Source organism: Zoogloea sp. 1C4 (assembly GCF_009469605.1).
Classification (GTDB): domain Bacteria; phylum Pseudomonadota; class Gammaproteobacteria; order Burkholderiales; family Rhodocyclaceae; genus Zoogloea; species Zoogloea oryzae.
In genome coordinates, this window is the sequence record NZ_SSXU01000001.1 from 395,061 (window position 1) to 450,664 (window position 55,604).

General features: G+C 67.3%; 54 protein-coding genes (1 of these 54 only partly in view). 28 read left to right on the forward strand and 26 right to left on the reverse strand.

Annotated features, from left to right (window positions below; genetic code table 11):
• Positions 1-111: 111 nt before the first annotated feature.
• From GH681_RS01810 to GH681_RS01830, 5 genes are all read right to left on the reverse strand, one after another.
• Positions 112-2,457 (reverse strand): catalase, encoded by a 2,346-nt coding sequence (locus GH681_RS01810; protein ID WP_153159743.1) that lies wholly within the window; start codon positions 2,455-2,457, stop codon positions 112-114.
• Between the two features lie 53 nt (positions 2,458-2,510).
• A complete protein-coding gene (locus tag GH681_RS01815) occupies positions 2,511-3,251 on the reverse strand; it encodes an alpha/beta fold hydrolase (RefSeq protein WP_194271104.1) in 741 nt (246 codons plus the stop codon).
• A gap of 174 nt (positions 3,252-3,425) precedes the next feature.
• A complete protein-coding gene (locus GH681_RS01820) occupies positions 3,426-3,638 on the reverse strand; it encodes a hypothetical protein (protein ID WP_153159745.1) in 213 nt (70 codons plus the stop codon).
• Positions 3,639-3,650: 12 nt separating this feature from the next.
• The gene (locus GH681_RS01825; RefSeq protein ID WP_153159746.1) at positions 3,651-4,154 is read right to left on the reverse strand and encodes a hemerythrin domain-containing protein; all 504 of its coding nucleotides are present in this window, start codon (positions 4,152-4,154) and stop codon (positions 3,651-3,653) included.
• A gap of 152 nt (positions 4,155-4,306) precedes the next feature.
• Positions 4,307-5,017, reverse strand: a complete 711-nt coding sequence (locus tag GH681_RS01830; RefSeq protein WP_228111740.1) for a hypothetical protein — start codon at positions 5,015-5,017, stop codon at positions 4,307-4,309.
• Positions 5,018-5,589: 572 nt separating this feature from the next.
• Between GH681_RS01830 and GH681_RS01835 the strand changes: the two genes are divergently transcribed.
• The 3 genes from GH681_RS01835 to GH681_RS01845 are packed head-to-tail and all read left to right on the forward strand — an operon-like array spanning position 5,590 to position 8,466.
• Positions 5,590-6,852, forward strand: coding sequence for a phosphatidylserine/phosphatidylglycerophosphate/cardiolipin synthase family protein (locus tag GH681_RS01835; RefSeq protein WP_153159747.1), 1,263 nt, complete (start codon positions 5,590-5,592; stop codon positions 6,850-6,852).
• 14 nt (positions 6,853-6,866) lie between these two features.
• The gene (locus GH681_RS01840) at positions 6,867-7,577 is read left to right on the forward strand and encodes a hypothetical protein (RefSeq protein ID WP_153159748.1); all 711 of its coding nucleotides are present in this window, start codon (positions 6,867-6,869) and stop codon (positions 7,575-7,577) included.
• Positions 7,567-8,466, forward strand: a complete 900-nt coding sequence (locus GH681_RS01845; protein ID WP_153159749.1) for a YihY/virulence factor BrkB family protein — start codon at positions 7,567-7,569, stop codon at positions 8,464-8,466. The genes GH681_RS01840 and GH681_RS01845 overlap by 11 nt, the downstream gene beginning before the upstream one ends.
• Positions 8,467-8,919: 453 nt before the next feature.
• Here GH681_RS01845 and GH681_RS01850 read toward each other — a convergent pair whose 3' ends face one another.
• On the reverse strand, positions 8,920-9,144 hold the full coding sequence (locus GH681_RS01850; protein WP_153159750.1) for a DUF3820 family protein: 225 nt from the start codon (positions 9,142-9,144) through the stop codon (positions 8,920-8,922).
• Between the two features lie 24 nt (positions 9,145-9,168).
• On the opposite strand from GH681_RS01850, the gene GH681_RS01855 reads away from it, so the two are divergent.
• The 6 genes from GH681_RS01855 (at position 9,169) to GH681_RS01880 (ending at position 17,139) form a co-directional block, all read left to right on the forward strand.
• Positions 9,169-11,010 carry a class I SAM-dependent DNA methyltransferase gene (locus tag GH681_RS01855; RefSeq protein WP_153159751.1) on the forward strand — a complete coding sequence of 614 codons (1,842 nt, stop codon included), beginning with the start codon at positions 9,169-9,171 and terminating at the stop codon, positions 11,008-11,010.
• Positions 11,007-12,347 (forward strand): restriction endonuclease subunit S, encoded by a 1,341-nt coding sequence (locus GH681_RS01860; RefSeq protein WP_153159752.1) that lies wholly within the window; start codon positions 11,007-11,009, stop codon positions 12,345-12,347. Before GH681_RS01855 ends, GH681_RS01860 begins: the two co-directional genes overlap by 4 nt.
• Before the next feature lie 14 nt (positions 12,348-12,361).
• Positions 12,362-12,703, forward strand: a complete 342-nt coding sequence (locus GH681_RS01865) for a hypothetical protein (protein WP_153159753.1) — start codon at positions 12,362-12,364, stop codon at positions 12,701-12,703.
• A gap of 110 nt (positions 12,704-12,813) precedes the next feature.
• Positions 12,814-13,362, forward strand: coding sequence for a MarR family transcriptional regulator (locus tag GH681_RS01870; RefSeq protein ID WP_153159754.1), 549 nt, complete (start codon positions 12,814-12,816; stop codon positions 13,360-13,362).
• Complete coding sequence (locus GH681_RS01875) at positions 13,349-14,032, forward strand: hypothetical protein (RefSeq protein ID WP_153159755.1); 684 nt, start codon at positions 13,349-13,351, stop codon at positions 14,030-14,032. Before GH681_RS01870 ends, GH681_RS01875 begins: the two co-directional genes overlap by 14 nt.
• A complete protein-coding gene (locus GH681_RS01880; RefSeq protein ID WP_153159756.1) occupies positions 14,029-17,139 on the forward strand; it encodes a type I restriction endonuclease subunit R in 3,111 nt (1,036 codons plus the stop codon). The genes GH681_RS01875 and GH681_RS01880 overlap by 4 nt, the downstream gene beginning before the upstream one ends.
• A gap of 15 nt (positions 17,140-17,154) precedes the next feature.
• On the opposite strand, the gene GH681_RS01885 is transcribed toward GH681_RS01880, so the two are convergent.
• The 3 genes from GH681_RS01885 to GH681_RS01895 all read right to left on the reverse strand — a co-directional run bounded on the left by GH681_RS01885 (position 17,155) and on the right by GH681_RS01895 (position 19,998).
• On the reverse strand, positions 17,155-17,370 hold the full coding sequence (locus GH681_RS01885) for a DUF3820 family protein (protein WP_153159757.1): 216 nt from the start codon (positions 17,368-17,370) through the stop codon (positions 17,155-17,157).
• 14 nt (positions 17,371-17,384) lie between these two features.
• Complete coding sequence (locus GH681_RS01890; protein ID WP_153159758.1) at positions 17,385-19,349, reverse strand: helicase-related protein; 1,965 nt, start codon at positions 19,347-19,349, stop codon at positions 17,385-17,387.
• 70 nt (positions 19,350-19,419) lie between these two features.
• The gene (locus GH681_RS01895) at positions 19,420-19,998 is read right to left on the reverse strand and encodes a transglutaminase family protein (protein ID WP_153159759.1); all 579 of its coding nucleotides are present in this window, start codon (positions 19,996-19,998) and stop codon (positions 19,420-19,422) included.
• 143 nt (positions 19,999-20,141) lie between these two features.
• Here GH681_RS01895 and GH681_RS01900 point away from each other — a divergent pair, with 143 nt between their 5' ends.
• Positions 20,142-21,608 (forward strand): aminoacyl-histidine dipeptidase, encoded by a 1,467-nt coding sequence (locus tag GH681_RS01900; RefSeq protein ID WP_228111741.1) that lies wholly within the window; start codon positions 20,142-20,144, stop codon positions 21,606-21,608.
• Positions 21,609-21,615: 7 nt separating this feature from the next.
• On the forward strand, positions 21,616-22,785 hold the full coding sequence (locus tag GH681_RS01905; protein WP_153159761.1) for a sorbosone dehydrogenase family protein: 1,170 nt from the start codon (positions 21,616-21,618) through the stop codon (positions 22,783-22,785).
• Between the two features lie 10 nt (positions 22,786-22,795).
• Here the strand turns inward: GH681_RS01905 and GH681_RS01910 are convergent, their stop codons facing one another.
• From GH681_RS01910 to GH681_RS01965, 12 genes are all read right to left on the reverse strand, one after another.
• Positions 22,796-24,298 (reverse strand): aldehyde dehydrogenase family protein, encoded by a 1,503-nt coding sequence (locus GH681_RS01910; RefSeq protein WP_153159762.1) that lies wholly within the window; start codon positions 24,296-24,298, stop codon positions 22,796-22,798.
• A gap of 124 nt (positions 24,299-24,422) precedes the next feature.
• The gene (locus GH681_RS01915) at positions 24,423-24,902 is read right to left on the reverse strand and encodes a TerB family tellurite resistance protein (RefSeq protein WP_153159763.1); all 480 of its coding nucleotides are present in this window, start codon (positions 24,900-24,902) and stop codon (positions 24,423-24,425) included.
• A gap of 16 nt (positions 24,903-24,918) precedes the next feature.
• A complete protein-coding gene (locus tag GH681_RS01920) occupies positions 24,919-25,881 on the reverse strand; it encodes a YCF48-related protein (protein WP_153159764.1) in 963 nt (320 codons plus the stop codon).
• A gap of 11 nt (positions 25,882-25,892) precedes the next feature.
• On the reverse strand, positions 25,893-28,256 hold the full coding sequence (locus GH681_RS01925; protein ID WP_153159765.1) for an RND family transporter: 2,364 nt from the start codon (positions 28,254-28,256) through the stop codon (positions 25,893-25,895).
• A gap of 59 nt (positions 28,257-28,315) precedes the next feature.
• Positions 28,316-30,094 (reverse strand): DUF1302 domain-containing protein, encoded by a 1,779-nt coding sequence (locus GH681_RS01930; RefSeq protein WP_153159766.1) that lies wholly within the window; start codon positions 30,092-30,094, stop codon positions 28,316-28,318.
• 30 nt (positions 30,095-30,124) lie between these two features.
• Entirely contained in the window at positions 30,125-31,513 is a 1,389-nt protein-coding gene (locus tag GH681_RS01935) for a DUF1329 domain-containing protein (protein ID WP_153159767.1), read from the reverse strand.
• 35 nt (positions 31,514-31,548) lie between these two features.
• On the reverse strand, positions 31,549-31,995 hold the full coding sequence (locus GH681_RS01940; protein WP_153159768.1) for a cytochrome c: 447 nt from the start codon (positions 31,993-31,995) through the stop codon (positions 31,549-31,551).
• Positions 31,992-32,468, reverse strand: coding sequence for a cytochrome c (locus tag GH681_RS01945; RefSeq protein WP_153159769.1), 477 nt, complete (start codon positions 32,466-32,468; stop codon positions 31,992-31,994). Before GH681_RS01945 ends, GH681_RS01940 begins: the two co-directional genes overlap by 4 nt.
• Before the next feature lie 14 nt (positions 32,469-32,482).
• Positions 32,483-33,010 (reverse strand): methylamine dehydrogenase light chain, encoded by a 528-nt coding sequence (locus tag GH681_RS01950; RefSeq protein ID WP_153159770.1) that lies wholly within the window; start codon positions 33,008-33,010, stop codon positions 32,483-32,485.
• A 28-nt stretch (positions 33,011-33,038) separates the two neighbouring features.
• The gene (mauD, locus tag GH681_RS01955) at positions 33,039-33,635 is read right to left on the reverse strand and encodes a methylamine dehydrogenase accessory protein MauD (RefSeq protein WP_153159771.1); all 597 of its coding nucleotides are present in this window, start codon (positions 33,633-33,635) and stop codon (positions 33,039-33,041) included.
• A 2-nt stretch (positions 33,636-33,637) separates the two neighbouring features.
• Positions 33,638-34,264, reverse strand: coding sequence for a MauE/DoxX family redox-associated membrane protein (locus GH681_RS01960; RefSeq protein WP_153159772.1), 627 nt, complete (start codon positions 34,262-34,264; stop codon positions 33,638-33,640).
• Positions 34,264-35,373 carry an amine dehydrogenase large subunit gene (locus GH681_RS01965; protein WP_228111742.1) on the reverse strand — a complete coding sequence of 370 codons (1,110 nt, stop codon included), beginning with the start codon at positions 35,371-35,373 and terminating at the stop codon, positions 34,264-34,266. The genes GH681_RS01960 and GH681_RS01965 overlap by 1 nt, the downstream gene beginning before the upstream one ends.
• 387 nt (positions 35,374-35,760) lie before the next feature.
• Here GH681_RS01965 and GH681_RS01970 point away from each other — a divergent pair, with 387 nt between their 5' ends.
• Complete coding sequence (locus tag GH681_RS01970) at positions 35,761-36,768, forward strand: helix-turn-helix domain-containing protein (protein ID WP_194271106.1); 1,008 nt, start codon at positions 35,761-35,763, stop codon at positions 36,766-36,768.
• A 123-nt stretch (positions 36,769-36,891) separates the two neighbouring features.
• Here the strand turns inward: GH681_RS01970 and GH681_RS01975 are convergent, their stop codons facing one another.
• Positions 36,892-38,922, reverse strand: a complete 2,031-nt coding sequence (locus tag GH681_RS01975; protein ID WP_153159774.1) for a sigma-54-dependent Fis family transcriptional regulator — start codon at positions 38,920-38,922, stop codon at positions 36,892-36,894.
• Between the two features lie 375 nt (positions 38,923-39,297).
• Here GH681_RS01975 and pedF point away from each other — a divergent pair, with 375 nt between their 5' ends.
• Genes pedF through GH681_RS01990 form a run of 3 tightly spaced genes read left to right on the forward strand, consistent with a single transcriptional unit; the run spans position 39,298 to position 41,450 of the window.
• Positions 39,298-39,678 carry a cytochrome c-550 PedF gene (gene pedF / locus GH681_RS01980; protein WP_228111754.1) on the forward strand — a complete coding sequence of 127 codons (381 nt, stop codon included), beginning with the start codon at positions 39,298-39,300 and terminating at the stop codon, positions 39,676-39,678.
• A complete protein-coding gene (locus GH681_RS01985; protein ID WP_153159775.1) occupies positions 39,668-40,513 on the forward strand; it encodes an ABC transporter substrate-binding protein in 846 nt (281 codons plus the stop codon). The genes pedF and GH681_RS01985 overlap by 11 nt, the downstream gene beginning before the upstream one ends.
• Positions 40,514-40,517: 4 nt before the next feature.
• Positions 40,518-41,450, forward strand: coding sequence for a beta-propeller fold lactonase family protein (locus GH681_RS01990; RefSeq protein ID WP_153159776.1), 933 nt, complete (start codon positions 40,518-40,520; stop codon positions 41,448-41,450).
• 75 nt (positions 41,451-41,525) lie between these two features.
• Here the strand turns inward: GH681_RS01990 and GH681_RS01995 are convergent, their stop codons facing one another.
• The gene (locus tag GH681_RS01995) at positions 41,526-41,840 is read right to left on the reverse strand and encodes a c-type cytochrome (protein WP_153159777.1); all 315 of its coding nucleotides are present in this window, start codon (positions 41,838-41,840) and stop codon (positions 41,526-41,528) included.
• Positions 41,841-42,138: 298 nt separating this feature from the next.
• Here GH681_RS01995 and GH681_RS02000 point away from each other — a divergent pair, with 298 nt between their 5' ends.
• The 10 genes from GH681_RS02000 to GH681_RS02040 all read left to right on the forward strand — a co-directional run bounded on the left by GH681_RS02000 (position 42,139) and on the right by GH681_RS02040 (position 50,345).
• Positions 42,139-43,980, forward strand: coding sequence for a sigma-54-dependent Fis family transcriptional regulator (locus GH681_RS02000; protein ID WP_153159778.1), 1,842 nt, complete (start codon positions 42,139-42,141; stop codon positions 43,978-43,980).
• Between the two features lie 133 nt (positions 43,981-44,113).
• Entirely contained in the window at positions 44,114-44,500 is a 387-nt protein-coding gene (locus GH681_RS02005; RefSeq protein ID WP_153159779.1) for a hypothetical protein, read from the forward strand.
• A gap of 384 nt (positions 44,501-44,884) precedes the next feature.
• The gene (cydP, locus tag GH681_RS23295; RefSeq protein WP_194271107.1) at positions 44,885-45,061 is read left to right on the forward strand and encodes a cytochrome oxidase putative small subunit CydP; all 177 of its coding nucleotides are present in this window, start codon (positions 44,885-44,887) and stop codon (positions 45,059-45,061) included.
• A complete protein-coding gene (locus GH681_RS02010; RefSeq protein WP_153159780.1) occupies positions 45,051-46,604 on the forward strand; it encodes a cytochrome ubiquinol oxidase subunit I in 1,554 nt (517 codons plus the stop codon). Before cydP ends, GH681_RS02010 begins: the two co-directional genes overlap by 11 nt.
• A 17-nt stretch (positions 46,605-46,621) precedes the next feature.
• The gene (cydB, locus tag GH681_RS02015; RefSeq protein WP_153159781.1) at positions 46,622-47,761 is read left to right on the forward strand and encodes a cytochrome d ubiquinol oxidase subunit II; all 1,140 of its coding nucleotides are present in this window, start codon (positions 46,622-46,624) and stop codon (positions 47,759-47,761) included.
• Between the two features lie 12 nt (positions 47,762-47,773).
• On the forward strand, positions 47,774-47,899 hold the full coding sequence (cydX, locus tag GH681_RS02020) for a cytochrome bd-I oxidase subunit CydX (protein ID WP_153159782.1): 126 nt from the start codon (positions 47,774-47,776) through the stop codon (positions 47,897-47,899).
• A complete protein-coding gene (locus GH681_RS02025; RefSeq protein ID WP_153159783.1) occupies positions 47,889-48,314 on the forward strand; it encodes a group II truncated hemoglobin in 426 nt (141 codons plus the stop codon). Before cydX ends, GH681_RS02025 begins: the two co-directional genes overlap by 11 nt.
• Positions 48,315-48,364: 50 nt before the next feature.
• The gene (locus tag GH681_RS02030; RefSeq protein WP_153159784.1) at positions 48,365-48,649 is read left to right on the forward strand and encodes a cyd operon YbgE family protein; all 285 of its coding nucleotides are present in this window, start codon (positions 48,365-48,367) and stop codon (positions 48,647-48,649) included.
• 63 nt (positions 48,650-48,712) lie between these two features.
• The gene (locus GH681_RS02035; protein ID WP_153159785.1) at positions 48,713-49,261 is read left to right on the forward strand and encodes a rhodanese-like domain-containing protein; all 549 of its coding nucleotides are present in this window, start codon (positions 48,713-48,715) and stop codon (positions 49,259-49,261) included.
• A gap of 169 nt (positions 49,262-49,430) precedes the next feature.
• Entirely contained in the window at positions 49,431-50,345 is a 915-nt protein-coding gene (locus GH681_RS02040) for a DMT family transporter (protein ID WP_153159786.1), read from the forward strand.
• A gap of 97 nt (positions 50,346-50,442) precedes the next feature.
• Here the strand turns inward: GH681_RS02040 and GH681_RS02045 are convergent, their stop codons facing one another.
• The 3 genes from GH681_RS02045 to GH681_RS02055 form a co-directional block, all read right to left on the reverse strand.
• Positions 50,443-50,823, reverse strand: a complete 381-nt coding sequence (locus tag GH681_RS02045) for a c-type cytochrome (protein WP_153159787.1) — start codon at positions 50,821-50,823, stop codon at positions 50,443-50,445.
• A gap of 210 nt (positions 50,824-51,033) precedes the next feature.
• The gene (locus GH681_RS02050) at positions 51,034-52,323 is read right to left on the reverse strand and encodes a sensor histidine kinase (protein WP_153159788.1); all 1,290 of its coding nucleotides are present in this window, start codon (positions 52,321-52,323) and stop codon (positions 51,034-51,036) included.
• A gap of 176 nt (positions 52,324-52,499) precedes the next feature.
• The gene (locus tag GH681_RS02055; protein ID WP_153159789.1) at positions 52,500-53,087 is read right to left on the reverse strand and encodes a hypothetical protein; all 588 of its coding nucleotides are present in this window, start codon (positions 53,085-53,087) and stop codon (positions 52,500-52,502) included.
• Between the two features lie 63 nt (positions 53,088-53,150).
• On the opposite strand from GH681_RS02055, the gene GH681_RS02060 reads away from it, so the two are divergent.
• The 3 genes from GH681_RS02060 to GH681_RS02070 all read left to right on the forward strand — a co-directional run.
• Positions 53,151-53,312, forward strand: a complete 162-nt coding sequence (locus GH681_RS02060) for a hypothetical protein (protein WP_153159790.1) — start codon at positions 53,151-53,153, stop codon at positions 53,310-53,312.
• Between the two features lie 57 nt (positions 53,313-53,369).
• Complete coding sequence (locus tag GH681_RS02065; RefSeq protein WP_153159791.1) at positions 53,370-54,464, forward strand: efflux RND transporter periplasmic adaptor subunit; 1,095 nt, start codon at positions 53,370-53,372, stop codon at positions 54,462-54,464.
• 74 nt (positions 54,465-54,538) lie between these two features.
• Positions 54,539-55,604 carry the start of an efflux RND transporter permease subunit gene (locus GH681_RS02070; protein ID WP_153159792.1) on the forward strand. 2,012 nt of this gene lie beyond the right edge of the window, so the window shows 1,066 of its 3,078 coding nt (coding positions 1-1,066); the start codon lies at positions 54,539-54,541; the stop codon falls past the right edge of the window.

A 55,604-nucleotide genomic window follows, 5' to 3' on the forward strand; every position in this document is an offset into this window, starting at 1 on the left:
CGCACCCGCCGGTCGAAGATGAGCGGCGGGGTCTTTTTGAGGAATGGGGCCGTCAACGCAACCCGCGGCGATTCGGATAGACATCGCCGCGGCGTGATGATCGGGATCAGTTCAGATCCGCGGAGGGTCCGTCTCGCGTGCGGGGTGCCGGTGCTTGCCTGCGGCGGCGATGAAGGCAGTCGTGCCCTTGTCGATCGCCTCGACGCTGGACAGCAGAACGCCGGGATCAGGACCGCCCGAGGGCAGCTGGGTTGAGATGCCCGCTTCGTCGAGGATGGCCTTTGAGGCGCCGATGGCCAGGATGGTCTTGCCGTGGCGATACTGGTTGGTCACGAACTCCAGCGTCTGCCCGTATCCGGCCAGCAGCCCTACCCCGTCGCTTCCGTCGGGCAGGACGAGCGAGTCGAACAGTACCGGCGGTGAGTTCTCCAGCGTACCGGTCGCCTCCACCGACTCGCCGTCGGCGGTTCTAACCGGACCAAGGCGCGGGGCGACAATGCACGTGACGGCGCCGGCTGCGGTCAGCGCAGCCTGAACGGCGACGATGGAAGCACCGTGCACGCCATCGGCGGCCAGGATCGCCACCTTGCGGGTGCGGATACCGCCGTCGCCGGGCAGGGCCGTCAGGGACAAGGCCGGCGACATGACGACTTCGGGTGCGGTGGATTTCGCCAGCGCCAGCGGCATCGCCTCGGGCACGTTCATGCCAAGTCCTGCCGCGATTTTCGCGGCCATGTCGGCGGACACGTTCACCAGCGAGGCCAGCATGCGTTCCCGGATCGCCGGCACGGTGAGCTTGCTCAGTTCGAAGCGGAAGGCGCCGACGATGTGCGCCTTTTCGACCTCGGTCTGACTTTCATAGAAAAGGGTGGCCTGAGTGTAGTGGTCGGCAAACTTCTCCGGCTTGCCGCGCAGTTTGTCGCCGGCAAGCGGCTCCGGGAAAGACACGAACCCTGCCGCACCGGCCTGAAACGGACAGCCGCCGCCGAGCGAGTTGGGCTCATAGGCAACGCGGCCTCTGGGGATGGCCTGACGGTGCAAGCCATCGCGCTGGTTGTTGTGGACCGGCGCCAGCGGCGCGTTGATCGGGATCTCGTGGAAGTTTGCCCCACCCAGCCGGGTGATCTGGGTGTCGACATAGGAGTGGATGCGGCCCGCCAGCAGCGGATCGTTGCTGAAGTCGATGCCCGGCACCACGTGCGCGGTACAGAAGGCGACCTGCTCGGTTTCGGCAAAGAAGTTGTCGGGGTTGCGGTTGAGCACCATGCGGCCGACCGGCGTTACCGGCACCAGCTCTTCGGGGATCAGCTTGGTGGCGTCAAGCACGTCGAAGCTGAAGGCTTCGGCCTCATCTTCGGTGAAGATCTGCAGGCCGAGCTCCCATTCCGGGTACTCGCCGGCCTCGATGGCGTCCCACAGGTCGCGGCGATGGAAGTCGGAATCGGCGCCGGCGATCTTGACCGCCTCGTCCCAGACCAGCGAATGGGTGCCCAGCTTGGGCGTCCAGTGGAACTTGACGAAGTGCGACTCGCCCGCCGCATTGACCAGCCGGAAGGTGTGCACGCCAAAACCCTGCATCATCCGATAGCTGCGCGGAATGCCACGGTCGGACATCACCCACATCAGCGTGTGGGTGGTTTCCGGCATCAGCGAGGCAAAATCCCAGAAGGTGTCGTGGGCCGACGCCGCCTGCGGCAAGCCGTTGTGCGGTTCGGGTTTGACGGCGTGGATCAGGTCCGGGAACTTCATTGCATCCTGGATGAAGAAGACCGGGATGTTGTTGCCCACCAGATCCCAGTTGCCCTCGTCGGTGTAGAACTTGACCGCGAAGCCACGCACATCACGCGCCGTATCCACCGAGCCCCGTTCGCCGGCGACGGTGGAAAAGCGCACGAAGACCGGCGTGATCTTGCCCGCCTCCTGGAAGGGGGCCGCACGGGTGAGGTCGGTCAGCGGCCGGTAGGCCTCGAAGTAGCCGTGGGCGGCCGATCCGCGCGCATGAACGATGCGCTCCGGAATGCGCTCGTGGTCGAAGTGGGTGATCTTCTCGCGCAGGATGAAGTCTTCCAGCAGGCTCGGCCCGCGCAGGCCGGCTTTCAGCGAATTCTGGTTGTCACCGACGGCGACGCCCTGATTGGTGGTCAGCACCTCTCCGGCGGAGTCGACGCGCGCCCGGTCGAGCGAGGCTGTGCTGCCGCTGGTCTTGGCCGAGAGATTGGCTTCGCTGAGGGTGCTGGCCGATGCCAGGGCGGACGTCGGCGCCAGCGTCTGCCCGGCCGGTGGCGCGATCGCGTTGTCCCGCCCGAACTCCTTGCTCTTGCTGGCGTTGTACGGCATCGACGCGACGAGGGCCTCGACCGCGGAGGCTTGTTCCGCCAACGCGTCGGCGGCACCGGGGTCGCGTGCCGGGAGCGGCTGCGTAAGGGCAGCCACCGATTTGGGATCAGTCTTTTTCATGGGTTTGCGCCGAGTGGTTGAGGGTCGTCATCGACCGGGTGAGGTTTGGGCGTTCAGGTCGGGCCGCCGTAGGGGCGCCAAGGGCCGGCATGCTGGCCGAGTCGGTCGGCGACGATGTTCAGCACCTCCCGGTTCCAGCCCATGCCCATGTGGCTGCCGTCGACCTCGATGTCCTCGACCAGCCTGGAGCCCTCGTCGTGGCGGCAGGTTTCCCATGCGACCACGCCATCGGATCGGCTGTAGATGGACGTCGTGCGGATGGGTGGCGGCATGCGCAGGCGTTCGATCCACAGCGGATCGATGCTGGCGGCACCGCCGCCGAGAAGGCTGGATATCCAGCTCGCGCTGATGTCGTCTGCGCTGCCATTGAACGGCGTGGCGATCGTGATCACCTGCCGCAGCTTTGGGGCGAGCAGCTTGCCAAGCTCCCGTGCGTACAGGCCGCCAAGGCTCCAGCCGATGAGCGTCGCCGGTTTATCGTGTTTCTCGAGTTGCCGGGAAACCTCATCCGCCAGCGCTTCGAGCCAGGCACCGGCCTCGCCCCGCGGCCCGGTGTTGAACCCCTGCCCCCAGTCGAACGCCTCGTAGCCGAGGTCCTGGCAGTGGGCTCGCAGGATCGACACCGACGTGCCGTCGGCCCCGAGGCCCGGGAAGATCACCACGGGATGCCCGTCGCCGGGCAGCGCCTTGGGGGGCGCTGTGAACTGGAGAAAGGTCAACTCCATGGCTGCGCGGAACGGTTCCAGCAAGGTCAGCGAGGGGTTCAGGGCGGTGGCTGCGTTATTTCTTCTCATGGTCTTCCTGTCGTGGATGCGACGAGACGCCGCCGTATGAAACCCCCTGCGCAGACCGGCCGTTACGCGGTGTGCCAGGGAAACCTGCCGAGTCACTGTCATTCCACGTCAGGCGTTTCGTGCTGCGTGGCGATTTCGGATCGCCGGGCCGCCGGGTTGTGGCGCAGGCCGGTTTCAACTGCGTCGTTTCGGTTTGGCCTTGGGCGCTGCAGGCGCGGTCGTGCCGAGCAGGGTCTTCAGGTTGTCGTCGGTGGCCTTGGTCACCGCAGCATTGATCTGGCGCTTGGCCTGGGCGGCCGCCTGGCCGCGCATCGTGCTGGCCATCCGGTTTGCCGCGCTCAGCCAGATGCTCATGAACGGATTCTTTTTAAGCCAGGGATTGGACATGGTCGTATCCCTTCAGGCGCGGGCGGCGAGAAGCTCGGTCTTGCGCGCGGCCATCTGCACACCCAGCTCAGCCAGATCCAGTGACGTGGCCTTGGCCTTGGGGAACATCTCGTTCTGCTCTTCCTTGACGTGGTGCTTGACGTATTCGGACAGCACCTTGACCTTGGCCGCATAGAGCTCGCCGTCAGGCTCAACCCCTTCGATCTGGGCGATCAGGTCCTTGAGGCTGGCATGCTCGACCGTGGCCTCCGGCACCAGGAGCTTGTCCTTGAGTGCCGCCTTGACCGCCGGGTAGAAGATCTCCTCCTCGATCTGCGCGTGGACGCTCAATTCGGTGCAGATCTCGGCGACGAGCGCCTTCCTCTTCTTGCTGGAATCCGCTTTTTCGTACTCTTCAAACAGTCCACTCACCGTTCCGTGGTCCGCCTTGAGCAAGGCGATCGCGTCCTGCGCAGCAGCGGCGGGCTTCGGTGTGGCGGGGGTTTTGGTAGTGAGGGTCTTGGTGCTGGCTGTCATGGCAGTTCCTTGGTTATCTGGTGGGGATGGGGTGTGCAATCAATGCACGAACAACGCGATCAAAATGATGATCGGAATGGGTATGCCCAGAAACAGCAGCACGAGTGAACGCATGGTCGGGCCTCCTTAGGTCGGCGATCTGGAAGGAATGCTCAGGCATCGCGCTGCCGGCCACCGTAAGTGGCGGCCAGGCTGGCGACGAAGGCGCCACTGAGCAATGAGACGAAAGTCCACAGCGCCGCGTAGGCCGACGCCTTGCGCGCCTTGTCGGCGCTGGATCTGGCGGCAACTTCCGCGTCGTTCAGCCGGGCCTGAGCGCGCGCGTAGATGTCGGTGACACGTTTCTCGGCGTCGTGTTGCGACATGCCGGTGCGTTTAGCAACCAGCTGACCGACGTACTGGATGTCCTCGGGCGGCAGGGGTTCGGAGCGGCTGACGTTCGTGAAGATGCGCCCCACCTCGGCGGCCTCATTGGCCATCGTGGCCATCGTGCGCTCGGACGTCTGGGCAGACTCGACGCCTGCGCTCCGGCGAAACAGGGAATCGACGAAGTAGGCCATCGGCCCGCGCTCCATCGACGACATCGGGCCCGCTGCCACGATGCCGCCCGCCGCCACGGTGGCGGAACTGGCAACCCCTTCGACAACCGCAGCGCCGGCCTGGACACCGCCACTCAGGACGGACCCGATCGCCGAAGTCAGCAGCGCCGCGGTGGCCAGGGAGGCCACGGCCCAGGCCAGAAAGCCGTGGGCGGTGTCACGAAAGTAGACCTCGTCGGGGTCGGTATCCATCCATTTCGTTCGCAGCCGGCCGGCGAGGTAGCCCCCATCGCAGACGAAAGCAGCTGCGTGAGCGTGAGCCACACGATGGTCGACACGCCAAAGCTCGCTGCGCTGACGCCTTCACGGGCCCACGGCGATACCGAAGACAAGCCCAGTCCGACGCCGAGGATCAGCAGGATCAGGGACAGGGACGCGCCGGCGGCAGCGCCGGCAGCGATGGCCCCCCACGAGACGGCGCAGGTCGACGAACGCGGGCTGTCGGCGTAGGCGTCGGACAGACCGTCTGAATACTCCAGTGGATCAACAGGTGCGGTTCGCGTGGTTGCCATGGCAGTCCTTCGGGTGGTTGCAGGTTTCGAGGAGTCATGCCCGATAACATCGGCCAGATGCTGCACGGTAGTGTTCCGGCGCCAGCGGGTCTGTTGGACAACACACATACCGGCGGCTGTCGCCGTGACCGGCACCAGGCTTTGGGCATTGAGACGGCGCCTGCTCGCGCTCTTCCGCTGCCGATATGTCGGCTTGCGTACATATGCCGGCACTTTTGAGGTTCAGACTGGGTTCGTCCTGCCGGCGGCCTGCTGCACCCGGGCACTCGGGAGAGGACCAAAACCGAACATCGACAGTCGTCGAACGAAGGGAAGGTTTCCCCCATGCTGGTACTTGGAATCGCCCTCGCGTCGGCGCTGTTCGCGGTCATCGTGGTGCTGAACTTCGCCACGGGCGAGAAGAAGATTGAACACAGCGTCGAGCGCCTGTATTCGGCCGCCGATCCGGCCTTTGGGCGCGCGATGGGGGTGCTGCTCGGGCCGGCCATCCTGCATGACAACCGTTTCGAAGCCCTGCTGAATGGCGACCGGATCTTTCCGGCCATGCTCACGGCCATTCGAGATGCGACGAAGACCATCACCTTCGAGAGCTACATCTACTGGTCGGACGCCATCGGCAAGGCGTTCGCCGAGGCGCTCGCCGAGCGGGCACGTGCCGGCGTCAAGGTGCATGTGCTGCTCGACTGGGTGGGCAGCAACAAGATGGACCCGACGCATCTCGCGGTCATGGAGGCGGCCGGTGTCGAGGTGCGCAAGTTCCACAAGCCCGACTGGTACTCGCTGGCGCGCATGAACAACCGTACGCACCGCAAGGTGCTGGTTGTGGACGGCAAGGTGGGCTTTACCGGCGGTGTCGGCATCGCCGGGCTGTGGACGGGCAATGCCCAGGATCCGCAGCACTGGCGCGACACCCACTTCAGGGCCGAGGGGCCGGTGGTGGCGCAGATGCAGGCCGTATTTCTCGACAACTGGATCAAGGCCACCGGTGCCGTCCTGCACGGCGACGACTACTTCCCGGCGCTGCGGGAAGCCGGCGACGAGGCCGCCCAGATGTTCAGCAGCTCGCCCTCCGGCGGTAGCGACAGCATGCATCTGATGTACCTGCTGGCGATCAGCGCGGCGCATCACTCGATCCACCTGTCGAGCGCCTATTTCGTCCCCGACGCCCTCAGCAAGCGGGCGCTCGTCGATGCACTCGAACGCGGAGTCAAGGTGACCATCATCGTGCCGGGCAAGCACAGCGACGCAGCCATCGTCCGCCGTGCCTCGCGGGCCCGCTGGGGCGCCCTGCTGGCAGCCGGCGCCGAGATTCACGAGTACCAGCCGACGATGTATCACTGCAAGGTGCTGATCGTCGATGGCCTGATGGTGTCGGTCGGCTCGACCAATTTCGACACCCGCTCGTTTCGCCTCAATGACGAAGCCAATCTGAACATCTACGCAGCCGATTTCGCGCGCCGACAGATCGAAGTGTTCAACGCCGACCTGTCGCAATCACGGCAGATCAGCCTGCGCGCGTGGCAACGGCGGCCGCTTGCCGAGAAGTTCCTGGAACACGCAGCGTCGCTCGTCGGCGCACAACTTTAGACAAGGGCCCGCTCATGCCTTCCACCGCCGCCGCATCCGTTTCGTCCTTGCTCGCTTCAGTGCACGCCGTGGCCAGGCGCTTCCTCACGCTGGTGACGGTGGAGGGCAGGCAAGCCGGCCTGAGGCTGTTGTCCATGCTGGGGCTGGCCCTGCTGGCCGCCGGTCTGGCGATCACCGGCTGGCTTGGTCTGCTGGCCGGCCTCATCGTCGCCCTCGTGCAGAACGACATCGTCCGCCTGGGGCCTGCGCTGGGGCTCGCGGCCCTGCTCAGTATTTCCGGCGCCGGCGGAATCGTGCTGCTATTGATGCGGGGCAGCCCGAAGCCGCTTTTCGCGGCGACGCAGCGTCAGCTCGGGCTGTGGAGCGAGCCGAAAATCGAGGCGGGCGACGCCCCTCCCCCGCGCCCTCCGTACGAACGGGATGTCGAGGAAGGCAGGATGGTCGCCCATGCCGAATACCAGGCGTTGCGAAAGCGCTTGCGCCGCCGTCTCGACTCACCGCTCATCATCGGCGGCGGTGTGCTCGCCGGAATCGCCGTCGGGTATCTCGCGGGTGGCCGGGGCCGCACCAGGGGCCGGCATCAGCCCGGACGCCCCCACAACTGGATGCAAGTCCTCGGCGTGCTGCGCGTGCTGACGCCCCTGTGGCTGGCGCGTCGGTCCGCGTCCCGAGCGCTGGCGGATGGCGGGGAAACCGCCGCCGCGGGTGAGCGCCATGGATCTTAGTCAGATCAGGCGTCTGATCGACAGCTCGGTTAACGCCTGGCTGGACGATTTTGCACCCAGCATGGGCGCCGCCCTCGCCTACTACACGCTGTTCTCGCTTGCGCCGCTGCTCATCATCGTCATCGCCATTGCCGGCCTCGTCTTTGGCCAGGATGCTGCCCGCGGTGAGATCGTTGCGCAGATACAAGGCCTGATCGGACGCGACGGCGCGATCGCCGTGCAAGGGCTGCTGAAAAGCACCAGCGAGCCCGCCCAGGGATTCGTTGCCATCGTGCTCAGCACCATCATGCTGATCGTCGGCGCGACGACCGTGTTCGCGGAATTGCAGAGTGACCTCGACCGCATCTGGCGCGTCCCCGTCCCGGCACGAAAGATGGGCATCCTCGTCTTGCTGCACACCCGCCTGCTTTCCTTTGGCCTGGTGCTCGGGCTCGGATTCCTGCTTCTGGTCTCGCTGGTGATCGGTGCCGCGATCGCCGCCGTCGGCAAATGGTGGGACGGCTACTTCGCCGGCTGGGAGGCCGTTTTCCAGGCGATTGATTTCTGCATCTCCTTCGCCATTTCGACCGCGCTCTTCGCGATGATCTACAAGCTCATGCCGCGAGCCCGGATCGCCTGGCAGGACGTCTGGATCGGCGCGGCCGTGACGGCGCTCCTGTTCGAGATCGGCAAGTTGCTGATCGGCCTGTATCTGGGCAAGACCAACGTCGCGTCGGGTTTCGGGGCGGCCGGCTCGCTGGTCGTGCTGCTGGTTTGGGTCTATTTCGCGGCGCAGATCTTTCTGCTGGGGGCCGAATTCACCTGGGCCTACGCCCACGAACGCGGTTCGCAGGCAGAGCAATCCGCACACGGCGGCGCGGTAGTCGCTGAGTCAAGTCTGCCGGATTGATCGCCGACGGCGGCCCGCGGCGGCGCTGACAGTCGAGCGTGACCTGATCGCCCTCCCCTCAATAGTCTGACCATCCTTTCGTCGGCTCCATCCGCAAATGGTCCGTTGGCGCCTGCGCCTCAGAAAGGCTGGGAGCCCTTCCAACCACGATGCAGACCTGTGCTCATTGGACTGATCAACAACATTGCCGTCCTGGTCGCCCTGGTTGCGCGGGGGCTGATCAGAGAATGCCAAGGTTCGGGAGCGCACCAGAGGCACTGCCAAACCTCCTTTACGTCTTCGCGCAGACCGACAACTCCATCACCCGCAAATACGGCAGAACGGGCCTCGGCCGCGCCATCTCGAAGAAGATCGCCCCGCTGATGGGCGGCGACGCCGGCGCCCAGTCCGTCCCGATCCTGGCCATGACCGCCAACGCCTCTGCCGAAGACAAGCCACGCTGCTTCGCTGGCTTCAGCCCGGCCGGCGCAGTGGGTCGAGGAGCGCCCGCAGGTTGTTGTGATCCAGCTCGTGCATCAGCGCGAGCAGCTGGCCCAGCTGCCCGGCGGGAAAGCCCTCCCGGGCGAGCTGCGCTTCGGCGATGTACGGCACGAAGAAGCCATCGCCGCCGGCAAAGCGGTGCGCGACGCCTGCGCCCTTCGAGGGCCGGGGAAGTACAATCCCGGCGCCGCGCTTCATGCCCCCCGCTCATCGACAACGCCAATGAATCACCAAGCCCTCTCCTCTTTCATCTGGTCGGTCGCCGATCTGCTGCGTGGCGACTACAAACAGTCCGAATACGGCAAGGTCGTGCTGCCCTTCACCGTCCTGCGGCGCCTCGACTGCGTGCTGGCTGCCACCAAGCCCGCCGTGCTCGCCGAGCTGGAAGCCAAGACCAAGGCCGGCCTCAACCCCGACCCCTTCCTGCTCCGCGCGGCCGGTCAGCGCTACTTCTACAACACCTCGCCGCTCGATCTTTCCACCCTGCTCGGCGACCAGGACCACATCCGCCAGAACCTCTACGCCTACATCCAGGGCTTCTCGCCTGCGGCCCGCGACATCTTCGAGCGCTTCGACTTCTTCACCCAGGTTGAACGCCTCGCCAAGGCCGGGCTGCTCTACCTCGTCACCGAGAAGTTCGCCAACATCGATCTGCACCCCGACGTGGTGGACAACGCCCGGATGGGCCTCGTCTTCGAAGAGCTGATCCGCAAGTTCGCCGAAATCTCCAACGAGACGGCCGGGGAGCATTTCACCCCGCGAGAGGTCATTCGCCTGATGGTGAACCTGATCTTCATCGAGGACGACGACGTGCTCACCGCCGGCAACGCCGTGGTGCGCGCCCTCTACGACCCCACCGCCGGCACCGGCGGCATGCTCTCGGTGGCCGGCGAATACCTGCACGAGCACAACCCCGCCGCCCGCCTCAACCTGTTCGGGCAGGAGCTCAACGACGAGTCCTACGCCATCTGCAAGGCCGACATGCTCATCAAGGGGCAGGACGTGCACAACATCGTGGCGGGCAACACCCTGTCGGACGACGGCCACGCCAACACCAAGTTCGACTACATGCTCTCCAACCCGCCCTTCGGCGTGGAGTGGAAGAAGGTCGAATCGGTCGTGCGCAAGGAAGCCGCCGAAAAAGGCTTCGACGGCCGTTTCGGCCCCGGCCTACCAAGGGTCTCGGACGGCTCGATGCTGTTCCTGCTCCACCTCATCAGCAAGATGCGCCCGGCGGTGGATGGCGGCGCCCGCATCGGCATCGTCCTCAACGGCTCACCGCTCTTCACCGGCGGCGCCGGCAGCGGCGAATCCGAGATCCGCCGCTACGTGCTCGAGAACGATCTGGTCGAAGCCATCATCGGCCTGCCCACCGACATGTTCTACAACACCGGGATCAGCACCTACATCTGGGTGCTCTCCAACAAGAAGCCCGACGAGCGCAAGGGCTGGGTGCAACTCATCGACGCCAGCAGCTTCTGGCAGAAGATGAGGAAGAGCCTCGGCAGCAAGCGCAAGGAGCTCTCCGAGCAGCACATCGCCGACATCACCCGGCTGTTCGGCGAGTTCGTCGAGGCTGAACAGGCCATCGTGCTCGACGCAACGGGCAAGGAAGTCGCCCGCCAGATCCTGCTCTTCGGCGACGCCGAGCCGGCAGCCCCCAAAGGCGGCAAGGTGAAGCGCGTGCCCATCTCCCGCGTCTTCAAGAACGAGGAGTTCGGCTACACCACGATCACCGTCGAGCGCCCGCTGCGCGACGACGCGGGCAACATCGTGCTCGGCGAGCGCGGCAAGCAGAAGGGCAAGCCCCAGCCCGACAGCAGCCTGCGCGACACCGAGAACGTGCCGCTCACCGAGGACATCGATGCCTACTTCCAGCGTGAAGTCCTGCCCCACGCGCCGGATGCCTGGATCGACCACGAGAAATCCAAGGTCGGCTACGAGATCCCGTTCAACCGCCACTTCTACGTCTTCGAGGCGCCGCGCAGCCTGCACGAGATCGACGAGGAGCTGAAGGGCGTCACCGCCCGGATCATGGCGATGCTGGAAGGGCTGGCGGAATGAGCTTGCCGAGGTATGGGGAGTACAAGGACAGCGGGGTTGAGTGGCTGGGAGAGGTGCCGGCGCATTGGGAGGTAAAGCGATTACGCACGGTTGCCGAGCTGAATCCATCCAAGTCAGAAATTGCCGACATCACGCGCAGTACCGATGTGTCGTTCCTGCCGATGGAAGCCATAGGCGACGACGGAACTCTGAATCTTGAGCGTATCCGTCCCCTTGCTGAAGTGGAAACGGGCTATACGTATTTCCGAGATGGTGATGTAACTATCGCCAAGATCACACCCTGCTTTGAAAATGGCAAGGGCGCGTTGATGAGTGGCCTGTCTAGCGGCATTGGGTTTGGTACAACAGAGCTGATTGTGGCGCGGCCCAAAACAAACCACGTCACTGGCGAGTATCTGAACTGGCTATTCAATTCCAGGCAGTTTCGCAATCATGGTGAGGCCAGCATGTACGGTGCCGGCGGACAAAAGCGTGTCCCGGACGATTTCGTCAGAAACTTCGTCAGCGCCTTCCCGCCGCTCCCCGAACAAACCTCCATCGCCACCTTCCTCGACCGCGAGACCGGGAAAATCGACGCGCTGATTGGCGAGCAGGAGAAGCTCCTGCGGCTGCTCGCCGAAAAGCGCCAGGCCACCATTTCCCATGCCGTCACCAAGGGCCTAAACCCGGATGCGCCGATGAAGGATTCGGGGGTGGAATGGTTGGGGCAGGTGCCAGCGCATTGGGGATTGACTCGCCTAAAATATGCCGCGGACCTCATCGTGGATTGTCCGCACGAGACGCCAATTTACGACGATGACGGCGATTACAAAGTTGTTCGAACAGCGGACGTCACAGAAGGCAAGCTCGACTCCAGTGCAATGTATTCCGTCACCGAGGCTGAATACGTGAATCGAATTCGGAGGCAAGCTCTTGCCAAAGATGACATTGTCTATGGCCGCGAAGGCGAGCGGTGGGGCTTTGCCGCACTCATTCCCGAAACTGACAAGTATTGCCTTGGGCAAAGAATGATGCAGTTTCGTACGGCTTCTGCGACGTGCCCGCATTACCTCATGTGGCAACTGAATTCGGTGAGTACTTACCGGCAGGGACAGCTCGATACTGTCGGTGCAACTTCCCCTCACGTCAATGTTGGAACAATAAGAAACTATGTTCTTGCGGAGCCACCGCTAGAAGAGCAGCGGCAAATCTCCAAATTCCTCACCGCCGAAACCGCCCGCCTCGACGCCCTCACCGCCGAGGCAACCCGCGCCATCACCCTCCTCAAGGAGCGCCGCACCGCCCTGATTTCGGCCGCCGTCACCGGCAAGATCGACGTTCGACACGAAGCCGCGTAAGCCATCGCGCGCCCATGTCTCTGACTCTCCATCTGGCTCCTGTCTTCGACTTGCCAGTCATTGAATCCACCTTCCATGCGCCGAAATGCCGCCCGGACTCCTGGCTGTATGTCGCAACCCCGACGGGTTCATCGCTCGCGGCCCTGAGTCCGTCCGACAGGCGCTACGTCGGGTCGCAGACGGCCCTCGGCACGGAAGCCTTGCACCGACTGGCGCCGCTGCTGGAACAGCCGACCCAGCACGTGGGCTACGGGTTCGAGCAGATCGTGCTCCAGGAGGACGGCAAGTCATGGCGCTGGAACACGGCGCAGGTCGAAGGGCGAGCACGGGCGTTATTTCAGATGCCTGGGCTTTGATCTGGCGTTGCACAGGCGCCGCGCGATTGGTTGCGTGGCCAGTTTCAGCTTGCCAATCGCATCAAGATCGGCAAGTATTCGTAATTCGCGAATTGCGAATACGGCGAACGATGGAGCTCAAACCTCAAGACCTGCTGGTGCTGCTGAAGGCGGCTGCGAACCCGTCACAGCGCTGGACCTATGCCGCGCTGGGGAAAGCCCTGGCCATGAGCGCGTCGGAGACCCACGCTAGCGTAAAGCGCGCCGTGGCCTCCGGCCTGGCGGTCGCGCCGGCACGCGGCGAGTGGTCGCCGGTCAGGCCGAACCTGCTGGAGTTCATGCTGCACGGGGTGCGTTACGTCTGGCCGGCCGCTCAGGGGCCGGTCAAACGCGGGGTACCGACGTCTATCGGCACGGAACCGCTCGCCGGCCGGTTGACGGTGGCCCAGGAGGATGCGCCCGTCTGGGCCCATCCGACCGGCTCCGCGAAGGGCCCCACGCTCTCGCCGCTCTACAAGACCGCCCCTCAGGCCGCTCTCGCCGACCCTGCGCTGCATCGCCTGCTGGCCCTGCTGGACGCATTGCGGACCGGGCGTGCGCGCGAGCGAGCCCTGGCAGCCCAGTTGATGGAAGCCGAGCTCAATCAGCTCGGCCCGGGGAGTGGCGATGCGATCCAATGACCCGAACTTGACCCACCTTCGCCAAGTCGCCGAGGCGCTGGGCGACTTGCGGGAACAGGTGGTATTCATCGGCGGCGCCGTAGCCGGCCTGCTGGTGACGGACCCGCTGGCCGACAGCGTCCGTGCCACCCGCGACGTGGATGCGGTGGTAAGTGCAAACCGGGCCTTGTTACATCGAATCGAGGCATTGGTTGCCACGCGTGGGTTTGCGCGCGACGTCAGCAGCGACGTGATTTGTCGCTGGGTGCACAAGGCATCGGGTGTGCTCTTCGACCTGATGCCGGTGCAGCCGGATGTGCTGGGCTTCTCGAACCGTTGGTATCCCTATGCAGTCGAAACGGCCGTGCCCGTGGACCTGGGCAATGGCGTGACGATTCGGCTGGTGAGCGCCGTGGCGTTTGTCGCAACCAAGCTGGAGGCCTTTGCCGGCCGCGGTGGCGGCGACTTCCTGAGCAGCCATGACCTTGAGGATGTGCTCAACATCGTAGATGGGCGCGAGGCGCTTGCCGCTGAGTTGGCCGCCGCGCCTGCCGACGTCCGGCAGGCCGTCGCTGCGGCATTTGGTCCTTTGCTAGCAAGCCCGGACTTCGTGAACGTGCTGCCGGGCCTGTTGGCCGAGCCGGAGCGCGTCGGCGTTGTCCTGGGGCGACTGAAAGCCATGAGCCCATGAACCTGCACCAGGAAATCCACTTCGAATCCGCCATCTGCGATCACCTGGCCCGCCACGGCTGGCTGTACGCCGAGGGCGACGCCGCCCACTACGACCGCCCAAACGCCCTCTTCCTGCCCGATCTGCTGGCCTGGGTGGAGGCGACCCAGCCCGAGAACTGGCAGGCGCTGGCCAAGACCCACGGTGCGGCGCTGCCGAAGGTGCTGGCCGAGCGGGTGCGCAAGTGCCTCAACGAGCACGGCACGCTGGAGGTGCTGCGGCGCGGGGTGGAGCTGGTGGGGCTGAAGAAGCCGCTCTCGCTGGTGCAGTTCAGGCCGGCGCTGGGCCTCAACCCGGCGATCCAGCAGGCCTACGCGGCCAACCGGCTGCGGGTGGTGCGGCAAGTGCATCACGCGCTCAACAACCCGAAGGACGCGGTGGATCTGGTGCTGTTTGTGAACGGCATCGCGGTGGCCACCGCCGAGCTGAAATCGGACTTCACCCAGAGCGTGGGCGATGCGGTAGACCAGTACCGCTTCGACCGTGACCCGGCCCCCAGGGGCGGGCTGGCGGAGCCGCTGCTGGCCTTCCCCGGCGGGGCGCTGGTGCATTTTGCGGTGAGCCAGTCGGAGGTGATGATGAGCACCCGACTGGCCGGCACGGCGACGCGCTTTCTGCCCTTCAACCGGGGCAACGCCGGCGGCGCCGGCAACCCGCCCAACCCCTTCGGCTTTGCCACGCATTACCTGTGGCAGGACGTGTGGCAGCGGGACAGCTGGCTGGAGATCCTCGGCCGCTACCTGATCGGCAAGCGCAACGACAAGAAGCAGCTCACGAGCGTCATCTTTCCCCGCTTTCACCAGCTGGACGCAACCCGCAGGCTGGTGGGCGACGTGCTGGAGCATGGAGCTGGCGATCGCTACCTGATCCAGCATTCCGCCGGCTCGGGCAAGACCAACTCGATCGCGTGGACCGCCCACTTTCTGGCCGACCTGCACGACGCCGCGCATCGCAAGGTGTTCGACAGCGTGCTGGTGGTGTCCGACCGCAACGTGCTGGATGCCCAGTTGCAGGAGGCGATCTTCGACTTCCAGCGCACTACCGGCGTGGTGGCGACCATCACCGACGAGCACGGCAGCAAGAGCGCCCAGCTCTCCCAGGCGCTGAAGGACGGCAAGAAGATCATCGTGTGCACGATCCAGACCTTCCCCTTCGCCCTGAAGGCGGTGCAGGAGCTCGCCGCCACCGAGGGCAAGCGCTTCGCGGTGATCGCCGACGAGGCCCACAGCTCCCAGACCGGCGAGGCAGCGGCCAGGCTCAAGCAGGTGCTGTCGGCCGACGAGCTGGCCGAGCTTCAGGACGGCGGCGAGATCGACACCGAGGCGCTGCTGGCCGCCCAGATGTCCGCCAAGGCAGCCCAGGACAAGGGCCTCACCTACATCGCCTTCACCGCTACGCCCAAGCCGAAGACGCTGGAGCTCTTCGGCCGCAAGGACGCCGACGGCCTGCCGCAGCCTTTCCATGTGTATTCGATGCGCCAGGCGATCGAGGAAGGCTTCATCCTCGACGTGCTGAAGAACTACACCACCTACAAGCTCGCCTTCAGGCTCGCCAACAACGGCAAGGAGTACGACGAGACAGAGGTGGAGAAATCCGAGGCGTTGAAGGGCATCATGCAGTGGGTGCGCCTGCACCCCTACAACATCAGCCAGAAGGTGCAGGTGGTGGTGGAGCACTTCCGCGAGAACGTGCAGCCGCTCCTGGCCGGCAAGGCCAAGGCGATGATCGTGGTCGCCAGCCGCAAGGAGGCGGTGCGCTGGCAGAGGGCCATCACTGCCTACATCCTCAAACGCAACTATCAGCTTGGCGTGCTGGTGGCGTTCTCGGGCGAGATCGACGACCCGGAGAGCTACCCCGAACCGGTCGCCGAAACCACCAAAGCGCTGAACCCCGGGCTCAAGGGACGCGACATCCGCGAAGCCTTCGCCGACCCGAACCATCACCTGCTGCTGGTGGCCAACAAGTTCCAGACCGGCTTCGACCAGCCGCTGCTGTGCGGCATGTACGTGGACAAGCGGCTGGGCGGCATCCAGGCGGTGCAGACGCTGTCGCGCCTCAACCGCGCCCACCCGGGCAAGGACACCACCTACATCCTCGATTTTGTGAACGACGCCGAGGACGTGCTGACCGCCTTCAAGACCTACTACGAAACCGCCCGGCTGGAGGCCAATACCGACCCGCACCTGGTCTTCGACCTGCGCGCCAAGCTCGACGGCGCCGGCTTTTACGACAGCTTCGAGGTGGACCGGGTGGCCCACATTGAGACCGACCCGAAAGGCACCCAGGCCCAGCTGAGCGCCGCCCTCGCCCCGGTGGCCGACCGCCTGCTGAAACGCTACAAGGCCCTGCAGGCCCAGCGGGCCGCCGCCGAAGCCAGCCACGACAAGGACGCCGCCCAAGCCGCCCGGGACGCGATGGATGTGCTGGTGCTGTTCAAGGGCGACATGGGCGCCTTCTGCCGGCTGTACGCCTTTCTGTCGCAGATCTTCGACTACGGCAACACGGATATCGAGAAGCGCTTTCTCTTCTACAAGCGGCTGATTCCCCTCCTCGACTTCGGCCGCGAGCGGGACACGGTGGACCTCTCGAAAGTGGTGCTGACCCACCACACCCTGAAGAACAAGGGCCAGCAGACACTGAACCTCAAGGCCGGCGAGGCGCCCCGGCTGGCACCGATGACCGACACCGGCAGCGGCGCGGTGCAGGAAAAGGAAAAAGGCCTGCTGGAGGAGATCATCCAGAAGGTGAACGGGCTCTTCGAGGGCGAGCTGTCGGACGACGACCAGCTGGTCTACGTGAACGGCGTGCTCAAAGGCAAGCTGCTGGAAAACGAAACCCTCGTCCGGCAGGCCGCCAACAACAGCAAGGAGCAGTTTGCCAACTCCCCCGACCTCGCCAGCGCCCTGATGAGCGCCATCATGGATGCGCTGGAAGCCCACAACACGATGAGCGCCCAGGCGCTCGGATCGGAGCGGGTGCGGGAAGGGCTGAAGGAAACCCTGCTGGGGCCAGCCCAGCTGTACGAGGCGCTGCGGACACGGGCGCAAGGGATGCGGCCGCCCGCCTGACCGCCGGGGCTGGCTTCAGCCCGGCCGCCGCAGCGGGTCGAGGAGCGCCCGCAGGTTGTTGTGATCGAGCTCGTGCATCAGCGCGAGTAGCTGACCCAGCTGCCCGGACGGGAAACCCTCCCGGGCGAACCACGCCAGGTAATGCCCGGGCAGGTCGGCCAGCAGGCGGCCCTTGAACTTGCCGTAGGGCATGCTGCGGGTAACCAGCAGTTCGAGGAGTTCCGGGTTCATCGCGCTGTCTCTGCTCAGTGGCGCACCGGCCAGTACCAGCTCGGCACGCCCTTGCGGCCGCCGCCCACGCCCTGCCGGTAGCGGCTGCGCAGGTGCCCATCCACCACCGAGATCCACGGCGCGAGGCAGGCGTCGGCCATCTCCTGGTCGATGAAGCGCTCGGACAGGCGGTAGGCAAACCAGCGGTAGGCGGCGATCAGGCGCACGGTCGTCTCGGCCTCTTCGAGCGACGCGCGCTGGGGCACGCGGGGCAGGAAATCCAGCTCGATGGCCTTGCCCTTGTTGGCGGTGTAGGCCCAGTCGCGCCACACGCCGTCGATGGTCTCGTTCTGGGACGCCATCGGCGCCATCGAGAAGACGTGCTTCTCGTGGAGCGTCAGGTTCTTCATCCGGTCCAGCTGGGCGGCGCGGGCGAGCTGCTCTTCGGGGATGTGCGGCACGAAGAAGCCGTCGCCGCAATCGGCGTGGAGCTGAAACAGCGACAGGAGCGCCTCCAGCCGGGTGTCGCCGGCCATCTCGGCGATCTGCTCGAGATAGGCGCTGCCAGCGGTGATCTGGAAGCCGCGGGCTTCCAGCGGCGGCTGGGGGGCCTTCATCAGCGCGGCGACGACCTTGTGTTCGGCCGGGGTGAGACCGGCCACCACGCCCGCCTCCTCCTGATGGCCAAAGCGCCCGGCGCGCCCGCCAATCTGCTGGAGCAGCGACGGCGAAAGGGTGTCGCGGGTGGTGCCGTCGTATTTCTGGATGGCGGTGAACACCACCCGCTCGATGGGCAGGTTGAGGCCCATCCCGATGGCGTCGGTGGCCACCAGGATGTCGGCGTCGCCGCCGGCAAAGCGGTGCGCCTCGCGCTCGCGCACCTCGGGCGACAGCGCGCCGTAGATGCACGCCACCGACTTGCCCAGGGCCAGAAAGTCATCCCGCAGGTTGAGGGCGTCGCGCCGCGAGAAGACGATGAAGGCGTCCCCTGGCCGGGCCCGCCGCAGCGCGCCGGCCGGGTTGTGGGCCAGCGCCTCGCCCACCACCAGGGGGTGCTTGCGCTGCTTGCGGCGGATTTCCAGGGGCAGGCCCAGGCGCTCGGCCAGCGCCACCACCGCCGGCTCGGCCGACAGCGCGCCCACCAGCCACACCTCGGCGGCGTTGGCGCCGACCACCGCCTGGGTCCACGCCCAGCCCCGGTCCGGGTCGCTGAGCATCTGAATCTCGTCGATCACCGCCACCTCCAGCTCGGCGGAGGGGTCGAGCATCTCGATGGTCGAGGCGGTCACCCGGCTGCCCTCGACCATCCGGCGCTCCTCGCCGGTGATGAGCGACGCGCTCACCCCGAATTCCTCATTGAGCCGCGTGAAGGCCTCCAGCGCCAACAGGCGTAGCGGGCCGAGATACACGCCGGCGCTGGCGGTGGCGAGGCGCTCGAAGGCGTCGTGGGTCTTGCCTGAGTTGGTCGGCCCCAGCACGGCGATCAGCTTGCGCGGGCGGCGCCGGGCGGCGAAGGTGTCCGGGTAGTCCGACAGGCGCACCGAGCGCCCGATCTGCCCGGCGAGATCTCGGTGGCGGCGCCGGGCGCGGAGGTCGGAGAGGGTCTGGGCGAGCGTCTTTGGCAGCGTGGAAAAATCCAGCCGGCCCGCCGACCAGTCATCCTTCAGGCCGCGCAGGTTGGGCGCCAGCCCTTCGGTGGCGCAGGCTTCCAGAAAGCCGCCGATCTCGGCGACGGCGGCATTGAGGGCAGCCTCCAGGTGCGCGCCCTGGGCGGCCAGCATGGCCTGCTCCAGCGTCTGGCGCCCGGCAAGCGGGCGCCGCCGCCAATGGCCAGCCTGGCCCAGGCAGCTCTCGGGCAAATAGCCCACCAGCCGGAATTCCTCCCCCCCGGCGCGCACCCGGCGGCTGGCGGCGAGCCACACGCGGTTGCTGCTGGTGGTGACGATGAAGCGCAAGTCCATCGCGGGGGCGGGTTGGGGGAGTTCGGTGTTCGTCATCATCAGTCGAAAAAACACGGGGCCGGCCTCAGCGGACCAGCCCGGAAAAGTCGTACGAAAAAGCAGCGGACGATCAGCCGATCAACGGCACGTCCGGCAGGTTGCGCAGCACGGCGGCCACGTCGGGCTCGGTTTCCAGCACCTGCACCACGCAGGGCAGCGGCTCGGCCCAGATCTCGGGCAGATCCCGCTCGGCCGGCTCGCGGATCGCAAAGGCCAGGCGCTCCACGGGCGGCTCAAACTGCGCATCCACCCCGGGCTTGTTGCCGCGGGCGTCGATGCGGTACCAGCCGATGCCATCCAGCCACACGGCATTGAGCCCGTGCAGGCAGTAGGGCGCGCCGGTGTCACCCACCGACAGGCGCTGGTAGCACAGCCCGGTGGGCACGCCATTGGCCCGGAGCAGCGCGGCCAGCAGGTGGCTCTTGGCGTAGCAGTAGCCAGTGCGGTGGCGCAGCGCGTCGGACGCCTTGCAGGTGACCGGGTTCTGCATGAAATCGGCACTGTGGCGGATCTCGTCGCGGACGAACTCGAAGCAGCGGCGCACCACCTCGCGCGTCGACGTGGCGCCCTCGGCAAGCCGGCGCGCCTGGGCGGCGACGTCCGGGTGGTCGAAATCGATGTAGGTGCTGGCGGCGAGATAGGGCTGCATGATGCTGTCCGGGCAAGATGTCGGAGCGCGAGCTTACGTGGGCCACGCGCCGCTGTCGAACGCCACGCTGCCTCTTGACGCACCGCCGCATCCCTCCGATGCTTGGCGCTTCCGTTTCACGCATCCAACTCCATTCCGCCGCCATGTCTGCCTTGCCCGCCGTCTTTGCCGATCTCCAGCCCGCCGCCGTGTGGCGCCACTTTGCCACCCTGTGCGCCATCCCCCGCCCCTCCAAGGCCGAGGATGCCCTGCGCGACCACCTCCACGCCTGGGCCGTCGCCAGGGGGCTCGAAGCGCACGTGGACGGCGCCGGCAACCTGATCGTCCGCAAACCCGCCAGCCCCGGCCACGAGGCCGCCCCCGGCGTGGTGCTGCAGGCCCATCTCGACATGGTCTGCCAGAAAAACGCCGACACCGACCACGACTTCACCCGCGACCCGATCCGCCCGGTGCTGAAGGACGGCTGGCTGGTGGCTGAGGGCACCACGCTGGGCGCCGACAATGGCATCGGCGTGGCGCTGATCCTGGCGGTGCTGGATGACAGCCGCCTCGTCCACGGCCCCCTCGAAGCCCTGCTGACGGTGGATGAAGAAGCCGGCATGGGCGGCGCCCAGGGGCTGGAACCCGGCGTGCTGCAGGGCCGGCTGATGCTCAACATCGATACCGAGGACTGGGGCGAGTTCTACCTGGGCTGCGCCGGCGGGCTGGACGTGAACGTCGCCCGCCCCGGCACGCCCGACGCCCTGCCCGCCGGCCATGAAGCCTGGCAGATCGCCCTGACCGGCCTGCGCGGCGGGCACTCGGGCGTCAACATCCACGAAGAGCGCGGCAACGCCATCAAGCTGCTGGTGCGGGTGCTGCGGGATCTGGAAAGCCAGTTTCCGCTGCGCCTCGCCAGCCTTGAGGGCGGCACCGCCCGCAACGCCTTGCCCCGGGAGGCCCGCGCCACCGTCGCGCTGCCGGCCGGCCGCGGCGATGCGCTGGGCGAGGCCCTGGCCCGCTGGCAAACCACCCTGCGCCAGGAGCTCGCGGGCGTCGATGCCGGCGTCAGCCTCGCCCACGCCCCCGCCAGCGCCGACGCGGTGCTCACCCCGGCCGAGCAGTCGGTGTGGCTCGCCAGCCTGCACGCCGCGCCCCACGGGGTGCGCCGGCAGAGCCTGGCGGTGCCGGGCGTGGTGGAGACCTCCAACAACCTGGGCATGGCGAGCGTCGGGCCTGATGGCGGCAGCTGCAACTTCATGGTCCGCTCGCTGATCGACAGCGGCAGCGACGCGCTTGCCGACGAGATCGTCAGCCTGTTTGCGCTCTCGGGCACCGCCGCCAGCAAATCCGGCCACTATCCGGGCTGGGCGCCCAATCCGGCGTCGCCGCTGCTGGCCCGCTGCCAGCGGGTCTATGCGCGGGATTTCGGCGGCGAGTCAGTGGTGAAGGTGGTCCATGCCGGGCTGGAGTGCGGGATCATCGGCGCCAAGTATCCGGGCATGGACACGGTCTCCTTCGGCCCGACCATCCGCGGCGCCCACGCCCCGGGCGAGCGGGTCGAGATCGAGGCAGTAGGCAAGGTGTGGCAGCTGCTCACCGCCATCCTGGCCGACATCGCCCAGGTTTGAGCCCATCATGATCCGCCGCCTGGCCCTGCTCTGCGCCCTCCTCGTCGCCCCCGCCGCCCACGCGGCAAAAGGCGATGCTTATGTGACGAAAGGCGAATGTGCCGGCCTGCCCGCCGTGTCGCTGAAGGTAGCCAAGGGTTTCTGCGTGGGGCTGGCGGCCACGAAGCTGGGCTTTCCCCGAGGGGTACTGCCGCTGGCTGACGGCCGGGTGCTGGTGGCAGATCTGGGCCGCTGGGATGCGGGCGCCGGGCGGCTGCTGATGCTCACGCCCCGCCCGGGTGGCTTCGATGTTAAGCCGATCCTCACCAAGCTGGATTGCCCCCACGGGCTGCAGACGGGCCCCGACGGCGCGGTGTACATCGGCGAGGCAAGCCGCATCTCCCGGGTCCGCCTCGATCGTTCGCCGCCGGTGCTGGAGCCGGTGGTCATCAACCTGCCCGCCACCGGGCGCCACCCGCTCACGCAGTTCGTGTTCGGCCCGGATGGCGCGATCTACGTGAACATCGGCAGCACCTCCGACCACTGTGAGGACGGCCCTCCCGGCAAGCCCTGCCCCGAGGCCGAACGCCCCGACGCCGGCTCGGCCATCTGGCGCTACAAGCTTGAAAACGGTCGCTGGACGGTAAAACTATTCGCCCGCGGCCTGCGCAATTCGATGGCCCTCGCCTTCGGGCCGGACGGCACGCTGTGGCAGGGCGAAAACAGCCGCGACGTGCTGCCGGGCAATATCGTTTCCGACACCCGACCGGCGGACGAGCTCAACCGTGTGCGCGCTGGCCAACATTACGGCTGGCCCTACTGCACCGGGCTCGACACCTTCGACCCGGCCTTCGGCAGCGGCGACTGCAGCCGCTACGCAAAACCCGAGCGCCTGCTGCCGGCCCACTCGGCGCCGCTGGGGATGACGTTCTACGACGGCCCCGGCGCCCCCGCGGCATGGCGCGGCAGCCTGGTGGTCGCGCTCCACGGCTACCGCAAGCTGGGCCACCGGATCGTCGCCTGGCGCTTCGACAAATCCGGCCAGCCCGCCCGCAACTTCGAGGTGCTGGTGGATGGCTGGCAGGCCAACGCCAGCCATCCCATGGGCGCCCCCACCGACATCAAGGCCGACAGCCGCGGCCGGCTGTGGGTGACCGAAGACCGCAATGGCACCCTGCTGATGGTGAGCCCTAACTGAAACCCGGCGCTTACAGCATCATCACCACCGACTTGGATTCGGTGTACATGTCGAGCACCGCCCGGCCCATCTCGCGGCCGATGCCGGACTGCTTGTAGCCGCCGAAGGGCATCGCGTTGTCGAGGATGTTGTGGCAGTTGACCCACACGGTGCCGGCCTTGATCTTGGGGATCAGCCGGTGCACCCGCGAAAGGTCGTTCGACCAGATGCTGGCGGCGAGGCCGTAGGGCGTGTCGTTGGCGCGGCGGGCCACCTCGTCGAGATCCTCATAGGGCATGGCCACCACCACCGGGCCGAAGATCTCCTCGCGCACCACGCGCATGTCGTCGCGGGCATCCACCAGCACCGTGGGCTTCACGAAGTAGCCCGCGCCCGCACCCGCCGAACCGCCGGCCGCCGCCCGGGCGCCCTCGCCCAGCCCGCTCTCGATGTAGCCCATCACCCGCTGGCGCTGGATGTTGGAAACCAGCGGCCCGATCTGGGTGGAGGGGTCGATGCCGGGGCCGATCTTCATGGCGTCGGCAATGCCGGCGAGCTGCTCCACCACGGCGTCGAAGCGGCTGCGATGGACGAACAGGCGCGAGCCGGCGGTGCACACCTGGCCCTGATTGAAGAAGATCGCCTGCGCCGCGCCGGCCGCGGCCTGGGCCGGATCGGCGTCGTCGAGGACGATCACCGGGCTCTTGCCGCCCAGTTCCAGCGACACCCGGGTCATGTTGTCGAGAGCCGCCTTGCCCACCAGTTTGCCCACCTCCGTCGAGCCGGTGAAGGCCACCTTCTCGATGCCCTTGTGGCTGGCCAGCGCCGCACCGGCGGTGTGGCCGAGGCCGGTGACCACGTTGAGCACGCCCGCCGGGTAGCCAGCCTCCAGCACCAGCTCGGCGAGGCGCAGGGCCGACAGGGGTGTTTCCTCGGCGGGCTTGAGCACCATCGTGCAGCCGGCCGCCAGCGCCGGGCCAAGCTTCCAGGCGGCCATCAGCAGCGGGAAGTTCCACGGGATGATCGCGCCAACCACGCCCACCGGCTCGCGGCGGGTGAAGCCGAAGAACTCCCGATCACGCACCAGCGGCACCGACACGTCCATGGTCGAGCCTTCGATCTTGGTGGCCCAGCCGGCCATGTAGCGCAGGAAATCCACCGACAGGGCCACGTCCACGTGGCGCGCCATCGTCACCGGCTTGCCGTTGTCGATGGCTTCGAGCTCGGCCAGCTCCTGGGCGTGGGCCTCGACCAGATCGGCCAGGCGCACCAGCAGGCGTTCGCGATCCACCGGGCGCATCCGCGACCATTCGCCGGCCTCGAAGGCATGGCGGGCGGCGGCCACGGCCCGGTCGATGTCAGCCGCGTCGCCGGCGGGCACGCGGCAGAAGGCCTCGCCGCTCGCCGGGTCGATCACCGGCAGGGTCTCGCCGCTGGCGGCCTCCTGCCATTCGGCGCCGATCAGCATGCGGCGGGGTCGGGCGAGGAAGGCGGCGGTGCCGGCTGCGAGCTCGATTCCGTGGAAGTTATTCATGGGCTTGTCTCCTTCGTTGGTTTTTGTGGGCGAAACGGGGCCTGCCGGGCCGGCGCCCGACATGGGAAGCGGCAATCGCGGCGGATTGCCGGGGGTTGGGATGGGGTTTCCTTGGGGTGGTCGATCAGGCGTCGCCGGGCTCGCCGCGCAGCACGCCGGAGCGGGCGCTGGCGGCGGCGCGGGCCAGGGCCACGGCGTCCTCGTCCAGCTCGAGCTGGCGGGCGAGGCGGCTCATCAGCCGGCCTTCGAGCTTTTCCAGGCCGTCGGCGTAAGCCACCTCCCACAGCATGGTGAGGATCTCCTGGCGCTCTTCGGGGCCGAAGCCGACGCGCACCGCCTCGGCAAACTCCCAGTCGTCGAGCGCCTCGGCGTAGCGCACCTCGGCCACCGCGATGAGTTCGTCGACGCGCTCCCGGGGCAGGTGGAAGTGCTCCATCAGCAGGCGCTTGACGGCCTGATGTTCGGCCTCGGAGGCCACGCGATCCACGTACATGGTTTCCAGCAGCAGGGCCGCCACGGCGATCAAGCGGCGCTCGAAGGGGCCGCGCTCGACGGCCTCCGCCAGCAGTTCGCCGCGCAAAAGGCCGATCAGTCTTTCCAGCATGGTTGGGTCTCCGAAGTCATTGGCCTGCGGTTTCGCGCAGGAGCCCGTTCTGGCCGAGCAGCACCACGGCCTTGCCGGCGGTGGCGACGGCGGCGAGGTTCTGGCGGTCGTCGCGGATGTGGGTGACGAGCTTGCCGTCGCGGGACGTGACCACCGCCCCACCGGTGCCCACCAGCAGCAGGCTGCCGTCGTCCCGCTCGACACCGCCGGTGAGGGCCTGGGTGGTGCCGGTGTCCAGCACCTGCCAGTGGCTGCCGCCGTCGGCGCTTTCCAGTACCCGGCCGCTCATGCCCAGCAGCAGCAGGTGGCCGTCACGTCGGGCGAGCCCGCCCCACAGGGATCCGGTGACGCCGGTGTTGAGGCGCTCCCAGTGCCCGCCCCCGTCGCGGGAGCGGAAGGCCGAACCGCTCTCGCCGGCGGCGATCAGCGCGCCATCCGGCGCGGCGAAGAGGTGGTTCAGGTGCGGATCGGCGTCGCGCCCCTCGCCCACCTTCATCGGCTGCCAGCTGCGGCCGCCGTCGGCGGTGGCTAGCGCCGTGCCGTAGGCGCCCACAACGTAGCCGTGGGTGGCGTCGGTGAAATGCACGCCCAGCAGCACCGGCTTGCCGTCCACCACCTGCTGGAGCGTCCAGTTGTCGCCGCCGTCGGTGGTGGCGAGGATCACCCCGCCGTGGCCCACCGCCCAGCCGTTCTTCGGGTCGGCAAAGCTCACCGCGGTGAGCAGGCCGCTCACCGGCACGCTGGCGGCCTGCTGCCAGGTCTCGCCGGCGTCGCTGGATCGCACCACGGTGCCAAAGTCGCCCACCGCCACCAGCGAGGCGCCGGCGCGGGCGACGGCCACCAGCCCGGCCCGGCTGGCGAGGCGGGCCTTCATGGCCGGGGTTTCGCCGGCCGGGCGGCTCTCGGCGGCGGTCACCAGCACCGCGCCGGCGGCAAGGCTGGCGGCCAGCAGCAGGGTCATCGTTGTCTTGAGTTTCATGGGCGTCTCCGTCAGTGCATCATCAGCGGCGCCCGGACCGGCCCGCGACGGGGGATCAGGACGTCGATCATCACGGCCAGGGCGGGCAGCAGGGTGATGGCCATGATCATGTTCACCATGAACATGAAGGTCAGCAGCATCCCCATGTCGGCCTGGAACTTGAGCGCCGAGAACGACCAGGTGGCCACGCCCACCGACAGGGTGACGGCGGTGAACACCGTCGCCACGCCCACCTCGCGCAGGGCCTGCTTGAAGGCAGTGACGATGTCCTCGCCGTGGGAGAGGTGCATCTGCAGGCGGTTGTAGATGTAGAAGGCGTAATCCACGCCGATGCCCACCGCCAGCACCATCACCGGCAGGGTTGCCACGGTGAGGCCGATGGAAAGCTCCTTCATGAACCAGTAGCCCAGGAAGGTGGCCAGAGTGAGCGGCACGCAGCAGGCGATCATCGCCCGCCAGTCGCGATACACCAGGAACACCAGCACCAGGATGGTGGCGTACACATAGAGCATCATCGGCAGCTCGGAGTGTTCGACCACCTCGTTGGTGGCGGCCTGCACGCCGGCGTTGCCGCTGGCGAGGCGCACCGTGACCCCGGCAAAGGGGTTGGCGTCGCGGTACTGCTTCACCGCGGCCACCACTTCCTTGATGGTGCTGGCCTTGTGGTCGGCAAGGTAGAGATTCACCGGCAGCAGCGTGCAGTCGGCGTTGTAGAGGCGCAGGCCTTCCGGCACCTGGCGCACGGCTTCGCCGAGGGTGAGTTCCTCTTGCGGCAGCGAGGCCCACTTGGGGTTGCCCTCATTCACCCCGGACGCCGCCAGCTTGGTGAGCGTGGGCAGCGACTGGGCCGACAGCACGCCGGGCACGTTGGTGAGATACCAGGTCAGCCGATCCACATAGGCCATCACCTCGTGCTGGTAGCAGCCGTCCTTGGGCGTCTCGACCACCACCGTCAGCATGTCGAGGCCGAGCCCGAAGCGGCTCACCACGGCTTCCACATCCTGGTTGTAGCGGGAGTCGTTGTGGAGTTCCGGCGCGCCGGGCAGCACGTGCCCCACGTGGCGGCCCTGGCTCTGCCACACCGCCACCACCAGCAAGCCGAGGCACACCACGGTACCGATGAAGGCGTTGCGCGGGCTGGCGATATGTACGCCGAGGGCCGCCATCAGCCGGTTGCGCATGCCCTCCACCTTGCTCGCCCGGGCCACGAAGCGGCCGTCGAAGCTGAAAAAGCTGGCCAGCACCGGCAGCATGATGAGGTTGGTGACGATCTTGTAGGCCACGCCCACCGACGCCGTGATGGCCAGCTCGCGGATCATCGGGATGGGCACCAGCACCAGGGTGGCAAAGCCCACGAAGGCGGTGATGAGCGCCAGCGTGCCCGGCACCAGCAGGCCGGTGAAGCTGCGGGTGGCGGCGGTGAAACCGTCGGCCCCGTTGATGACCTCCTTGGCGATGTAATTGACCTGCTGGATGCCGTGGGAGACGCCGATGGCGAACACCAGGAAGGGCACCAGCACCGCCAGCGGATCGAGCCCGAAGCCGAGCAGCGTGATGGTGCCGAACTGCCACACCACCGACACCAGCGAGCTCGCCAGCGGCAGGAAGGTGAGCACCCACGAGCGGGTGTACCAGTACACCGCGCCGGCAGTCAGCAAAAAGGCCAGGGCGAAGAACTCGACCACGCTGGTGGCACCTTCCGAGATGTCGCCCATCTGCTTGGCGAAGCCGATGATGCGGATGTTGGTGTCGGCGTCGGCAAACTTGTCTCGCACCTCGGCCTCGAGCTTGCGGCTGAAATCGAAGTAGTCGAGGCGCTTGCCGGTGGCCGGGTCGGGGTCGGCCAGTTCGGCGACGACCATCGCGCCGGAGCCGTCGTTGGCCACCAGGCTGCCCATGAAGCCGCCGATGATGGTGCGCTCGCGGATGCCGGCGATGTTGTCCGAGGTGAGGGATTTCACCGTCACGTCGCCGCCGATCACGTCCTCGGCCTTCATGCCCTCCTCGGTGATCTGCACCGCGCGGGTGTTGGGCGTCCACAGGGAGGTGACGGTGCGCCGATCCACGCCGGGCATGAAGAACAGCGCCTGGGTGACGTCGTAGAGTTTGGTGAGGGCCTTCTCGTTCCAGATGTCGCCCTTCTTCGATTCGACCACCACGATGATGCGGTTGGCGCCGAAGAGGACATCCCGGTACTGGTTGAAGGTCTGGATGTATTCGTGGTCCTGCGGCAGCTGCTTGTCGAAGCCGGCCGACATCCTGAGCTGTGCGGCAAACACCCCCATCAGGGCGGTGAAGGCCAGCAGCACGCTCAGGGTCAGCAGCCGGTGTCCGAAGAAGAAGCGCTGCAGGCCGATGACCAGTTTCTCGATCATGCTGGGGTTTCCTGTCTGGGCCGGAGCGCGGTGCGTGGCCGCGCCCCTGGCCTTGCGGGTCAGAACGAGTAGGAGACGCTGGCGGCCAGGAAATCCCGGTCGCGCATCAGGTTGTTGGCACCGCCGCCCGAGAAATTCACGTACTGCAGGGCGCCTTTCCAGCGGTCCCGATAGTTGGCGAACAGCGACAGGGTGGCGGCCTTGCGCCCTTCCACGAAGGGGATGGCGTTGGGGCTGGTGCCCTTCACGTCATGGGCGAAGTCGAGCTGGGGCGTGAGGGTGATGCCGCTGCCCATCACGTTGGGGTAGTTGAAGCCGATCTCGGCCACGTAGCCCCAGGAGGTGCGATCCGGCAGCGCGTAGTTGGGCAGGAAGTACGGCGTGTAGCCCGAGCGGTCGAGATCCGGGTAGTGGGCGACGGCGGCTTCGGAGAGGATGAAGCCGTCGGTGGCGCCCAGCGCGGTGGCCAGCCCGCCCAGCGGATCGTTGCGGGAGAAGGTGTAGAAGGCGGTGACGTGGTACTGCCACTTCTTCTCTTCCACGTAGCCCGGGTGGCGGCCCACGTCATACACGCTGTTCTTGTTGAAGGCGCCGCCGAACACCTGACCGAAGGGCACCGTCGGGTCGACGCCGACGCTGTCCCGCGGACGGAACGACAACTCCATGCCCACCGCCACATCGCCCACCTTGGTGTTGCCAGAGATGGCGAACAGGTCCTTTTCCTGGCCGTAGGCGAGGAAGTAGCCGGTCACCGCGCCGGCATTGGTGCCGGTGAAGCCCAGGAAGGGCAGCTTGTCGTGGTAGCGCTGGTAGGTGAAGGCGAACTCGGTGTCGATCTCCTCGGCGTTGTAGCGCAGATTCACCCCGAACTGCCCGCCCCAGCCGGGCTTCTGCTGGCCCAGGTAAGGCAGCGCGGTGCCGTTGTTGATCATCTGCCGGTCGGTCAAGCCGGAGCGGTCGCCGCAGGGCGTGGGCAGGCTGAAGTCGTTGCAGATCGAGGTGGGCATGTAGGCCACCCGGTTGCCCTTGCCGATCACGTCGGCGGTGGAGAAGAAGGTGCCGGCCGGGTCGAACTTGAAGCTGTTCCAGGCAAACTGGTAGTAGGCCTCCAGCCCGAGCTTGTCAGTGATGCCGCCGGACCACGACACCATCGGCGCCGGCACGAAGATCTCCTTGAGCTGGGTGCCGGGCACGTGGAACTTCTGCAGGTCGAGGGCGTTGATCTGGTTCACCCCGCCGAGGATGAAGATGTCCTCGCCCCACGAGATCACCTGATTGCCCAGCTTGATCTTGCCCCGCTGGTCGCCGTAGCGCACTTCCTTGGCGATCCACGCGTCGAGCAGCGTGGCCTTGGCGGTGACCGACGATTCGGTGAGCTCGGTACGGCGGGTCTGGTCGGAGCGGAAGTCGTGGAACCAATACACCCGGCCGAGGGCGCTCCAGCCTTCCGGCGCCTTGAGCGACAGGTCGTGGGTGCCCTTGAGCACCGCCGACACGATGTCGCCCTTCTTGTAGTTGAGGTTGCCGTCATCGAAGTTGGTGAAGTTGAAGTCGGCGTTGGCGTAGCCGTTGGCCCCCTGGCGGGCCTGGAGCTCGTTATTGGTGCCGTTGTTGCAGCCGCCGCTGTCGTTGCCGATGGTGCGGCAGTCGGTGCCCGACATGCGCCGGGTCATGCCGAAGGACACCACCGAATCAAAGCTGCCCGACAGCCCGTCCTCGCTGCCGAAACGCACCGCCTGGGAGGGGGCGGACCAGCCGGCCACGGCCGCTGCCACCGCGAGAGTCGCCGGCGCCAGGCGAAGCCCGGCCCGGCGATGCGAGATCGCCTGAATGTGCATGATGGGAATCTCCTGAGTGAGGGGCGCAGATCAGCGTTCGCCGCGGCGACGCAGTTCGTCCTGGCTGAAGGTGGCGGCGTTGACCCGGCCTTCCTTGCCGGCGGTGAGGTCGAGCACCTCGCCTTCGGCGGTCCAGTTGTCGGTCACGTAGCGACGGGCCACGAGGTCGTACATCTGGTATTCGTAGGACATGCAGGCGCCCACTTCAGGCGCGGCCCACAGGCTGCCTTCCTGCACGCGCCACAGGTTGCCCTTGGCGTCGTACATATCCACGTGGAGCAGCGCCCACGAATCCTCATCCACGAAGAACACCCGCTTGGCAAAGCTGTGCCGCTTGTCGCCCTTCACCGTGGCCTCGACCACCCACACGCGGTGGGTCTCGTAGCGCATGAAGTCGCGCTTGACGTACTCGGGCCCGAGCATGTCCTTGAACTTGTTCTTCTTGTCGATGAGCTTGTAGGAGTTGTACGGGACGATCATCTCCTTCTTGCCCACCAGCTTGAAGTCGTAGCGGTCGGGCGCGCCGGTGAACATGTTGATCTGGTCGACGAAGTACAGGTTGTCGAAGCCGGCGATCGGGTTGTCGTAGGCGAAGGTGGGCGAACGGCGCACGCGGCGCTGGCCGGGGAAGTAGATCCAGGCGTCCTGGGGCTTGTCGAGGTAGGCGTGGATCAGGTAGCCCTCACCCGCACGGGACGGTGGCGAGAGCACGTCGTAGAGCAGCTTCGAGTCGATGCCTTCCACGTCCTTGAGGGTGGTGGTCTTGGGATCGTTGAACGGGTAAAGCTCAAAGGACCACTGGCGGGTCTCGACGATGGAGCCGTCCTTGTCGGGCATCAGCGCGGCGATCTGGGCGCGGCGGCCGAGGCCGGTGTAGCGGGTCTTGTAGTTCCACAGCACCTCGACGCCGCTCTTGGGGATCGGGAAGGGCACGCCGGCGCCGTAGGCCTGCTCGAGCCGCCAGCCGTCGTCGCCGATCCTGGCGTAGGTGGCGTTCTTCTTCGTGCGCTCGGCCACGATGTCCGGCGCCGGGCAGCTGCGGTGGCTGGGGTATACGTCCAGCTTGTAGCCCTTGTAGGCCTTGATGAGGGCGGCCTGGCCCGGGGGCACCTTGTCGGCGTACTTGTCGAGGTTGGACGCGTCCACCGAGTACAGCGGCTTGTCGTCCTTGTAGGGGTCGAGGCGGCCGGGCTTCCAGCCGGCGGGCGCCTTGGTCATGCCGCCGTCCCAGGCGGGCACGGCGCCGTCCTTGCTGGCGGCCTTCTCGGCGCCGACGGGGGTGAGATCCTTGCCCAGGCGGGCGGCGTCCTGCTCGGAGACCGCCGCCGTGGCAGTGGCGGAAAGCGTGGCGGAAAAGGCCAGCGCGAGGGCGGCGCCCACGATGCGCGGCCTGAAGGGGGTGGGGGCGTGTGTGTGCATGATGATGACTCCCTGTCGAAGGTTTGAATCGATGGCTAGCGGATCGTGATGCCCTGCCCGGCGAGCCGGGTGACGATGGCCGCCCGCTCTCCGGCCACGTTGTCCAGCGGGGCGCTGCGCAAGGCGGTGACCTCCACCTCGGTGTAGGGGACGAAATCCGCCGGCAGGGTGGGCGCCGAGAAGCTGCGCACCATCCAGTTGAGGAGCCGGGTGACCTCCCGGTTGGAGAGGGCGGAATTCGAGGTGCCTGGCACCTTCACGAGAAAGGCCCGGCCCTCGGGCAGCTTGAGGAAGTGGCCGAGCTGGCCGCGCATATCGGGCACGCCGGAATCCGGCGCGCCGTGGCCGTCGGCCTGGTGGCAGCCGGCGCAGTGCAGGATGTACTGCATCCGTGCCGTGTGGTCGGCGTCGGCCACGGCCGGCCCGGCGGCCAGCCCACCGCCCGTGAGGGCGACAGCCAAGGCGAGCCGGGCGGCCTTCATGACCCGCTCCCTTTGCCAACCGTGCCGCCCGCACCCGCAGCCCCGTCGCGCAGCTTGCGCACCTGATGGGGCGCGAGCTGCTCGGCCCGGGCCTCGGCCAGGTCGGCCGCGGTGTAGGGCTGGTGGGTGTCGGGCAGCGTGCCGGCGTTGAAGCTGCCGACCACGTGGTTGAGCACCGCCGCCAGATCGGCGTCCGGCAGCTGGGCGAAGGACGGCATGGAGCCGGTGTAGCGCGTGCCCTGCACGGTGATCGGGCCGACCATGCCGTGGGTGACCACCCGGGGCAGGTAGCCGCGGCCGGCCACCTGCAAGCGTTCGCCCAGGGTGCCGGCCAGCGGCGGGGCGATCCCCGGCAGGCCGGTGCCGCCCGGCTGGTGGCACATCACGCAGTGGGTGGCGAAGACCGCGGCGCCGTCGGTGGCCGCCGCGGGCAAGGCCGCTGCACAAAGAAGGCTGGCGAGCAGGGTACGCATGGCGGGCCTCACCCTCAGCCTTCGGCCACGCCGACCACCGCCGCGAGCGTGCAGTGGAACATCGTCGAGTCGTTGGACATGCACCAGTTGATGTCGTTATGCACGCCCATCCGGTAGGCCGGCCGTTCCCGCTCGTTGGTGTTGCACAGGCAGCGTCCGCAGGCGGTCTTGCCGCAGCAGTCGTTGTAGCTGATGAGGTAGTCCTTGCCGTCGTCCGGGTTGCGGCAGGTGCCGATCCAGGCGACCTTGGAGGCCTCGGTGCCCGGCGGGCAGGTGGCGGCGGTGCCGCCGCAGCACGAGCACAGGTAGCCGTCCTGGGCGCAGTAGCGCCAGTATTCGCAGTCCTGGTCGCCGGGCTTGGCGTTGGCGGCCTTGCGGGCGGCGCCGGCGGCGGCCTGGGCGGTGCGGTCGAAGGGCAGCACCGGCAGCACGAAGGCGGTGCCGACCATCAGCTTGCCGATGCGGATCAGCGCGCCGCGGCGGGAGCTCTGCTGGGCTACCTTGCGGGTCTTCCGCTCGAACAGGTCATCGAGCCATTTCATGGTTGTCTCTCCTTGGGGTTGGGAGCGGTCAGGCGTGCTGGTGGTCGATGAAGTCCTGCACCGAGGCGACGCCCATCTCCTTGGCGGTGAAGAGGCTCTCGAGCTGCTCGCGGGAGTTCACCAGGCCCTTGGCCACCACCCGGCCGTGCTCGTTGAGGAGCACCGCGTAGGGCAGCTTGGCCACCCGGTAGGCGATGCCGGGCTCGCTGGACAGCACGTAGGGGAATTCCTTCAGGTCGGCTTTCTCGTAGAAGGCCAGGTGCTCGGGCTGCTCGCCGTCGGAGGTGAGCACCACGCGCAGCCAGTCCTGTTCGGTGCGATTGACCGAGCGGAGGATGGGCAGCAGCTTCTTGCACACCGGGCAGGTGGGCGACAGGAAGAACAGCAGCGTGCTCTTGTCGGCCGGGCGGCCGATGGTGACGCGGGTGTTGCCCACCAGCGCCGGCAGGTCGAACACCGGTGAGGCCTCGCCGACCTTGGGGCCGGTGTCCATCATCAGCGCGCCCATCGGGGCCACGCGCTCGTACAGCACGCCAATCTGGCGGGCCAGGGCAAACAGTCCGACGAGGGCGGCCAGGACGGCGATCCACAGCAGGACGTTCGAAATCATCAGGGCTTCGGTCATGATCAGTTCCTCTCAAGAAAACGCAGGGCCGCCCCAAGTTTTCTTGCCCCCCTCGGGGGGCGGGCCGGGCTGGGCCCGGCCTTGGGGGCGCTAAGTTGAATCAGGCGGGGGTGGTTGGCCATCAGCTGGTTGGCAGTGGCGTAGAGGCCGAACAGGGCGAGGGTGCCGCCGGCGACGGTGAGGTAGTCGATCCACATCAGGTCGCGGCTGCCGCCGTCCTGTCCGCCGAGCACGGCGAGGATCATCAGCAGGGTGTTGCGGGCGGGGAGCGCCCAGCTGAGGGTGGTGTGCCCCCCTGCTCCGCCGCAGCCGCAGTCGATGTCGGTGTGGCCGCGCAGCAAGTTGGCGACGACGCCGGCGGTGGCAAGGCCGAGCACCGCCACCGACAGCACCAGCCCGACGCTGCGGGTGGCGTCCAGCAGCAGGGCGACGCCGGCCACCGCCTCCAGCACCGGGAAGGCCCGGGCGAAGAGCGGCACCAGGGCCTCGGGCAGCAGCCGGTACAGGTCGACCGATGCCTCGAAGACCGCCAGGTCACGCAGCTTCTGCCACGCCCCGGTGAGCAGCACCACCGCGATCGCCGCCCCGCAGGCGCGGGCCAGCACGGGGTCAAGAGCCAGGGCGTCCATCAGTGCAGCTCCATCTGGGTGGGCGTCTCGCCGATGCCTTCCATGCGCTTGGCGAGGGCGAGCTTGCCCTTGGCATCGAACACCGCGATGGCGGCCTTCACGCCGTCGTAGGCAAACAGGCGGGCACCGTCGCCCTGGCTCACGGCCAGCGCGATGGCGTTGTTGCCGGGGGTGCGGGCGACGCGCTTCTTGCTGGCCAGATCGACGGTCCAGATCTCCTTGGCCGGCGTCTTGTGACTGCCCTCGAAGCCCTTGTCGTGCATCCCCACGAACAGCCGGCCGCTGGCGTTGTGCTGGGCGATCAGCTGGTAGCCGCCGGGGCGCCAGCCCTGCTTGCGGTCGGCGGCGGAGAGGATCGACCAGGGGGCGTCGAAGCTCGCCACCTCGCCGCCCACGTGGGCGGTGTAGACATCGCCCAGGAAGGACACGAAGCGGTAGGTGTCGCCGTCCTGCTCGCCGTGGATGAAGATCGGGTCCTTGTCGGCGTCGAAGAACTTCGCGCTGCGCTTCTGGCTGGCGACCTGGCCGGCGGCGTCGAGGCTGACGGTGAGCAGCGTGCCGTCGCCGCAGACGGTGGAGAAGCGCCCGCCGGTGGTGGCCGCCGGCAGGATGCTCCAGCAGCCGGGCGTCGCCACCTCGGCCACCATCTGGCGCTCCTTCAGGTCGATCACCCCCACCGAGGTGGCCGGGGTGGCGAACTGCACGAACAGCCAGCGCCCGTCGCTAGAGGGCCGGATCGTGCCCTTGTAGTTGAGCGACTGGGCATGGCGCGGCGGGATGGCGATCTCGCCGGTCTTGGCGAGGGTCTGGGCGTCATGCACGTCCACCACGTCGGTACGGGTGCCGTGGTTAAGGCGCGTGTAGTAGGTGGTCGCAACGAAGATTTCCTTGCGATCAGCCGACAGGATGGCCTGGCCGGCGTAGCCCGTGGCGATCACCCCTTCGTAGCGCAACGAGGTGCCATCCACCACGTGCAGGCGTCCATCCACGATGTGGCCAATGGAAACGTCCGACAGATAGATGCGATACGGATTGGCCGGCGGCAACTTGCCGGTGGTTATCGCTTCCGGAGCCAGTTCGGCGCTGGCGCCGGCACACAGGCCCAGCAACAGCAAGCTCCCCGCTAACGATTTTCGAAGCACGTTTTCCTCCTTCTTGCTGCGGTGCCCGAACCGTCGTCTCTCTCTGTCGGGGGCACCTGTCAGTCGTCCCGCCCGGGCAATCCCGGGGCGGGTTTCCCGCGTTCCGGACATGGCGTTCCGGGCTGCGGTTGGAGGCATAGTGGGGGCTACCCAAAAAGGGCGCTATCCAATATCGGCAATTCCAATCTGGTGCAAGTGTCTGTCCAAAAAGGGGATTTTTGTGTGCACTGCACCATCGTTGTGCGCCGCACAACAAGAGTTACAAGACCCTTGCGGATTTGGGGCAATTGGTATTACTTTGATTTTAAGAGTCGTAAGACCGCCCCAAACCACACCAAAACAGAGAGCACAGCCATGGACTTGCACCCCAGGAGAAGCGGCACCGAACCCGGCCCGTTCAGCGCATTTGCCACCACCCAAACCGAAGACGCCCACGAGCACGCATGCAGCCTGCAACAGTGGATCCAGGCCTACGAACAGCTCTCGCCAGGCCGCTTCAACGGCGAGATCGAAGAGGCCTGGTTCGGCAATGTGCAGGTATTCCGTGAGCGTACGAACCAGATGGTTCACGAGGCCGGATCTTCCTGGAAAGGCTCGCGGACATTCGGGATTCCACTGAACCTCGAAGGCCAGGGCTGGTACTGCGGCGAGTCCTTCGACCGGGACACGATGCTCACCTTGCATGGCGGCGAGGAGCTTGATTTCCGCACCCCGCGGCAGCTCGACGTGGTGGCCATCACCACCCACAAGGAAGTCTTCAACAATTACGCCCTGCGCACCAAAGGCCGCGACATCGAAGCCGAACTCGGCAAGCGGCGGATCATCCCCAGCAGCGCCGAGAAGATGCAGGAGCTCAGCGCCCTGCTCCTCACCGTGCTCGACACCGCCCGCAACACCCCGCACATTCTTGGGCACGCCGCCATGCGCAAGGCGATGGAGCACGCCATCTTCGACAGCCTGCTAGCCGTAATCGGCAACGGCGTCGATGCACTCCGTCCGCCATCCACCAGCCAGGCCCGCCGCCAGATCGTCGATCGCGCCCGGGAATACATGCGCCACCACGTGAACGAGCCCATCACCGTGGCCGACCTGTGCGCCGAACTCAACGTCTCCCGCCGCACCCTGCAATACAGCTTCCAGGACGTGCTCGACGTGAATCCGGTGAGCTTCCTGCGGGCCATGCGCCTCAACGGCGTGCGCCGCGCCCTGCGTAACGGGGACGGCCGCGAATCAGTCACCGACGTGGCGCTGCAGTGGGGCTTCCTGCACCTCTCCCACTTCGCCGCCGACTACAAGGCGATGTTCGGCGAGCTCCCTTCCGAAACCCTCCGGCGCCGGCTGGGCGTGCCGGATGCAAGCTGAACGACAGACTTCTGACCGACATCGGCAACGCGCCCTGCCCCATCCGGCGCAAAAAAAAGAAAGCCCTCGATTTGAGGGCTTTCTGCTTTGGTGCAAAGGCTAGCCGGCAGTCGCCGGGCGGGGTCAGAACCGGCCGAGCTTGCGATACAGGGTGTTGCGGCTGATCCCCAGCCGGCGGGCGGCGGCGGAGATGTTGCCGTTTTCGGCTTCGAGGGTGCGCTGGATCATGTCGCGCTCGATCTCCTCCAGGCGGCCGAAGGCGGCGGCGCTGGTGGGCACGGCCTCGGCACAGGCCATGGTCTCGGCGACGCGGGCGGTGACGGGTTCGGGCGTGGCCGGGCTGGACGAAGCCAGGGCGCCGATTTCCTCGAACACGTCGTCGGGCAGGTGCCAGGTCTCGATCACGTCCTCGTCGTCGTCGAGGAGCGCGATGCCCACCTTGATGACGTTGCCGAGCTGGCGGATGTTGCCCGGCCAGCGGTAATTCAGGAAGGCATCCATCACCCTGCTGGAGACAGTGACCGGGCGGTCGGGGCCGGCCTCTTCGCGGAGCAGCTTGTCGATCAGGCTGCCGATGTCGCTGCGCTCGCGCAGCGACGGCAGGTTGATGCACAGGCCGTTGAGGCGGTAGTACAAGTCTTCGCGGAAGCCGCCGCGGGCCACTTCTTCCTTCAGCCGGCGGTGGGTGGCGCAGACCAGGGTGATGTCCACCGGAATGCTCTTGTTGGTGCCGAGCGGGGTCACGCAGCGTTCCTGGAGGACGCGCAGCAGGCGGGCCTGGAGCGACAGGGGCATGTCGCCGATTTCATCGAGGAAGAGCGTGCCGCCGTGGGCCTGCTGGATCTTGCCGACCGCGCCTTCCTTGCGGGCGCCGGTGAAGGCGCCGCCGGAGTAGCCGAAGAGCTCGGATTCGATCAGGGTTTCGGGGATCGCCGCGCAGTTGAGCGCCACGAAGGGGCCCTGGCCGCGGGGGCCGCTGTTGTGGAAGGCCTTGGCGAACATCTCCTTGCCGGCGCCGGATTCGCCCTGGATCAGGATCGGGATGTCGCGGCCGAGTACGCGGGTGGCCTTGTCGATGGCGGCCTGCAGGCGCTCGTCGCCGGTGGACAGGGACTTGAGGGTCAGGCCGGGACGGGCGGTCGGGCGGACGTTCTCGACCTTGGGCGCCTTGCCCACGCGCTCGCCACGGGCATCCAGCAGCACCGGGCCGGAGGTGGCCAAGGCGGTGAGGTTGCCGCGCAACCGGCCATAGAAGCGCTCGCCGTTGCGGCCGTTGATGGCGATCAGCGACGACGGGTCACGCCGGGCGCGGTCGACCAGGGTGCCCAGGGGAACGTCGAACAGCATGGTGTAGTGGCGGCGGGGCAGATCTTCGCGGCGCATGCCGAGGAGGTCGAGGGCAGCCTGATCGGCGCCCAGCAGATCGCCATCCGGGCCGATGGCCAGCAGGGCCTCGCAGAGGCTGCCCACGTGGTCCGGGCGGGAGTGGAAGCTGAGCAGGCCCTGGTGGGCGAACTCGGCTTCGAAGATACGTTTCTCGATGATGCGGGACGACATTTTTACGAGACCCAGCGAGTGGCGTTGATAAGCCCGGTAGTCGCTGGAGATGTCCAGCGCCCCGATCAGACGCCCCTGCGCGTCCAGGATGGGCGCGGCACTACAGGTTAGAAAGGCGTTGCTCTCGAAGAAATGTTCGGAGCCGAAGACATTAACGGCATTGCGCTCGGCAAGTGCAGTCCCGACTGCGTTTGTTCCGCGATCGAATTCGTTCCAGCTGGCGCCGGGGCGCAGGGCGACCTGTTCGGCGCGGCTGAGGAAGTCCGGATCGCCGTAGCTCTGGATCAGCATGCCCTGGGCGTCGGCCAGGATCACCATGCTGTGGGAGTTGCGGATCTGCTCGAAGAGATGCTCCAGCACCGGCTGGGCGTGGGACAGCAGGGTGCGGTTGCGTTCGCGGGCTTCGGTCACGGCGCGCATGTCCGGATCGCGGGTGCCCTTGAAGGCCGGATCGAGCCCCGCCTGCCGGCAGCGCTCCCAGGAGCGCAACACGTTCCGGTCGAGCAAGGCTTCCGGCACCTCGCCCCGATCGAAATACAGGGAACGCGCCTCCTGAAGGCTCATCGAACGAGCCTCGGTATTGAAAGGTACCTGCATGTGTTCGTCTCCTCCGCTATAACGGATTGTGTTCCGGGTTTTAACCCGGTTTATGGTGAGTGCTCCAGAATGTAGCAGCCGAATCATATTTCAGCAATGTGACTGCTCCACGGCGGATACCTATGAGCAAACTCCGTTCCAGTTTATTCACCCATAAGAAAAACTAAGAAACCCGCCTCCAGCGCCGGAAAGCCGAGACACCCCCGCAGAAGCCGTGACAAGTGGCACGCCCCTTGCTGAATGATGCCCACCACGGCGATGCCTGTTGCGCCCCGCGCCCCATCGCTCGACGCATTCCAATCCAGACCAAAGGTGACCCAGGTGACTGCTCGCAACTTCTTCTCCCGCCCTCTCCGTGCTCTCTCCACCGCCGTCCTGGCCCTGGCGGCCGGTGCCGTCATTGCCCACGGCGACGTGACGCCCCAGGCGGTGGACACCTCCTCCCTCAAGCAGGTTGGCAAGGAGTGGCTCACCAAGAACCCGTATCTGGGCAACAAGGAAGCGATCCGCATCGGCGACTCGGCCTTCAACCAGAACTGTGCCCGCTGCCACGGCCTGGGCGCCGTGTCCGGCGGCATCGCGCCGGATCTGCGTTACCTGCCGGCCGGCCAGGAAGGTGATGAGATCTTCCTGCAGCGCATCCGCCACGGCGCGACCCGCGACGGCCGCGTGTACATGCCCCCGTTCGAAGGCATCCTGTCCCAGGAAGCCATGTGGACCATCCGCGCCTGGCTGGAGACCGTCCGTGAAGACTGATCGCCGTCGATTCCTGCTTGCCGCTGGGGCCGCCGCCCTGGCCGCCAGCCTGCAGGCCCAGGCCGACGGTCTGGCCGAGATCCGCCAGCGCGGCAGCCTTCGGGTTGCCGTTTACAACGGCTTCGTGCCCTGGTCCGACAAGGGCAACGGGATCGACGTGGAGCTTGCCCAGGCGCTGGGCAAGCAGCTCGGCATCGCCACCCAGGTGGTCGGCTACAACGCCGACGAGGACATGGACGACGACCTGCGGAACATGGTCTGGAAGGGCCATTACCTGGGCCAGCAGCCGTCGGACGTGATGATGCACGTGCCGGTGGATTCCTACCTCCAGGGCAAGAACGAGAAGGTCAAGATCTTCGGGCCCTACCACCTGGAAACCATTGCGGTTGCCCGCATCCAGCGCATCGGCTCGATCCGCGGCTCGGCCGCGACCGCGCTGGAAGTCTTCACCCGCGAGAAGATCGGCGTCGAAGGCCGCTCGCTGGCCGATGCCTTCCTGCTGGGCGTGCTCAACGGCCGCCTGCGCGAGAATGTGGTGCATTTCAACAGCGTGGCTGCCGCCGTCGAGAAGCTGAAGGCCGGCGACCTGGCCGCCGTGATGGGCCCCCGCTCGGAGATCGAGCAGGCGCTGGGCAAGGACAACCGCTTCACCCTCGAAGTGGTTCAGATGCCGGAACTCAAGATCAACAGCTGGCCCATCGGCATGGCCGTCAAGGCCGAGGAGACAGCCCTGGCCGACACCGTTGGCGAGGCGCTGCGCGTGCTGCAGAAGAATGGTACCGTCGCGTCCATCTTCGCCCGTCACGGCATCACCTATGTCCAGCCCACGCTCTGATTCGATGATCCGCACTCTGCTGGCCGGCTGCGCCCTGCTTCCCGCAGCGGCGCTCGCCGCGCCCTTCGCCTACGTCCCCAACGAAAAATCCGGCACGGTGTCGGTGATCGATACCGCCACCGACACCGTCGTGCGCACCCTGCCCGGCGGCGCCCGCCCCCGCGGCATCGCCAGCGACGGCAAGCGCCTGTTCATCAGCGAGGCGCCGTCGGATGGCCTGGTGATCGTCGATATCAGCGCCGAGGAACCCACCCGGCACATCCGCCTGGGTGAATCGCCCGAAGGCGTCAGCGTCTCCGCCGACCGCAAGCGGGTGGCGGTGGCGGTGGAAGAATCCAACAGCGTGGTGGTGCTCGATGCCGCCACCGGGCGCAAGCTCGCCGACATCCGCGTGCGCGGCAAGAACCCGGAACACGCGGTGTTCAGCCCGGACGGCCGCTGGCTGCTGGTGAGCGCCGAGGACGCCGAGCAGGTTGATCTGGTGGATGTGAAGGCCCGCCGCCAGGTGGCGCAGATCCCGGTGGGCGCCCGTCCTCGCGGCATCGGCTTCACCCCGGACGGCAGCCGCGCCTACGTGGCCTGCGAGCTGGTGAGCACGGTCTACGCCATCGACATGGGCAAGCGCAAGGTGATCGCCACGATCAAGGCGGGCACCTTCTCGAACGGTGTGGCCGTGGCGCCGGACGGCCAACGTGTTTATGTTTCCAACGGCAAGGACGGCACGGTGAGCGTGATCCGCACCGCCGACAATCAGGTCGAAGCCACCCTGCCGGTGGGCAAGCGGCCCTGGAACATGGCCCTCACCCCCGATGGCCGCAAGCTCTACGTGGCCAACGGCCGCTCCAACAGCGTCTCGGTGATCGACACCGAACGTCTCACCACCATCAGTGAAATCCCCGTCGGCGAACTGCCGTGGGGCGTCGTCGTGCAGCCCTGACACAGGGCGTCGCGACACAAACTGAACCATCCCGACACACCTGCTCCACTTTGGAGCAGGTGTGCACGCCCCAAATCAGAGCTTCAGGATCCACTCGATCGCGGCCTTCAGATCAGCATCACTGATCTTGTCCGGGCCGTTCGGGGTCATCGGAATCTGGCCCCACACACCGGAACCACCGTGACGCACCTTGGCGCTCAGCACCGCCACTGCGTCGCCCTGCCCCTTGTACTTGGCTGCCACGTCCTTGTAAGACGGGCCGACGCGCTTCTGGTCGACGGCATGGCAGGCGGTACAGCGGGCCTTCTTGATGATCTCCTCGGACGCCATCGCCGGCGCGGCCGCGGCCACACCCAGCGCAATCGCGCACATCATCGGAATGAATTTCATAGCTCCTCCTTGGATCGGACTTGTGATTGGTCTTGGCGGCGGCCTGCAGACCACCCGCCCCGCCACCATTGCAAATTCCGTGCGCCGATGCCACCCGCCCCAAACTGAAGGCCAATCCCTTTCCCAACAAGCACTTGCCCGATCCGGGCAGGATGCGAGCGGGCAGCGGCGCTGCTCCGCGGCTGCACACCTGCTCCATCCCGACACGCACCACGGAACACTTTTCCGCCCACGGCCGGCCTTTAGGGGGCGGTAGACCGGGCCAATCCTCTGGCATGTTTCCTGCACGGTCTCACCCGTGAAAAAAGCCGATCCCACCTCGCCAATCCCCGCAGTGGAAGCCATCCGGCGCTCCTGGGAGCGCTGCGCCGCCAACGGCCTGCGCAACAACGAACATCTGCCCGACGGCATCCTCCCCCGGGCCAGCCTGGCCGACCGGCTCGAAGGCAACGCGCGGCTGGTGGCCTACGCCCAGCCGATCATGGAGCACCTGCACCAGCAGATCGCTCGCTCGTCCTCCACCATCCTGCTGGCCGACGACGCCGGCATGATCCTGCGCGCAGTGGGCGACGCCGATTTCGCCGAACGCGCCGCGCGGGTCGCGCTGCAGCCCGGCGTGTCGTGGGCCGAATGCACCATGGGCACCAACGCCATCGGCACCGCGCTGGCCGAACAGCGCCCGATGGCGGTGATCGGCACCGACCACTTCCTTGAGCGCAACCGCTTCCTCACCTGCGTCGCCACCCCGATCCACGGCCCGGCCGGCGGCGTGCTGGGCATCCTCGACATCTCCACCTCGGCCCAGCTCAGCCAGATCCACGCCCAGGCGCTGATCCAGACCACCGCCGAGATCATCGAGAACCGCCTGATCGAGAGCATCCCCGAAGCCGCGGTGACGATCCGCTTCCATCCCCAGGCCGAAGCGCTGGCCTCGCCCCTCGAAGGGCTGGCGGTGTTCAACGAGGCCGGCGAGATGCTCGCCTGCAACCGCCGTGGCGAAACCCTGCTGGGCATCGGTGACAGTCGCAAGGAGCGCCCGGCCTTTTCGCGGATCTTCGAGACCCGCTGGACCACCCTCCTCGACCACGCCCTGTCGAGCAGCCTGCGCCCCACCCTGCTGTGCGCCCACGGCGGCCGCGAATTCGCCGCCCGGGTCCAGGCCGGCCGGCTCCAGGCCCTGCGCCCGGTGGCCGCCAGCGCACCCGGCATGCCCGCCGCCCGCCGCGGCGTGACCCTCGAAGACCTCGACCTGGGCGACCACACCGTGGCCTCGGCGGTGCGCCGCGCCCGGCGCATCGTCGGGCTCGACATCCCGCTGCTCATCCAGGGCGAAACCGGCACTGGCAAGGAAGTCTTCGCCCAGGCTTTCCACCACAGCAGCCCGCGCCGCGACGGCCCCTTCGTGGCCATCAACTGTGCGGCCATCCCCGCCAACCTGATCGAGGCCGAGCTCTTCGGCTACCGGGCCGGCGCCTACACCGGCGCCCGCGGCGAGGGCGCCCGCGGCAAGCTGCGCGAAGCCCACGGCGGCACCCTGTTCCTCGACGAAATCGGCGACATGCCGCTGCGCCTGCAGGCCGTGCTGCTGCGGGTGCTCGAGACCCGCCGGGTCACGCCCCTGGGCGGCGGCCCCGAGGAGGCCATCGACCTGGCGCTGGTGTGCGCCAGCCACCGGCCGCTCAAAACCCTGTGCGAGACCGGCGAGTTCCGTCCCGACCTGTATTTCCGCCTGTCGGCCATGAGCCTCGCGCTGCCCACCCTGCGCGAGCGCAGCGACATCGAGGCTCTCGCCCGCCGCATCCTGCGCGACGAATCCCCCGACCGCCCCCTGCGCCTGGCGGCCGCCACGCTGGACGTGATCCGCCGCCACCAGTGGCCCGGCAACATCCGCGAGCTGAAGAACGTGCTGCGCCTCGCCACCGCCATGCTTGGGCCGGACGAAGCCACCATCACCCCCGACCACCTGCCCCACGACCTGATCGACGCCAGCGAGACGCGGCCCACCACGCAAAGCCTGCGGGCCGCCGAAACCCGGCTGGTGGAAGAGACCGTGGCCCGCCACGCCGGCAACATCTCCGCCGCCGCACGGGAGCTGGGCATCACCCGCACCACCCTCTACCGCAAGCTGCGGCGCGGCTGAGCGCGGGCGGATTGCCCGGCCGCACGGACAATCCGCCCCAAGCATTCATCCCGACAACGCAATCCCGCCCACCGCTGCCAGCCCGCACCGGACCGTGGGATACTCGCGGGCGTCCTTTTCAGCCTCGTCCGCCATGCCCAGGTTCCGCGCAATCTCTGCCGCCCTCCTCGCCGCCCTCGCCCTTGCCGGCTGCGAAGAACCGCCTTCGCTCCTCGTCCCCGAGCTGCAGCAGCAGTTCCGGCCCGGCTATCCCCTCGCCGATGCCATCCAGAGCCTCAAGGCCCGCAACGCCACCCTCTCGGTGCACAACCGCAGCGAATGCGAATCCCTGGCCCGGGCCAACACCATGTCGTCGCGCCTGCGCCCCGGCGGCGGGCCGTGCATCTTCGGCAAGATCCCGGTCTCGAAGAACTGGCTGGGCGGCCACACCGACGTGATCCTGCAGCTCGTCTTCAATGCCGAGGACAAGCTGGCGGATGGCGACTTCGAGGAAATTCGCGTGCCCTTCGGCTGGAACTGACCCACCGCCCCTGACACCCCGCCGGGCATCCCCGCCCCCCACGGCCAAGGCGCGCCCGCGCCCTGACAGACCTGCAACTCCACTGCCAGCACTGCCAGGCGCGCTGCCACCACGCCACCGCGACAAGACGCCGCGCTCACGTGGTCGGCAGCACGTCCCCATTTCATCCCTACCTGCGCCCGCCGGGACTCGTCCGAACCACCCGAACACTGCCAGAAACGCTGCCAATCAACGCCACGGCAGCCCATCCTGGCAGTCAGCCTGCGTCCGATTGCCGCACCAGAAGAAATCACAATCCATTGATATAAAAGCATTTAATCACAAATTGCGAAATGGCACGGGAATTGATTGGGTAACCCCCATCAACAACAAACGCTGCCACACATGTCGCTTCACCCCACCGCCAGGCATCTCGGCTGGCTCATCGTCGTCAAGCTGCTCGCCCTCGTGGCGCTGTGGTGGTGCTTCGTGCGCGATGCCAGGCTCGAGGTGGACGCGCAGGACATGTCGAGGCAGCTCGCCCCCAACCCCGTCGTCCAAGGAGCACCCCGTGGTCAGTGAACAACTGGTCGATCTATCGCGGCTGCAGTTTGCCGCCACCGCCCTTTACCACTTTCTGTTCGTCCCCCTCACCATCGGCATGGTGTGGCTGCTGGTCATCATGGAATCGGTCTATGTGATGACCGCCAATCCCCTCTACAAGGACATGACCCGCTTCTGGGGCAAGCTCTTCGGGATCAACTTCGCCCTCGGCGTCACCACCGGGATCACCCTCGAATTCCAGTTCGGCACCAACTGGGCCTATTACTCCCACTACGTCGGCGACATCTTCGGCGCACCGCTCGCCATCGAGGGGCTGATGGCCTTCTTTCTCGAGTCCACGATGATCGGGCTGTTCTTCTTCGGCTGGGACAGGCTGGCGCGCAAGGAGCACCTGCTCGTCACCATTCTGATGGCAGTGGGCACCAACCTCTCGGCATTGTGGATCCTGATCGCCAACGGCTGGATGCAGAACCCGGTGGGCGCCGAGTTCAGCTACGTGACGATGCGCATGGAGATGACCGACTTCTGGGCGGTGGTCTTCAACCCGGATGCCCAGGCCAAGTTCGTGCATACGGTGTCGGCCGGCTACGTCACCGGCGCCATGTTCGTGCTGTCGATCTCGTCCTGGTATCTGCTGCGCGGGCGCGACGTGGAGTTCGCCAAACGCAGCTTCGGCATCGCCGCCGCCTTCGGATTCGCTTCCGTATGCTCGGTGATCGTCCTCGGCGACGAATCGGGATACACCGTCGGCGAAGCCCAGCAGACCAAGCTGGCGGCCATGGAGGCGATGTGGGAGACCGAGCCTGCACCAGCCGCCTTCAATCTGATCGCCATCCCCAACGAGGCCGAGATGAAGAACGACTTCGCCATCGAGATTCCGTGGGTGATGGGCCTCATCGGCACCCGCTCCCTGGACAAGCAGATTCCCGGCATCAAGGAGATCAAGGCGAAGAACCGGGAACGCATCGTCTCCGGCATCGAGGCAGTGACGGCCCTCGACGCCCTGCGCCACAATCAGAATGATGAAGCCGCCCGCCGCAAGTTCGAGGCGCACAAGGCCGACCTGGGCTTCGGCCTGCTCCTCAAGAAATACGTCACCCGCCTGGACGACGTGACGCCGGACATCATCGACAAGGCCGTGGGCGACACCGTGCCCCGCGTCGCCCCGATGTTCTGGAGCTTCCGCCTGATGGTGGCCCTGGGCTTTGCGATGCTGCTGCTCTTCGGGCTCGCCCTGTGGCATTCGGTGAAGGGCGACTTTGCAGACCGGCGCGGCCTGCTGCGGGCGGCGCTGTATTGCCTGCCGATGCCGTGGATCGCCTGCGAGGTGGGCTGGTTCGTGGCCGAATATGGCCGCCAGCCCTGGACCATCTACGGCGTGCTGCCCACCCACCTTTCCGTATCGACCCTGAGCGTGGAGAGCCTCTATGGCTCCCTCGCCGGCTTCGTCGGCTTCTACACCGTGCTGCTGATCGTCGAGATGTTCCTGATGATCAAGTTCGCCAGGCAAGGGCCGGGCAGTCTCGGCACCGGTCGCTACGCCAACGAAGCCCACGCCTGAACCGAGGACGATTCCAAATGCTCGACTATGAAACCCTCAAACTGATCTGGTGGCTGCTGGTCGGCGTCCTGCTGATCGGCTTCGCCATCATGGACGGCCACGACATGGGCGTCGGCACGCTGCTGCCCTTCGTCGGCCGGAACGACACCGAACGGCGCGTCGTCATCAACACCGTCGGCCCGCACTGGGACGGCAACCAGGTGTGGTTCATCACCGCCGGCGGCGCCATCTTCGCCGCCTGGCCGCTGGTCTATGCCACCGCCTTCTCGGGGCTGTACTGGGCCATGCTGGCGGTGCTATGGGCACTGTTCTTCCGCCCGGTGGGCTTCGACTACCGCAGCAAGATCCACGACCCCCGCTGGCGCAGCACCTGGGACTGGGGCCTGTTCGTCGGTGGCGCCGTGCCGCCGCTGATCTTCGGAGTCGCCTTCGGCAACCTCTTCCAGGGCGTGCCCTTCAGCTTCGACGATCACCTGGTATCCACCTACTCCGGCAGCTTCTGGGCCTTGCTCAACCCGTTTGCCCTCCTCACCGGCGTCGTGTCGACGGCGATGATCACCTTCCACGGGGCCATCTACCTGGCCCACCGCACCCAGGGCGAAATCCAGTGGCGGGCCCTGCGGGCAGCCGGCTTCTTCGGCGGGCTGACGATCCTGAGCTTTGCCGCAGCGGGCCTGTGGCTGTGGCTGGCGATCCCCGGCTACGTCATCCAGTCGGTAGTCGACGGCGCGGCGCTACCCAATCCGCTGGGCAAGACCGTGATCCGCGAAGCCGGCGCCTGGTTCGCCAACTACCGCGCCCAGCCCGCCACCGCCGCGCTGCCCCTGGCGGGCATCGCCGGTGTGCTGGCGGCCCAGATGCTCGCCCGCCGCGGCCGCACCCTGGCCGCCTTCTGGGCCTCGGCGCTGGCGATCGCCGGCATCATCGGTACGGCCGGCGCGGCCCTGTTCCCCTTCGTGATGCCGTCCTCCCTCGACCCCAACGCCAGCCTGACGGTGTGGGACAGCGTCTCCAGCCAGCTCACCCTCAACATCATGCTGTGGGCCACGCTGATCTTCATGCCGCTCATCGTGCTCTACACCAGCTGGGCCTACCGCGTGATGGGCGGCAAGGTCACCCCCGCCTACGTCCGGGAAAACAGCCATTCGGCTTACTGAGGAGTCAATCGCATGTGGTATTTCACCTGGGTCCTGGGCGTCGGCTTTGCCGTCTTCCTGGCCATTCTCAACGCACTGTGGGCCGAACACGAGGCCAGCCGCCAGGCCACATCCCGAGGTTCGCACGATGAACGCTAGCCCCTACGACCAGCTGGGCGAGGCGGGCATCGACCGGCTCGTGGAGCGCATCTACCACTGGATGGCCGAGCTGCCCGAAGCCGAGGCGGCGATGCGCCTCCACCACCCCGACATGAGCGAGGTCAAACAGCGCCTCGCCGCCTTCCTGAGCGGCTGGCTGGGCGGGCCGGACCGATTCCGCCCCCTTTACGGCGAGCCTTTCATGCGGCGCCGGCACATGGCCTTCCCCATCGACAGCGCCGCCCGCGACGCCTGGATGGCGGCGTTCCGCAAGGCCCTCGACGAGGTGGTGGACGAGCCCGGGCTGCACGCGTGGCTGCTGGCCCGCTTCCAGGCCATGGCCGATCACCTGCGCAACCGGGCAGATTCCAGCGCCCCCCAGGCGCACACCGGCTGCAGCTGCAGCACGGCCTGAACGCGCTGACCATGCTGATGAACACTGGCACACCTCCTGTAACCCACGAAATGCCGGCCACACTGCCCGAGACACCTTCGCCACGGATGCACCTGCCCTGCCTGGCCGTTGCCATCCTGATCATGCTGGGCGGCTCGCTGAACCCCTTCCTGATGGCCGGTCCGCAAGGGCAGGCCGACCACGGGATGGCCTTTGCGCTGCTGATCGCGATGACCGCCGGCATGGTGCGTGGCGTCGGCTTCGTGCCCGTGGGCCTGGCTTGGCGCTGGCTGTTCTCTGGCTGGACGTGCCTGCTATGCCTGATTGCCGCCGCAGCCATGAGATTTTTCGCATGACGCCCATGACACCAGCCGGTTCCGGCAAGCCCGTGGCCCCTTCACCACCTTAGGAAACACCCCATGAAACACCTGTTCATCGCCACCTCCCTCAGCCTGCTGGCCCTGTCGGCCCAGGCCGTGGACATTGCCGTTCCGGCCGCGGAAGTCCACGCCCGCGTACAACAGCCCAACCAGAACCTGCTCTTCGTGGACGTGCGCGATCCCGTCGAGATCATGTTCGTCGGCTTCACCGACGCAGTGCACGTGAACATCCCCTTCCTGATGGTGGACCGCACCGCCTGGGATGCGAAACGCGGCGTCTACAAGCTGGTGCAGAACCCGGAATTCGTCAGCCAGATCAAGGCCGAACTTGAACGACGGGGCCTCGGCATGGATGCCGAAGTGATCACCTTGTGTCGTTCTGGGAGCGAACGGGGCGAGCCGAGCGCGAGCTTCCTGCGCAGCAACGGCTTTCCCAATGCCCGTTACGTGATCGACGGTTTCCAGGGCACGCCCCTCAAGGAGGGCCCCCAGGCCGGACTGCGGGTGGTCAATGGCTGGCAGAACAGTGGCCTGCCCTGGAGCACGAAGATGAACCCGGCCAAGATGTACCGTCTCGACAAGCACTGAGGCCATGCCGGGGCGTCACGCATCCATCGTCCCCGGCGCCCCGATTGTTCAGCCTGCTGAACAGTGAATCCCGCGCGGGCGTCTTCCGCCACTGCAACCATATCCCTAAACTTGCGCATCCAGCCCGGCCCAGCGCCGGGCGGCACGCCGTTTACTCCAGGGATTTGCAATGCAGCTCACCCCCCGTCTCGTCCTGATGCTCGCCACCCCGCCCGCCATGTGGGCCACCAACGCGGTGGTCGGCCGCATGGCCATCGGCAGCATCGACCCGCTGCTGCTCAACGCCCTGCGCTGGGTGGTGGCTTTCGCGCTGCTGCTGCCCCTGGGCTGGGCGGCCATCGGCACCCCGGCGGCGCGGGCGCAGATCGTCGAACGCTGGCGCTACCTGCTGGTGCTGGGGGTGATCGGGGTGGGCGCCTACAACGCGCTGCAATACATGGCCCTGCGCACCAGCACGCCCCTCAACGTCACGCTGATCGCCTCCAGCTCACCGGTGTGGGCGATGGTGGTGGGCGCGGTGGGTTACAAGGTTCGTCCCACCCGGCTGCAGCTCATCGGCGCGCTGCTGTCGCTTGCGGGCGTGGCGCTGGTGATGTCCCGGGGCAACCCGGCGGCGCTGGCCGACATCCATTTCGTGCAGGGCGACCTGCTGATGCTGGTGGCGATCATCGGCTGGTCGCTCTACAGCTGGATGCTCGCCAAGCCGCCCGCCCACATGCTGGGCGCGGCGCGGCCCAACTGGAACTGGGCGCAGTTTCTGGTGGCCCAGGCAATCTTCGGGGTGAGCGGCGCGGTGGCGACGGCGGTGGTGGGCGACATGATCGCGCCCTCGGCCCCGACCCAGTGGTCGTGGCAGCTGGTGGCGACCATCCTGTTCGTGGCCATCGGCCCGTCGATCATCGCTTACCGCCTGTGGGGCCTGGCAGTGGCCGAGGCGGGGCCGGCGATAGCGTCGATCTTCTACAACCTCACGCCGCTGTTTGCGGCAGTGCTCTCGGCCGCGGTGATCGGCGAAGGCCCGCAGCCCTTCCACGGCGTCGCCTTCGGGCTGATCGTGGCCGGCATCGCGGTATCGTCGCGATAGACGGCGGCGCGGGCCGGCAAGTAGGCCACCCCAGAAACAGCAAGACCCCGGCGGGGGGACGTCCGGGGTCTTGTTGCTTGCGCCTGGCGCTGGCGGATTACTTGGGCGCCAGGGTCAGGATCCACTTCACCAGTTTCTTGGCGTCGGTTTCCTTGATGGCCACCTTGTTGGGGGGCATCGCCAGGCCGCTGACCTTGTCCTTCCAGTGGCTGCCGTAGGGGTTGGAGCCTTCCAGCACCACGCGGGTCAGGAAGACGTCGGCGCCCGGCTTGCCCTTGTACATCTTGGCGACATCCTGCCAGGCCGGGCCGATGGGGGCCATGCCGTTGGGGCCGGGGGTGCCGGACTCGATGGCGTGACAGGTCAGGCAGCCGCTCTTCACGGCGAGGGCCTTCATGTCATCGTCGGCGGCTGCCGCAGCGGTCGTGGCGACCAGGGCCAGCATCACCGGAACGACGGTGTTACGTAAGGCAAACATGTTTCTTCTCCTTGGCTAAAAATCGAAAGACACCCCGAGCGAGCCCGGCAGGGGCGACCGACTGGCCTGCCCCCACCGCACCGTCAGGTGCATCTGCGTTAAATCCGTGTTCCCGCCCAGTTTCCGCCGGATCGGGAACGCCTGCTTGTGAATCGTCTGCTGGCCTGGGCAGCGCCTGCGGGTGACCGCTTCGGCCCGCATGGCGAGCCCTCAGACCTGGGCCAGGGGCAGGCACAGGCGCACCTGCAGCCCGCCGCCCGGGGCCTCGTCGAACCAGCACGAGCCCCCCGCCATCTCGGCCCGCTCGCGCATGCCGAGCAGCCCGCCACGCGAGCGCCGGACGATCTCGCTGGCCTTGCCCACGCCATTGTCGGCCACCGTCAGCTCCACCGCCTTGCCCACCTCGCGCAAGGTCAGCCGCACCTGGCTGGCCACGCTGTGGCGCAGCACGTTGGTGAGCGCCTCCTGCACCGTGCGATACAGGGCCAGCCCGGCCGCCGGCGGCAGCGCCGGGAGGGATTCGGGGAAGGCCGCCTCGATACCGATCTGCGGCGCCCGGCCGCGCCAGCCGCTCACCAGATCGTTCAGGGCGTCCATCATCTGCAGGCCCTCGAGGCCGTGGGGGCGCAGCTGGGACAGCAGGTTGCGCACCTGGGCGAGCATGCGGGTGGATTCGTTGCGGATGTCCCGCGCGCTGTCGGCCAGATCATCCGGCGACGCCCGGCCGGCGTGGCGTTCGATGTAGGCGGCGGAGACATTGACTGCCGTGAGCGACTGGCCGAGCTCGTCGTGGAGCTCCCGGGCCAGCTCGCGGCGCTCGTTTTCCTGCAGCTCAAGCAGCTGGCGGGCAAGCTGCTGGCGGGCCTGACGGGTTTCGGAAAGCTCGCCGGACATGCGCTCGATGGCGCTGGCGATGCTGGCAAACTCCTTCAGCCGGAAGGCCGGCAGGCTCACCCGGCCTTCGTCGCGGCCCACCCGGGCGAGGCCGTCTTCCAGCTCACGCACCGGCTTGAGCGCCCGATGGGCAGCCAGCCAGGCCACCACCGCCATCGCCAGGGAGAACACCAGCAAGGTCGCCATGATGCGGGCGCCGTCACGCAGGATTTCGTGGATTTCGGCGCGGGCATCGGCGCGGATCACCAGCGTGCCGTCGCCCAGGGGAATGCGCCGCTCATGGATCTCGCGGCCGTCGAGCAGGTAATCCACCAGCGGTTCCATCAACCCGCCGCGGGCGGGCGACAGGCCCTGCTCCAAATTTGAACGCTCCACGTGGAGCGCAACGTGTCGTAACTGACCACCTGCCAGCAGGGCTTCCAGGTCGCCCGCGCGGGATTCCGGCGCGGCACTCACTGCCAGCATGGTGTTCACCAGGCGTGTCGAGGCAGCCATTTCCTCGGCCACATCCTCGCGCAGCGCCAGTCCAACCCACGCCGCCGCTGCCAGCAGCAGCGCGAGGGCGAATCCGAGCACATAGCCGAACAGTCGCCAGCGTAGATCCATGGGTGTCTCCCCTTATATTCCTTTGGGAGTAATCAGAGCAAGGCATGTGCCAGCCCGCCGGCATGAGCGCACCACACCGTCCGCGCGGCCAGAATGAAGAAACCGCCGCTTCCGGCTGGAAGACGGCGGTTCCGGCGAAACCCGTGCGGCCCGTCAGCGGGCAGCCAAGGCGGCAATCACGGCATGCAGATCTGGCCGGTGACGGCGGACGGTGCGCCAACGGTGGTGCCCATCACGTTGAGGTGGCCGCTGACATTGGCAAAGGCGCCCTTGCCATCGGAGCCGGAGATCAGGATCTGCTCGGTCATCAGCTTGGGCACGACCTGGCCGGTGGCCGACAGCTGGGGCTGGATCACCACCACGTCGGTGGTGTAGATCGCGGTACGGCGAGCCCCGTGGCCCAGCCACATGGTGGTGCGGGCAGTCTGGACGATCTGGCGCGGCAGCGGCGAACCCACGGCCGGCACCGCCACCGGCGCCACCGTGGCCGGCGCACCGGGCACCAGGCTGGCCATCGGCTCGACGGTGTTGCCCGCATAGCCCGTCGCCACCGGGAAGCCGGCCAGGGACAGCTGGACGCTGAAGCAGTCACCACCGAACAGCGAGGCCGGCGTGCCCGGCTGGGCCACCGTCCGGATCGTGCAGGCCGCGTCGGGCAGCAGTCTGGCCGTGCCGATCACCGGCACGCAGACGGCGCCGGCAACGCTGGAGGCAAAGGTGAGCAGCAGGGGAAGGGCGAATTTCGGGGTCATGCGAATGCTCATGAAATGATCTCCGGTGTCGGATGAGGGGAAAACGAAAGCGTACCGGAGCTATCGTAGCGATTCATGGCGAACAACCCAAATTGGGTGGCGGCGCATCTCGACGAGGCAGGCGCGCCTTTGTCGTTCGAACTGCCCGGCAAGCGGGTCAACCTGCGGGGCGCCGGACTCAAACCCGAGGAGACGGCCGCGAAAGACGGCAAACCGGCATCCGGCAGCACCACTTAAGACTCTCTTAAGCCAGATGGGGGATGATGCGGGGTGTATCCAGCCCCCATCATCCCCATGCCGTCCATCGCCCTTCGCCCGCTGCTTGCTGCCGTTGCCCTTGCCGGCCCTGCCTTTTCCGCCATCGCCCTTGACCCGGCCTTCATCGCCATCACGCCTTCGCAGGGGCAGGCGCTGGGGGTTTCGACCCAGCGGGTGGTCGCCGGCAGCAGCGCCGCGGCGGCGGGGCTGCCGGCCACGGTGAGCATCCCCAACAGCCAGGTGCGGGTGATCGCCGCGCCGCTGGCCGGTGTGGTCGAGAGCCTCGAAACCGCGCCGGGGATGACCGTGAAGAAGGGCCAGCTGCTGGTGCGGATCTCCAGCCCCCAGGCCCTCGAACTCCAGCGCGACCGCCTCCAGGCCGACGCCCAGGCCACCTTCTCGCGCCAGACGCTCGCCCGGGACGAGCAGCTCTACCGCGAGGGCCTGATCGCCGAATCGCGCCTCCAGGCGAGCCGCTCCAATGCCGCCCAGAGCGCCGCCCAGGCCGCCGAGCGCCGCCAGGAGCTGGCCCTTGCCCAGCACAGCGGCGGACAGACCCTGTCCCTCGTCGCCCCCATTGCCGGCAGCGTGCTGGAGCAGCAGGTGAGCGTCGGCCAGCGGGTCGAGCAATCCGCACCGCTTTACCGTATCGCGCGGCTCGACCCCCTGTCGGTCGAGATCCAGGCCCCGCTGGCGGTGGCCAGCCAGGTGAAGGTGGGCACGCCGCTGCGGATTCCGGCCACCGGCGCCCGGGGCGAGTTGATCGCCATCGGCCGGGCCGTCGATCCCACCACCCAGAGCGTGCTGCTGCGCGGCCTCGTCACCCACGGCGCCGACGGCCTGCGCCCGGGTCAGGCCACCGCTGTCGATCTCGACCTGGGCAACAAGGGCACCACCGGCAGCGCCACGCTGCAGGTGCCGGCCAGCGCGGTGCTCCGCCACGACAACAAGCAGTGGGTCTTCGTGGCCGCCCGCGACGCGGCGACCACCGGCTACCGGGCGATCCCGGTCAATGTTGCCGGCCGCCTCGGCGACACCAGCCTGGTCACCGGCCTGCCGCCAGATGCCACCGTGGTCACCAGCGGCGTCGCGGCCCTCAAGGCCACCTGGCTCGGCATCGGCAAGGAATGAGGGCAACGCCCGCCGCCGCCGCGGCGCCCCGCACCACGCCCAACCCCTAGCGACTCACCCCGAGCCCCGACCCCATGCTCTCCCGCCTCATCGAGTTCTCCCTGACCCAGCGCCTGCTGGTGCTGGTCGCCACGCTGCTCCTCATCGGGGCCGGCGTGGTGGCCTGGCAAAGCCTGCCCATCGACGCCTTCCCGGATGTCTCCACCACCCAGGTCAAGCTCATCATCAAGGCCCCGGGCATGACGCCCGAAGAGGTCGAGTCGCGCATCACCGTGCCCATCGAGCAGGAGATGCTGGGCATTCCCCACCAGCGCATCCTGCGCTCCACCTCCAAGTACGCGCTGGCCGACGTGACCCTCGACTTCGACGACGGCACCGACATCTACTGGGCCCGCCAGCAGGTGGGCGAGCGCCTCGCCAACGTGATGGGCAACCTGCCCCCCGGCGCCACCGGCGGCCTCGCGCCGATCACCACGCCGCTGGGCGAGATGTTCATGTTCACCATCGAGGGCCCGATCTCGCTGGAAGACAAGCGCACCCTCCTCGACTGGACGATCCGCCCGGCGCTCCGCACCGTGCCCGGCGTGGCCGATGTGAACAGCCTGGGCGGCGAGGTACGCAGCTTCGAGGTGACGCCCGATCCGGCCGCCCTGGCCGCCCGCGGCCTCAACCTCGGGCAGCTCGCCGCCGCCCTCGAAGCCAACAACCGCAACGATGGCGCCGGGCGCCTCTCGGAAGGCGAGGAGACCCTGCTGGTGCGCGCCGAGGGCGCCATCCGCAACCTCGACGACGTGCGCGCCATCGTGCTGCGCGGTGAAGGCGGCGTGGTCCGCGTGGGCGACGTGGCCGCCGTGCGCATCGGCGCCCTCACCCGCTACGGCGCGGTCACCCGCAGCGGCGAGGGCGAGGCGGTGGAAGGCCTGGTCCTCGGCCTGCGCGGCGCCAACGCCGGCAAGGTGATCGAATCGGTGAAGGCGCGCCTCACCGAGATCGCGCCGCAACTGCCGCCGGGCGTCAGCGTCGTCCCCTTCTACGACCGCAGCGAGCTGGTCGGCCGCGCGGTGCATACCGTCTCCAAGGCGCTGATCGAGGCCATCGTGCTGGTGCTGGTGCTGCTGCTGGCCTTTCTGGGCAACCTGC

Excerpts from the sequence above, each read along its gene's own strand:
- cydP (WP_194271107.1), top strand. The coding sequence starts at position 44,885 with ATGTCGCTTCACCCCACCGCCAGGCATCTCGGCTGGCTCATCGTCGTC.
- GH681_RS01870 (WP_153159754.1), top strand. The coding sequence starts at position 12,814 with ATGGAGCTCAAACCTCAAGACCTGCTGGTGCTGCTGAAGGCGGCTGCG.
- GH681_RS01950 (WP_153159770.1), bottom strand. The coding sequence starts at position 33,010 with ATGAAATGGCTCGATGACCTGTTCGAGCGGAAGACCCGCAAGGTAGCC.
- GH681_RS02045 (WP_153159787.1), bottom strand. The coding sequence starts at position 50,823 with ATGTTTGCCTTACGTAACACCGTCGTTCCGGTGATGCTGGCCCTGGTC.
- GH681_RS01890 (WP_153159758.1), bottom strand. The coding sequence starts at position 19,349 with ATGATGACGAACACCGAACTCCCCCAACCCGCCCCCGCGATGGACTTG.
- GH681_RS01815 (WP_194271104.1), bottom strand. The coding sequence starts at position 3,251 with ATGAGAAGAAATAACGCAGCCACCGCCCTGAACCCCTCGCTGACCTTG.
- GH681_RS01935 (WP_153159767.1), bottom strand. The coding sequence starts at position 31,513 with ATGCACACACACGCCCCCACCCCCTTCAGGCCGCGCATCGTGGGCGCC.
- GH681_RS02055 (WP_153159789.1), bottom strand. The coding sequence starts at position 53,087 with ATGAGCATTCGCATGACCCCGAAATTCGCCCTTCCCCTGCTGCTCACC.
- GH681_RS01850 (WP_153159750.1), bottom strand. The coding sequence starts at position 9,144 with ATGAAGCGCGGCGCCGGGATTGTACTTCCCCGGCCCTCGAAGGGCGCA.
- GH681_RS01860 (WP_153159752.1), top strand. The coding sequence starts at position 11,007 with ATGAGCTTGCCGAGGTATGGGGAGTACAAGGACAGCGGGGTTGAGTGG.
- GH681_RS01905 (WP_153159761.1), top strand. The coding sequence starts at position 21,616 with ATGATCCGCCGCCTGGCCCTGCTCTGCGCCCTCCTCGTCGCCCCCGCC.
- GH681_RS01825 (WP_153159746.1), bottom strand. The coding sequence starts at position 4,154 with ATGACAGCCAGCACCAAGACCCTCACTACCAAAACCCCCGCCACACCG.
- GH681_RS01960 (WP_153159772.1), bottom strand. The coding sequence starts at position 34,264 with ATGGACGCCCTGGCTCTTGACCCCGTGCTGGCCCGCGCCTGCGGGGCG.
- GH681_RS01990 (WP_153159776.1), top strand. The coding sequence starts at position 40,518 with ATGATCCGCACTCTGCTGGCCGGCTGCGCCCTGCTTCCCGCAGCGGCG.
- cydX (WP_153159782.1), top strand. The coding sequence starts at position 47,774 with ATGTGGTATTTCACCTGGGTCCTGGGCGTCGGCTTTGCCGTCTTCCTG.
- GH681_RS01925 (WP_153159765.1), bottom strand. The coding sequence starts at position 28,256 with ATGATCGAGAAACTGGTCATCGGCCTGCAGCGCTTCTTCTTCGGACAC.
- GH681_RS02005 (WP_153159779.1), top strand. The coding sequence starts at position 44,114 with ATGCCCAGGTTCCGCGCAATCTCTGCCGCCCTCCTCGCCGCCCTCGCC.
- GH681_RS01945 (WP_153159769.1), bottom strand. The coding sequence starts at position 32,468 with ATGCGTACCCTGCTCGCCAGCCTTCTTTGTGCAGCGGCCTTGCCCGCG.
- GH681_RS01810 (WP_153159743.1), bottom strand. The coding sequence starts at position 2,457 with ATGAAAAAGACTGATCCCAAATCGGTGGCTGCCCTTACGCAGCCGCTC.
- GH681_RS01880 (WP_153159756.1), top strand. The coding sequence starts at position 14,029 with ATGAACCTGCACCAGGAAATCCACTTCGAATCCGCCATCTGCGATCAC.
- GH681_RS02040 (WP_153159786.1), top strand. The coding sequence starts at position 49,431 with ATGCAGCTCACCCCCCGTCTCGTCCTGATGCTCGCCACCCCGCCCGCC.
- GH681_RS01970 (WP_194271106.1), top strand. The coding sequence starts at position 35,761 with ATGGACTTGCACCCCAGGAGAAGCGGCACCGAACCCGGCCCGTTCAGC.
- GH681_RS02030 (WP_153159784.1), top strand. The coding sequence starts at position 48,365 with ATGCCGGCCACACTGCCCGAGACACCTTCGCCACGGATGCACCTGCCC.
- GH681_RS02025 (WP_153159783.1), top strand. The coding sequence starts at position 47,889 with ATGAACGCTAGCCCCTACGACCAGCTGGGCGAGGCGGGCATCGACCGG.
- GH681_RS01900 (WP_228111741.1), top strand. The coding sequence starts at position 20,142 with ATGTCTGCCTTGCCCGCCGTCTTTGCCGATCTCCAGCCCGCCGCCGTG.
- GH681_RS01820 (WP_153159745.1), bottom strand. The coding sequence starts at position 3,638 with ATGTCCAATCCCTGGCTTAAAAAGAATCCGTTCATGAGCATCTGGCTG.
- GH681_RS01865 (WP_153159753.1), top strand. The coding sequence starts at position 12,362 with ATGTCTCTGACTCTCCATCTGGCTCCTGTCTTCGACTTGCCAGTCATT.
- GH681_RS01940 (WP_153159768.1), bottom strand. The coding sequence starts at position 31,995 with ATGAAGGCCGCCCGGCTCGCCTTGGCTGTCGCCCTCACGGGCGGTGGG.
- GH681_RS01835 (WP_153159747.1), top strand. The coding sequence starts at position 5,590 with ATGCTGGTACTTGGAATCGCCCTCGCGTCGGCGCTGTTCGCGGTCATC.
- GH681_RS01915 (WP_153159763.1), bottom strand. The coding sequence starts at position 24,902 with ATGCTGGAAAGACTGATCGGCCTTTTGCGCGGCGAACTGCTGGCGGAG.
- cydB (WP_153159781.1), top strand. The coding sequence starts at position 46,622 with ATGCTCGACTATGAAACCCTCAAACTGATCTGGTGGCTGCTGGTCGGC.
- GH681_RS02050 (WP_153159788.1), bottom strand. The coding sequence starts at position 52,323 with ATGGATCTACGCTGGCGACTGTTCGGCTATGTGCTCGGATTCGCCCTC.
- GH681_RS02065 (WP_153159791.1), top strand. The coding sequence starts at position 53,370 with ATGCCGTCCATCGCCCTTCGCCCGCTGCTTGCTGCCGTTGCCCTTGCC.
- GH681_RS01920 (WP_153159764.1), bottom strand. The coding sequence starts at position 25,881 with ATGAAACTCAAGACAACGATGACCCTGCTGCTGGCCGCCAGCCTTGCC.
- GH681_RS01995 (WP_153159777.1), bottom strand. The coding sequence starts at position 41,840 with ATGAAATTCATTCCGATGATGTGCGCGATTGCGCTGGGTGTGGCCGCG.
- GH681_RS02035 (WP_153159785.1), top strand. The coding sequence starts at position 48,713 with ATGAAACACCTGTTCATCGCCACCTCCCTCAGCCTGCTGGCCCTGTCG.
- GH681_RS01975 (WP_153159774.1), bottom strand. The coding sequence starts at position 38,922 with ATGCAGGTACCTTTCAATACCGAGGCTCGTTCGATGAGCCTTCAGGAG.
- GH681_RS01855 (WP_153159751.1), top strand. The coding sequence starts at position 9,169 with ATGAATCACCAAGCCCTCTCCTCTTTCATCTGGTCGGTCGCCGATCTG.
- GH681_RS01840 (WP_153159748.1), top strand. The coding sequence starts at position 6,867 with ATGCCTTCCACCGCCGCCGCATCCGTTTCGTCCTTGCTCGCTTCAGTG.
- GH681_RS01875 (WP_153159755.1), top strand. The coding sequence starts at position 13,349 with ATGCGATCCAATGACCCGAACTTGACCCACCTTCGCCAAGTCGCCGAG.
- GH681_RS01910 (WP_153159762.1), bottom strand. The coding sequence starts at position 24,298 with ATGAATAACTTCCACGGAATCGAGCTCGCAGCCGGCACCGCCGCCTTC.
- GH681_RS01895 (WP_153159759.1), bottom strand. The coding sequence starts at position 19,998 with ATGCAGCCCTATCTCGCCGCCAGCACCTACATCGATTTCGACCACCCG.
- GH681_RS01930 (WP_153159766.1), bottom strand. The coding sequence starts at position 30,094 with ATGCACATTCAGGCGATCTCGCATCGCCGGGCCGGGCTTCGCCTGGCG.
- GH681_RS01885 (WP_153159757.1), bottom strand. The coding sequence starts at position 17,370 with ATGAACCCGGAACTCCTCGAACTGCTGGTTACCCGCAGCATGCCCTAC.
- GH681_RS01845 (WP_153159749.1), top strand. The coding sequence starts at position 7,567 with ATGGATCTTAGTCAGATCAGGCGTCTGATCGACAGCTCGGTTAACGCC.
- mauD (WP_153159771.1), bottom strand. The coding sequence starts at position 33,635 with ATGACCGAAGCCCTGATGATTTCGAACGTCCTGCTGTGGATCGCCGTC.
- GH681_RS02060 (WP_153159790.1), top strand. The coding sequence starts at position 53,151 with ATGGCGAACAACCCAAATTGGGTGGCGGCGCATCTCGACGAGGCAGGC.